Below are 44,427 nucleotides of genomic sequence, written 5' to 3'. Positions count from 1 at the left end.
AAATCAGTTTGGGTTGCTTCCCGACTACCCCACCAAGCGATAATCAACCCACCCCCTAAACCACCCAAACCACCTAACAAAATACTCAAGGGTGATGGAAACACTCTGAGCAGCATAAAACCAGCGAGGAAAAATAACCAGTATTTCAACCCCGCATCAATTCCTTCTGAAGTCGCAACATTAGGTTGTTGAGGTCCACTTTTGTTCGCTTCGCTTATCCAACCAATTGTAAAGCCACCCAAAATACCTAGAAATACACTCCAGGCAGGTTGCCATCCAACCAGTAGCAAAATTAGCGTTAGAAACAAGCCAAATATTAGCTGGTTAGAAAAGTTCGGAGAAATCGGCAGCGGATTACTTTTTTTGTCTGGTGCCATGATAAAAAGGCTATAGGCGAATTACATCATCTAATTGTGCCGCTAGTGGTTGAGTTGTGTCCAAGATTTTTATATAACTTTTCTCACTAGCTGTAAATGCTTCTAATGATTGTAGCTGTGATGACAGCAAATTAACCGTTGCATCCGCTATATCCCCACTCCGATTATTCAACCGCTCACTAAGTACTTCTACTGGCGCCGTACACTGAATGATTTTAATTGGAATACCCTGAGTTGTTGCAGCGCTAATTGCATCACCGCGTAACTGTACACGGTCGTACTTCGCATCCAAAATCACATCATAACCTTGACTTGCTAACTTAACCCCCAATTCCAAAAGCCGCGCGTAAGTTTTTGTCGTCATCTCTGAAGTGTACAAATTACTACCACCACGTTCGTATAATGCCACACCCCCTAAGTGCTTGCGTACCGCATCTGAACGTAGGTGAATGGCGCCTATTTGCTTTGCTAAATAACGCGCGGTGGTACTCTTACCCGACCCTGACACCCCCGACATCAATATTAATTGTCCCTTCTGTTTGAGCGTATATTTCCACGCTTGAGTATAATATGCTGCCGCTGTTTTCGATGACTCTTCTTTAACTGCCACAGGTACTCCAGGGTCATCGAGTAAAAATGAAGTCACCTTCGCGCGTACATATGCTTGCCGACTCAAATACAAAGGCAATAACTCTAAACCTTCCCAATCACCAGTTTGCTCACAATAGGTATTTAAAAATATATTAGCTAAATCCTTACGCCCGCGCGCTTCCAAATCCATGATTGTAAACGCAACATCATACATCACATCAACGAAACGAAACGGTTCGTTGAATTCTATACAATCAAACAATAAAATTTGGTTGTGCCACAAACAAATATTCCCCATGTGTAAATCACCGTGGCATTCGCGGATAAACTGATTAGCGATGCGACTAGTAAATAATTCGCGGTTATTTGCAAAAAACTTATCGGTATACTCTTTAGTCTCGTCAAACTGCTGCTGTGTTTGGGGACCACCAATATAATTAACAGTTTGTTCGTAGTTTTGGTCAAATGCCTCTCGAACCGAAGCAACTTCCCCAAAGCTACTAATATAGTCGTTAGTCTCAGTTTTACTATGATAGAGTGCGACAACCCTTCCCAAATCTTCGATATACGATTCGTTAATTTTACCCGACTCGAACATCGTGCTAAATAACCCATCATCAGGAAACTGCCGCATCTTTAAGGCATATTCTACAGCCTCACCCGTGGCGCCGAGTTGGTATTGTGTACCTTCAAGATATATCGGCAACACCTCCAAATACAACTCCGCAGCACTTCGCTTGTTGAGACGCAGTTCCTCATTACAGAAATGTTGCCGTAATTCTAAAGTCGAATAATTCAAAAAGCCAAAATCCACAGGCTTTTTCAACTTATATACATAATCGCCCGTTAATAGAACATACGAACAGTGTGTTTGAATGAATTGTATTGGTTCCTTACACGGATGTGGATAGAACCCTGGTTGCTGCATTTGCTGTATTAATGCGGGAAGCGTTGTGTCAGACATAAGAATTTTTAGGATTTTAGAATTTTACAAACAAACAAATAAACAAACAAACAAGCGTCAGCTTAACAAAAAACCAGGGCATTACCCCTGGTCTATCTAATACTTCGTAAAAACTTCAAATAGTGGAAAATACAGATATGTTGTATCTTTATTAACCTTTACCTAATGAGAAGAAGCTCAAATGATATAATGTGCCTTTTGCAGGATGAGCTTGGACTTCCTTAATTACGGCATTTCCGACCCATTCTCCGTCAGTTATCTTGAGTTCGATTGGTGTATCATTTACGCGCGCTTTTCTGAGTAGAGTTTCAACGGTTTTAGTTTCAATCACAAGCGATACAGATTCAGTACCGTTGTGACCGTACAAATTAGCAGGTAATAATCCTGAACGACGTAAGGCATTAGGTTTGCTGCCTTCAGGTCGCTTTTTACATTCAACAGTCAATGGCATATCAATTTTGTTTTCGATTTTTGCAGCAAATCTTAGTGTAACAGTAGAAAGTGCTGAGTGCTGAGTGCTGAGTAAAAGTTGTTTGGTTGGGAGTGAGGAGTGAGGAGTTAGAAGTTAGGAGTTAGGAGTTATCACTCGCACTCTTTACTCAGCACTCAGCACTCTTTACTCAGCACTCAGCACTCTTTACTCAGCACTCAGCACTCTCTTATGCGCTAATTAATGAAACAGGTGTTCCATCAGGATGTAATAAAGCGCGTTTGGGGCCGTGAATAGGGTCTTCGAGAATAATTGTTTGGTCGCGACTGGCGCCTAATGACACAATAGCGATGGGGACTTCCATCAACTCAGCGAGGTATTTGAGATAGTCCTGCGCTTGTTTTGGTAACTCAGACCAGGAACGACAATCACTAGTTGACACATTCCAACCTGGCATGGTTTTGTAAACTGGACGGCAACGTGCGAATTTACGGGAACTTGACGGAAAATGCTCCGAAAGTTCTCCATCAATTTCGTAAGCGGTACAAACTTTGATTTCGTCGAGTTCGTCGAGAACATCAAGTTTTGTTATTGCCAAACAGTCCATTCCATTGATACGAACTGCGTAACGTCCAATAACTGCATCAAACCAACCACAGCGTCGTTTTCTTCCGGTAGTGGTGCCAAACTCTGCACCTTTAGCGCACAATAATTCTCCCATTTCGCCATCCAATTCGGTGGGGAATGGACCTTCACCAACGCGCGTTGTGTAAGCTTTTGCGACACCTATTACCCGGTCTATCATTGTTGGTCCCAAACCTGTACCGACACAGGCGCCACCTGCAACGGGGTTAGAGGATGTTACAAATGGATAAGTACCGTGGTCAAGGTCTAACAAAGTACCTTGGGCACCTTCAAACAAAATATTACGACGGCGGCGAATTGAGTCGTATATTTTTAACGAAGTGTCAACAACATACTGCCGTAAACGCTCGGCATAACCCAAGTATTCAGCAATAACGGATTCAGTATCTAACGGCGGTATATTATAGAGCTTTTCGAGAATGATATTTTTGTTGTTAATCGTCCAAGATAGCTGAGTACGCAATCCTTCGGGGTCAATCAGGTCTAACATCCTAATGCCTGTTCGCTCCGATTTATCAGCGTAAGTTGGACCAATACCACGACCAGTAGTACCAATCTTGTGACTACCTCTTTGTTCTTCGGCTGCTGTATCAATCAATCGATGATACGGCATTGTAACGTGTGCTGTCTCCGATATCAACAGGTTTTTAGCTGAAATTCCGAGACTTTCCAACTGGTCGAGTTCAGCGATTAAAACCTTGGGGTCAATCACCGTACCACAACCAATTATGCACTCTGTATTTGGATACAAAATACCAGAGGGAATCAAATGCAGTTTAAAGGTCTGACCTTTGACCACAATTGTGTGTCCGGCATTGACACCCCCTTGGTAACGTACTACTACATCTGCGGAGCGACTGAGTAAATCAGTAATCTTACCTTTCCCTTCATCGCCCCACTGGGCACCTATGACAATAACGTTAGCCAAGTGTCTATTTTAAGTTAATCTAAAGTTCCACAAACAACTATTATTACCAGTCGCTTTTCACAATGTCAAGGTTATACCACCACGTTCCAAAAAATTAATCTTTACTATTACAGGCGCCATTCTTAAATTCTAAACCAATTAATTTCTAGCACTTTGTGTGATTTATTGTAGGGTGCGTGACGCTACTATAATTTAAAAACGAAGCGCAATGCTAGTAGCGTCACGCACCTTTGTGTGATTTATTATAGTAGTAGCGTCACGCACCTTTGTGTGATGTATTATAGTAGTAGCGTCATGCACCCTAAAGTTCTGTGTCCTCTGTTGTAAAGAGATATACCAATAAATATATTTATCAGAGAATATTAACTTTTCCTCACCCAAATGTTACAGGTTGAACATAAAAGAGAATAAACTTTGAGTACCTTGATACAGCAAAAGCTTGATAAAAGTAGCTATTGTTATCTTCCCCCATTTCTGGGGTATCAACAGTCAAAGTTATCAAGGGTATGAAGAAGTTGTCTAAGCTTAAAAAACTAACGGCTGTTTTTGGGGCAGTATTCTTCGTTGTCATCATGAACGCCGTCATCTCCTACAGCACTACAGTAAAACTTTACCATCAGCATTCTATAAACGATTCTTTACAGGCTATTATTCAACTCGAACGAAGTTTAACAGCGTTCAATAACACCGAAACGTATTTTAGAACTTACTTAGTCACAAATAATCAAAAGTATCTAACAGCTTATCTTGCCTTCGTTGACCAAACCCAAGCCAGTCTCGAAAAGCTTCAAACATTATCATACGCAACAGATTTAGAGTATATAAATTTACTGAAACAAAAAATTGCTAATAGCTTTAAAACCTTTGATAGTAGAATTAAACTACAAAAAACTCAGAATCAAGATTTGAAATTAGCAACAGAAGAACTATTTGTAGAAGATATTCAAGCAGTAATTGAGAAAATCATCGCAAACTCAGAAAAGCAACTTCAAACACGTGTCAAAGCATCACAAATTAGTTTTGGAAGTACAATTACAGCTTTTTCGATTACCACACTCGGAAATATCGGGTTAATTGGTTTATTTTACTTCTTATTACGAAGCACCATCATACGCTTGAATTTGACAGAACAGCGATTAACCCAAAGTCAGAATCGTTATTTGGCACTTTGGAATGCAGGTGAGTGTATCGAGTTAATTGCCCAAGATACAACGCTCTTAGAGATAAATGCATCTGGAGTCAAAATGATGGAGGTTGATAGTGCAAACAAACTGCTTGGTCAACCACTTGGAATGAAGGTAGAGCAAGAGTATAAGGAAGCATTTGCTGCGTTACATGAAAGTGTGTGTCGTGGAAACTGCGAGACTTCAGAGTTCGAGATTGTTATCAGAGGAACACGTCGTTGGGTGGAAACTCACGCAGTACCATTACTCAATGAGTCAGATGGTACTTTCCTAAATTTATCTGTAACTCGTGACATAACTGCGCGTAAGCAATTAGAAGCACAGCTTTTACGTTTACAGCGTCTTGATACTATCGGTTCAAGTGTAACTGGTATTGTCCATGATTTGAATAATGTGCTTTCGGCGAGTCTTTTGTCAGCACAGTTATTAAAGATTAAATTACGTGATAGCGAATATCAGCAGCTGCTCAAAACTTTGGAGAACAACATCCAACTTGGCGCCAGCTTGGTCAAACAAGTATTATCATTTGCTCGTGGTAATCTTGATAAAACTGTCGTTGAGTTAACAACTGTACTTAGTGAGCTATCGCTGCTAATTACTCAAACGTTTCCCAAATCTATTACTTTTCAATCCACTGTATCGCCATATCTGGCGCCTGTGTTTGGAAACAGAACTCAAATACAGCAAGTCTTGATGAATTTGGTTGTGAACGCGCGTGATGCAATGCCACTAGGTGGTAAATTGACTTTAGCTGTAGAACAGATTCAATACGATTCATATCTTAGTCAAAATGTTAGTCAAAAGATCAATTGTGGCGCCAGTACAGGTGATTACATCTTGATTACAGTTATAGATACTGGAATTGGAATACCAGCATCGATAAAAGAGCGGATATTCGAGCCATTTTTCACGACCAAAGAAAATGGCAAAGGAACCGGCTTAGGACTTTCTACCACAAAAACCATCATTAATAATCATGGCGGATTTATCGATGTGGAAAGCATTGTCGGTAAAGGTACTTGCTTCAAAGTATATTTGCCTGCACAATCAGTAGATATCCCACATTCGTTTCAGCGACACCTCACTGCGGTTCCTCTTCATTAGTCTGAAGGGAATATAAACAAGGTTAAAAGGTGACTAAATTTACTTCACGAAAAATTATTCTGTGTATAGATTGCTTTTTACATTGTTCTTGTTAAGATTAGTGAAATTTAATTAATACATCTATCACACACAAATAAAGCTATGACTTTATACGCAGAATTACATCGGCATTTGGGAGGTTCAGTAGTACCTAGGGTTTTGTGGCGATATTTCCAACGTCACTCTGAGGATATGGTTGCCCGTTTTCAAGACTACCCCGCATTTGAAGAATTTTATACCAAGCCTCGTAATACCTTAGATGAATATCTGGAATTACACACGCTAGTTGAAAGCGTTCAAACTGTAGAAACTTTACCTTACTTCATTTACCGCTTACTTAGAGGCGCCTACATATTCGAGAATTTAGCCTACTTAGAACTACGTTATACACCCTATCTACGCACACCAGAACATCTAAGTCAATCAGAACGAATTGACAAAATGAAGGAAATCATTGAAGTTGTGGGTAAAGCGAGTCAAATTCCAGAGTATCCAATTGTAACGAGTCAAATATTGTGTATGCACGCGCGTTTACCGTATGAAGTAAACAAAGCAATAATAGACTTTGCAGCACAAAACAAAAACTTCGTCTGTGGGGTAGATGTAGCAGGAGGAGATAGCTACTACGCAGAAAGACTAGACGAGTGGGTTAAATTGTACGAGTACGCACTGTCAAACGAAGTAAAAACAACCGGACACCTTTATGAAACAACAGCAGGTTGTTACCCCGAACTCTTACCTTGTTTAATGCGTATCGGACACGGTATTCAAGTACCACTATTACACCCTGAATTATTACCCGAAATAGCAAAACGTGGACAATGTTTAGAAGTATGTCCAACAACCTACTTAAAAACGGGTACATTAGAAGACATCCGTCAATTAAAAACAGTATTTGACCGATGTTTTGAAGCAGGAGTAGATATAGCCATTTGTACAGATAACGCTGGGTTACATAACGTGCGTTTACCGTTTGAATACGAAAACCTGTTAACTTACGACATCATCAACTTCCAACAACTACAAGCGTGTCAAGATGCAGCGTTCAAACACGCTTTCGCATGGCCTTACGGTCAACGTCCAGCATCCCTACTCAACAGGATATTAAACTCACAACCACCAACACCAGTTCTCGCATAAACAAAGCATCAAAAACTTATCAGGAGTAAAATTACCGACTGCTTCTGAATAAGGAAAGACTTCTAGCAAACTAGTACTCTATGTCATTAATTTTGGCATGTAAGAAGAATAAACCACAAAGACACAAAGGACACAAAGGAAGAATTTTTAAGAAGTTAGCCTCAAAAAACTGATGACATGAACCACGCTTTGGTCTGTGTCATTAATTCTGGGGTGTAGGCACCAATATATTATTCTCTTAACTCTTATCTTTGTGTTCTTTGTGTCTTTGTGGTTAAATCCTCTTGCACACCAACACTTTTGACACAGACCATTAGTTTATGCTTTCAAAATAAAGCATAAAAGTAAGCTGATTAGTAAATAAATTTAAAAATCTTAATTTTTATTTACAAAAACGAAAACTGTACTGCACAATGTGCAGTACATGAAAAACGAAATATCAATTATTCAATCATTAATATACACCATTAAGCGCCTTCAACAGCTCCGCCAGCAGCTTGCCAAGCATTTAAACCGCCAATAATTTCTGAAACACTTACAAAACCTGCATCACGGAGCAACTGTGCTGCATGAGCAGATTGTTCGTCGTTTTCCCCATACACATAAATATCACGCTTTTGGTGCAAGCTTTTTTGCGCGCGCGATGCTATGTCTTCAATTGGCATTGGCATGGCGCCTGTAATATGACCGTGGTTATAGGTAAAGCGGTCGCGAACATCCACAATTGTCAGACCGGGTTGTCCCCATTCTAAACGCGCTCTTAAATCATGAGCATCAGTGTGAGCAACGAGATGATTCAGCATGTATTTTATTTTTCCTTGTATTACCAAAAGCAATTTATCAAAAAAAGAATGATGCACATGCAATTTTTATAATTTGTAAAGAAATTTGTAAAGAAATTTGTGATTTGCTCGAAATAAAAATTAACAATAGAAAAATTGGTATTAGGGTTTACTTTTCAGGTTAGACTATAGGTTATGGCAAACACGATTCAAACTTTACCCCAAGAAGTCGTACATCTGATTACGGCAGGAGAAGTAATTGACTCGTTTGCGGCTGTAGTGCGGGAGCTTGTAGAAAATTCTCTCGACGCGGGCGCAACGCGAATTATAGTGTATTTACATCCAGAGCAATGGCGGATTCGCGTCGCGGATAATGGCTGTGGGATGAACTATGAAGATTTGCAGTATGCAGCGAGTGCCCATAGTACGAGTAAGATACATAGCGGCGCCGATTTATTTAAGATTCACAGTTTAGGATTTAGGGGAGAAGCGCTACATAGTTTGACGATGTTGGCAGACTTAGAAATTATGAGTCGTGCTTACCCGCGTTATATTCCTTCAATGAGCGCTGATGATATAGAAAGTTGTGGTTTTAGAGTCATATATAGTAACTGTGGAGAAACGCAACAAATCGAAGCAACCGCAATGGCGCCGGGTACAGTCGTCACAGTCTCGAATTTATTTGGTTATTGTACAGCACGAAGACAAGGATTGCCGAATACATCGCAGCAAATGAAAGCTGTACAAGAAACAATTCACCAAATAGCTTTATGTCATCCGCAGGTAACATGGCAAGTGTGGCATAATGACCGCTTGTGGATAAACATGAGTCCTGCTGCAACAATGGGCAAGTTATTACCACAAATTCTCAACCGAGTTCGTCAAGGTGATTTACACGAATTGAGTTTGAAGTTAGCTTACCAAGAATCGATAGATTACAAAGATAATATTTACTTAGTTATTGGTTTACCCGATAGATGTCACCGTCATCGTCCTGACTGGGTAAGACTAGCAGTAAACAAGCGTATGGTCAAAACATCAGAACTTGAGCAAACAGTTCTGACGGCATTTCACAGAACATTACCGCGCGACCGCTTCCCAGTATGTCTATTACATTTATCAATATCGCCTGAACATATCAACTGGAATCGCAACCCGACCAAAAGCGAAATATATCTTAATAACCTTCAATATTGGCAAGAGCAAATCAATCAAGCAATAGAACAAGCGCTTCGTATCAACTCCGACACTATAAACGAAACAGTACAAACAAGTCGAGTTAGTAAACTGCTCACAACAGCAGAAAAACAAAACCCCTATCGTACCCGTCGTTCAATTCAAACACTACCAAAAACAGATACAGAGGCGCCTTCTTCAGTAAACACTTTACCAGAAACACTACCCACTCAGCACTCATCACTCAGCACTCAGCACTCTCTCAAAGCCGTTGCCCAAATCAACAACATGTATATAATTGTTGAACATCCTGGTGGAGTGTGGCTAGTAGAACAACACATTGCTCATGAGCGAGTATTATATGAACAAATATGTGATAACTGGCAACTAGTTCCAATGGAACCGCCATTAATCTTATATCAGCTATCCGCAGCCAAAGTTGAACAACTACAACGTATTGGACTAGACATAGAACCCTTTGGAGAAAACCTCTGGGCAGTACGCACCGTTCCCGCAATGTTAAAAGCGCGCGAAGATTGTCATCAAGCCATCCTCGAACTCAGCCAAGGGGGAGACTTAAAAGCAGCGCAAGTTGCCGTAGCATGTCGCAGTGCCATACGTAACGGCACACATTTAACCATAGACGAAATGCAAAGCTTAATCGAACAATGGCAACGTACCCGTAACCCCCGCACCTGTCCCCACGGGCGCCCCATAAGTTTATCGCTACAAGAATCTTCCCTATGCAAATACTTCAAAAGAAACTGGGTAGTAGGAAAAAGCCACGGCATATGAAAAGAAACGCCTCGTAATAAGCACTTCAGTGCTTCAAATCCTCAAAATATGGCTCTTGCGTACTTAGCGTGCTAATTTAGGGAAAAATAAGCTTAAAACTCTTGCTGGGCTTATCTTACAGCTATTATTACCTTCAGAACGGTATTCTTGTCCAAAATTAAAACTAAAAGCGTCTGTAAGCCTTGTAAATCAAGCATATTTATAGATTTTAATTAAAATTTAGCACGCTATGTACGATAGAACCGGATTTTTCTTCATCCTATTGCCTCCACTTGTTGTTTTCGATCTCTTGCCAAATCTATCACTGGTGCTTGTTACAGCAATTTCACACGAAACTTGATTGCATGACTCTGTAGAGCAATATAAGAAAGGTAAAAATTTATAAGTGGTGTTCTTGTGTGTCAATAGCAGGCGCCTTCATGGCAGGGAGTAAACAATAGAACGTAAAAAGGGTGTTTAATCAAAATTGTGACTTATTAAATTATTACTTATGAGTTATAAATCACAATACTTTGATGATAATGTGTAATTTTAAACACCGTAGAGACGCGATTAATCGCGTCTCTACAACGGCGCCGTTTTTTCAAGCCGTTTTTTCAAATTTGAGTATATCGAATTCCTAATTTTTGTAAGGTTTCTTCGTTGATTTTTGTTGTGTCTCCGGTTTCGGTGTTTTTAAATAGTGCTGCGAAGGCGCCTGCTCCCAAACCTGACTGGGGAAACATTCGGTAACATGGCATTGTAGTTAAGTGGGACTGGTAGTCTTTTAAATGACTTACTTCGACTGGTTGAAAAGACGGGAATTTTTCTAATAACCATTCACATACTTGTTCGTTTTCTTCGGGTGAGTAGGTGCAGGTTGTATATGCAAGATAACCTTGCGGCGCCACTATTTGAGCGGAGTTGGCAATAATTCGTTTTTGACGGTTGGCATTTTTATTGATATTAGTTGGATGGAAACATCCTGGTACTTTTTCTCCTTTGGCAAGTAAAGATTGTCCAGAGCAGGGTGCATCAACTATTACTAAGTCACTCGATTTTGCTATGGCTTCAGCAATAATACTTGAATCACGGTTTAATACTGCTGTTGGTGTGATTTTACAACGCTTGAAGTTAGAAAATAACATTCCTATACGTTTTCCAATTACTTCGTTAGCAATTAGTAACTGAGGTTGCAGAACTCTCCAGGCAAAGATGCTTTTTCCTCCCGGCGCCGCACACATATCAAATATCAAGCTAATTGGTTGATGAATTGCTAAAAATATTGAAGCGGCAAATACCGATGAAAAATCTAAACAGTAAAAATATCCTTGTTCGTGTAAAGGATGTTGACCGGGCTTTTGATTTAGCTCTAGCCTATCTACATTCGCTGGCTGCCAATCAACAGGTTGAGCTACACTTAAAGTAAAATCAACTGGCTTATCTCGACACCAAAGGATGCTAGGATTATATTGCTGTGGATTGATCAAAGCATTAATAAACTCTTCTTGTTGCTCAGTATCTACATATAGGCGCCGTGATAACTTAAGTAATAAATTAGATATTTTTTCCATATTTTTGCAGTTCGTATATGTGTAAAAGCTATATAGATATTCAACCAAGAATTAAACTGTCACATTACATTAAACCGTTAACAAACATAGCATCATACTGAAAAATACTATTTGCCCGCATTCAATCGTCATGTTACTAGACAATTTTCGCGCAAAATTACGCTCATATGCACTTCAGTGGCGCGATGCTGGCATAATTAATGATGTACAGTACCAGCAAATTACCCAGCACTATCTAGCTAATCTAGAGACAACAGCAAAAAACCCCTTCATATTTGTTTTAATTGCTCTAGGCAGCATACTCATAGTCAGCGGTGCTATTGGTTTTGTCGCTGTTAATGAACGAGTGTTACCACGAGAAATCAGAGTCACACTGTTACTGAGTTTACTGGTTGCAACAAATATTACTGGATTTTACTTGTGGCAGCAATCGATTAAAGCAATGTTGTCAGGTAAGAAACACCGACAGCGCAAGCTTTTACTAGGACAAAGTTTAATAATTCTCAGCGCACTACTATTAGGTGTAAACCTATCCATAATTGTACAAATGTTTCATATAAATCAAGCAAATTACGAATGGTTGCTGATATGGGGTATCGGTGTCACTTTTATGGCCTATAGCTACGGTGAGGAAAAGCTAGCAATACTTGGACTAGTTATTGTACTAGTTGGTTATCTAACTGGGTTGAGCGAACTGCCGTTTCTCAATAATGATGTTAGTTGGACACTAATTATAGTAGAGCATATGCCCTTATTACTATGGATTGTGTTTTTACCCTTGGCTATTTGGTGTAAGTCACGCACAAGTTTTACTTTAACTGTCATTGCGTTTACACTAGCCTTGCAGCTTAATATCAAGCCGTTACAATATCTCAATACAACAAGTAATCTTTCTTGGTTAGCTGCGTTTGCCTTCGTACTTCCACCTGCTTTACTATGGAGTTACGATGATTTGCTATTTCCCAAAGTTCGCAAACGTTACTTTCAAGGAGTCGCGCGTAATCTTGCTCTCGTATGTTTATGCATCTTTTTTTACATACTTGGATTTCATTGGCACTGGCAGGCGCCGACATCACCTTTACTATCCCATGCAAAACCAGTAAATCTTACACTAGCTCCCACTTCACTTGATATTGCTTTTCTAAGTTTTATTGCGGTGATTCAATGGTTATCTATGTTACAGCAAAAACTTAGCTGGAACAATCTAATAATCTTAACAGGTATTATAACATGCGGAGTAGCGCCATTCGGGAATTTTCTTAATATTGATATAGCAGGCGCCCAAATTTTACTTTTCAACGCTTTATCTATTATCTTCGCCCTAATCTTAATTCATCATGCCTTTAATACGCACGAGCGTAGAGTGTTTTGGGCTGGCATTTCAATGATAATTCTTTTGGTTATAACTCGAATGCTTGAATACCAAACAGACTTCTTACCTTTGCGTTCTTAGCGTCCTTTGCGGTTTATTCCATGCCAACACCAAATATTTATTTAATATCATATCGGCGCCTGCTAATATCGCTACTATTACAATTGGGTACTATCACCGCAATACTGGCGCCAACCTTATATAGACAACATACAGGTAAAACAGTTGTCTTACAAACAACACACGAGTTCCCTGATGACGTGCTGCGCGGTCGCTACGTTGCATTAGAATATGACATCTCGCGCGTTGAAGTATTAAAAAAACTACCTGGTTGGAATAACTTAGTTAAGCAATATCCAGGTATTAACTCTCAGTATTATCCAGTTGCAGAAGGAACTAAATTTTATGTAATTTTACATAGTGAAGTTAATACTATTCAACCTTGGCGCCCATTAAGAATAACAAGTACTTTACCCACAACATTACCAGAAAATCAAGTTGCACTGCGAGGTAGTTATCAGTATGGCACTATTTTTTACGGACTAGAAAAATACTACATGCCAGAAGTTCAAGCAGATTTTGGTAAGCAAGATATTTTTCAAACTCGTCAAATTCAACTTGGACAACAAAAGCCTATTATCATGCTTGTCAAAGTTGATTCTCATGGGTTAGCGGCGCCGTTAGAAATGCAAGTAACCGATACAAATAAACTGGGAGGTATTCATAAGTATCGGTTTTAACAGTGAAAAGTGCTGAGTGCTGAGTAATGAGTTAGGAGTTAAGGAGTTAAATACTCAGCACTCAGCACTTTCTACTCAGCACTCTTAAATTGATATTTACTTTTCAGTAAGGCACAAACACCAACTGTGGCAAGTGCGCTAATAGGAATGTTTGATTCTGGTATTTCTCGCTTTGGTTCTTCTGGTTTTTTAAGATAATACTCGTAAACTACTTCAACTTTTGCTCCTGCTAAGGTGTTGAATATTTGGGCAAGGTTGCCGGCGCCACTACCAGAAGATTTTGCGACAGCGGTGACTGGCAGTGTTAATGTATCCGAACCGACAAACAGATCAAAATCGCTTGTAAAAGAAGCTGATGCTGTTTTATTGTTGGATAAGTCATTGTAAGTGGCGCCTGATGCTCCGCTGTAATCTAGCACTCCATCACGCGCGGCAAATTTTTGTGAGATTGATGCAGCTGGCAGCGTTGTTAATAAAATGCTTTTATCCGGTTTGAGTAAACTGACTTCAGCAGATAAATTAGCTGTGACATCAGCGGGTTTTGCATCTCGATTTTCTAACAAAATTGACCCTTCAACTTTAGAGTCTAACTGTACAAATACTTTTTGCAATTCACCTAAACTGGGGTCAAATTTTTTAAGAGTAACAAATTCATCAAAGTTTGTTAGTTGAACATCAATAGAACTTTGATATTTTGCTGTTGTTAAATTTGCTGCCTGTGCAACAGTTGTAGACAATCCGAAAGCAGCTAAAAATGCTGCCAAAAACTGTACTTTGGACAAGTGGCGATGCATTATTAATAATCCCTTGTGATTGTTTTTATAGCGATACACCTTTTGGTAAGAGCTTAATGGTTATCACTATATTTAAGCAATATCACTTACAGTATCTTGATTGAATCTTTAATGATGTAAATCAGTCAGCATTAAGAATTATGTTTTTATAGTTAATAATAAAGTTTTTAAAAAGTCTTTATATGTTTTTTATAAAATAATTGTAAAATTAGCAACGGATGTAAACGCGGATAATTTATTGGTTACAAAAGATCAAAATCAGCCATCCGTTACATCCGTTGCTAATCTTTTTAACCTACCAAACAAAATTAATGACGTGAAGTATTACTCTTCTCTCTGCGCCCTCTGTGACTCTGTGGTAAAAAAATATATGACTGCACAGGCGAGGACGCCTATGCTACAACCCATCAATATAAATAGGGACATGATAGTATCATGCCCCTATGAAATGGAATATATAAGATAATCGCGTTTCGTAATGATTACTAACGTGCAGTTTAGAAGTGGTTTAAATTGAGACCAGCTTCTTTTGCCATTGCTGCTAAACCCTTGACTTCGATAGTCTTGAGAGCTTTGGTCGAAATCTTTAGTTTGACAAAACGGTTTCCTTCTGCCCACCAAAGACGCTTTGTTTGCAGGTTAGCTTGCTGCAAACGCTTGGTACGACGGTGTGAGTGCGAAAGCGAGTAACCGTTATTTGCTTTTTTACCAGTTAATTGACAGCGACGAGACATTTTATTTGTTCTCCGATATTTTAGCCACAATCTCTTATTGTACAAGTGCTGAGTAGAAAGCGCTGAGTGCTGAGTTAGAAGTACTTTTACTCAGCACTCAGCACTCAGCACTTTTAACTCTTATTTCGTTGCTTGTTCGGTCAACTTAGTTAGTACATCGTTGGAGCGTTCAACAAAGGATTTCATTCCTTCTGCATCAAAGCCTTTTTGTGACATTAGTGCCAAATCGTATACGTGTTGGCATATCATGTCCGCTAGCTGTCCGGTTGGGGACTCTCCTCCACCTTGAATAATAGTACCTTGGCTCAATGTTGCCAAGTTCTGAATTAATGGGTGTGCTGTGTTTACTACCAAAACATGTTCATCTGGGAATTCTACTGCTTGTTGCTGCATCATTGCGTTCATCTCGCGCAGGCGCCGCAATATTTCAGGTAGCAGTACCATTGCTGGAGGTGTACCCTGTGGATTATCTGATTTTAATGATTCGGTACGGATGTTGAGTTTAGGCTTATTAATAGCTTTCTCGAACAGTTCCTTGATAACTTCACTGCGAGTTTTGTTTGTGGTGGGGTCTACTATTTCCGCTGGTTTTTCTTTATCGAGGAGGGTGTTATCAAGTTCTGAGTCTACGCGCGTAAATTTAACGTCGTTGTATTCACGCTCTAAGAAGTTGATAAAGTGAGTGTCAATAAAGGAGTCCATGTATAGAACTTCCAATCCTTGACTTTTATGTAATTCTACGTATGTTGCTTGTGATGCTTCATCTGTACAGTAGAATACACGGTTCTCGTGACGCTCTTTATTACGTTCCAAATACTCTTTAATGTTGGTATAAGGTAACTTGGCGCCTGCATTTACATCTTGCCAAGCATCACTGTCTTCTGTTTGTACTTGTACTGTTGGAGTGTCTTGGCTGGGTTGGTAAGTTGTGCGGAATATAACTATATCTTCGACTTGCTTCTTGAACTTCTCATCATTGAGGGCGCCGAACTTAACAAAAGTTCCCAAGTCTTTCCATGCACCTACATACTGTTCTTTGTTATCACGGTAAAGCTCTTTAAGTCTATCCCCAACTTTCTTGGCAATATAATCACCAATCTTCTTAACTGTTCTATCACCTTGCAGCGAACTACGCGATACGTTCAGCGGAATATCTGTACTATCAACTACTCCCCGCATTGGTAAAAGGAACTGGGGTATGATTTCTTCAACGTTATCGCTAACGAACACCTGGTTACAGAACAGCTTAATTTGTCCCTTGGTAACATCTACATCAGGACGCAGTTTCGGAAAATACAGAATCCCATTGATAATAAATGGGTAATCAGTATTCAAATGTACCCAAAGTAAAGGTTCTTCTTGGAACGGATACAGGTATCGATAAAATTCTAAATAGTCTTCCTTACTTAGATTACTCGATGACTCACGCCAAGGCGCCTTTTGTTTGTTTACAACCTCACCATCAAGTTTGATGGCAACTGGCATAAAGTCACAATATGTTTTAACCAGAGTTTGTACGCGCGCTGCTTCGAGAAATTCGTGTTCCTCCTCCATCAAATGCAGCGTAATAGTAGTACCACGAGTAGTACGTCCAGAATCTTCGAGGGTGAAATTTGGCGAACCGTCACAACTCCAATGTACTGCTTGGGCGCCGTCTTTATATGACAACGTATCGATTTCAACTTGGTTCGCTACCATAAACGATGAGTAGAAACCTAAACCAAAGTGACCGATAATTGGTTGATCAGCAGTACCTTTATACTTCTGAATAAATTCTTCCGCGCTAGAAAAAGCTACCTGGTTGATATACTTCTTGATTTCATCAGCCGTCATCCCAATTCCATTATCGGTAATTGAGAGCGTTTTTTTATCTTTGTCGATAGCAACAACGATTTCAGGTTCGCCAATATCGCCAGAATACTCACCCGCACGTGATACCATACTCAGCTTCTGGATAGCATCCACAGCGTTCGACACAAGTTCCCGAAAGAAGATTTGATGGTCAGAGTAAAGAGACTTCTTAATAATCGGGAATATATTCTCGGTATGAATACTGATAGTACCTTGCTCTAGCATAATTCCTGTGTGTGAAAGACTAATAAATTTTAATGGGTTTTATGTTTCCATAATGGATTGTAAGCGTAACCGCAGCCAAATGACTCCTAACTACTAAGTACTGTTTGCCGACAACCCTAAATTCGGTTTTCCCTACCTACACTCTCAGAAACCGGGTTTCCCCATCACTAAGCATAACAATCTAAATGCTTACCAAAGGAAACCCGGTTTCTGGACAGGGCAAGGATGCCCATCCCACAATAGTTTTAACCAAAGTTAACATCTCATTATATTAGTTAGTAGTAGGCATGTACATATTATGATGCTAGAACACTGAAATTAAAAATTGAGCTTATAGCTCCTCCGTTGGGCTAAAAATTCTACTAGTACACAAGCGCTTTTGTCCGAGTGTAGCGTGCGGTCTAGCTTGTCGGTGCCCCTCGCAGCGAGTCGGCGTTGTTGAAAGTCGTTGACCTTAACTTTTATTAAAAATATGGCTTAATTATGTCCATAATTTTCCTAAACTTATCGTTATCGATCTACTTATTGAGAGCAAGTACATTAATAAGTGTCAAACACAAAAGCCTCTCAAATAAAGGCATTGTGACTCACGATGGCAGGTAATAGATTATGTTACAAGCACTTTCATTGGCAGTTGCCACAGTTGTTATTCCCTTCGCTAGCTACACTCCAAGTCCAGCGAGCGCAACTACTCCTCCAAGTTATCTAATTTCTCAAAATGCTACTACAACAGTAAATCTCACTCGAAGAGGTATTGGAGTGGGTGGTGTGAAACTATCAATGTCTGAAACACAGGTCAGACAAATTTTAGGTAAACCTATACAAGTCTCTAACAGTTTCCTTGGTGCTGTTGGTAAAACGAGAACTCTCCAATATTCAGGAATAATAGTTGAATTGGGCGAAAGTTCTAAACCCGGTAGCTATAGAGTATACTCAATTAAAGCAAATGGTTCTAATTATGCTACTCCTAATGGTGTTAAAATAGGCGATAGTCAAAGTAAATTGATAAGAACCTACGGTGAAAAAGAAGCTACTAGAACTAGTGGTTTAAGTAGATTTAACTATAGTGTTACTGACCAAGGGCCAGCAATTTTGAGTTTTACTGTTAAAAACGGCAAAATTATAAAAATTGAATGTTTAGAAGTTCTTTCATAAACTTTTTTGGGTATTTTTGCGATAATTATCTGAAAAAGTAAAAAGATAAAATTCAAAAGTCAAAAGTAGAATTTAATAAATATAGAGGCTTTTAACCATTTTTATTTACTCTTCATTTTACCTTTTTACTTTTGCCTTGATGAATCTATATTTATCAGTAAATCAAACTAAAACCCAGGTACAATACAATGCAAACATTAAACCAACAAAAACAACTTCCCGCTTGCTCTTCAATGCCCGTTTTACGTCGCAACGACAATCAGAAAACCGCTTTGGATTCAGTCAAACTTTTACAACTAACCTTACAAAAATATGGTTTCAGTTCTTTAAAAGTCGATGGTTTCTTTAGTAAGAAAACTGAGAATGCAGTTATTGAATTTCAACAAAGAGGCAACGACCACGATTCAAAAGTTCTTGTAGATGGAATTGTCGTACCCCAAACTTGGACAGCTTTAGGTATGTGTGTTTATACTAGTAACTTCTAAGTAAACATATTCATCGTAAATTGAAAACAAATATCAATTTATCGTTTCCGACACCATAGCCGACACTATAGAATGTTGCGGCTAATTGAATAAAGCCCACCGGGAGTAGGCTAATATCTTAGCCCACGCAGGTGGGCTTCGTATTAATAGCGCCACCATTCTATGGTGCGGGCGTTATAGGCGTTATATGAGTATTAATAGGCGCCCCTAGCTAGTTTAGTTCAATTGCACCGTTAGCTTTGAGTGCATCTCGCTGTGCTTCTGTGATACCCGTTACGTTTGTGATGTTAGTTCCTTGATATGGACGATTAGGAATTAATGAAGTTATACAGCTTCCTGTAGTAGTGTTGTAAATATTGATTACACCATTGCGACTACCACTCGTAAGCGTGTAGTTATCCGTCTCTATTTCTCTCAATACTATTGAAGAACGTACTGAATGAGTTGGAACTGAGAATGTTTTAATGCAAGCTCCTGTTTTGCTGTCCCAAATTCTCATGCTTTGATCTAAGCTACTACTTGCAAGGATTTTACCATCGGGGCTAAAGTTAACTGACCAAACTGCATTTTCATGGCCGTGCAATATGTTGAGACATTGCCCCGTTGTTACTGACCACAATCTTACTGTTTGATCTCCACTGGCACTACTTAAAGTTTGACCATCTGGATGAAATGCAATCGACTGTATTCGACTGGTATGTCCTTCTAAAATTTTAATACATTCTCCTGTGTTTACTGACCACAAGCGAATTAGAGCATCTTCGCTACTGCTTGCTAATAATGTGCCATCTGGACTAAATGCTATTGCCCAAATCCAGTTTGTATGACCATGTAGTGTTTTGATGCATGTGAATGTGCTAACATCCCATAAGCGAATTGTTTGATCATCACTTGCACTAGCTAGTAATGTTCCTTTATGACTAAATGCTACTGATTGCACCCAACCAGTATGACCATGTAAGGTTTTAATACATGTAAGAGTACGAATGTCCCATATGCGAATGGTGCGGTCAACGCTGCTACTGGCAAGCCATTTATTATTTGGATGAAATGCAACGCATGTTACCCAATCTAAATGACCTTGAAGAGTTTTTAAACATGTTTCTGTGTTAATGTCCCAAAGTCGCACTATTGCATCTGTGCTACCACTGGCAAGATTTTCACCACTAGGACTGTAGGCAACAGAAAAGACGGAGTTTGTATATCCTTTTAGGGTTTTGAGACTGTTAAGAGTTTGAATATTCCAAAATCGGACGGTTTGGTCGGTGCTACCCGATGCTATTGTTCCATCTATATAATTAATACTTATTGAAAATACGGCATTTTTATGACCGCTTAATATGCGTAAACATTGATTATTTTTTAGTTTGTCTTTTAAATCCCAAATTCGGATGGTTTTGTCATCACTACTGCTGATAAGGAGTTTGTTGTTGGGACTAAATTGAAGCGCGCGCACACATCCAGTATGGGATTTTAAAGTATCTACACATGTACTATTACTAATATCCCAAAGACGAATACTATGGTCTGCGCTACCACTTGCTAAGGTATTCTCCTCACCACAAAACACAAGTGACCAAATGTGGTTGGTATGACCTTCTAGAATTTGACATTTACCAGTACGAACATTCCAAATACGAATGGTACAATCATCACTGCCACTTGCGAGCATTTGACCGTCTGGACTAAATGCTACTGAGAGAATTCTTCCGGTGTGTCCTCTTAGTGTATTGCTACATTCACCCGATTTTACATCCCACAGACGAATTATTGGTTCATCGCTACCACTGGCGATTATCTCACCGTTAGGGCTAAATGCAATCGACCAAATCGAGCTTGTGTGACCTTTTAGTATATTTATACACTCTTTAGTTTGGGTGTCCCACAAACGAATCGTTTTATCACTGCTGCAACTCGCAAGTATTCGACCATCTGGACTCCATGCTGTTGACCAAACCCAGCCTATATGTCCTTCAAAATTTAGTAATAATTTGTTTGTTGCAACTTCCCAAAGTCGCAGTCCACCTTCTACGTCTCCTGTAGCTAGTTTTGTGCCATCTGGACTAAATGCAACACTAAAAACAATTCCTAATGTTTCTGTAAATAATGAGCGACTTAAGTCAGAGTTAGTAAAATCAATATTATATAGTTTAGTGTGTTGTAAATTAGCTTGCCAAATCGTTAAGTTAGAAAAGTCATAATTGGATAGATGATTTTGTCGTTGACATAGCAAGTTTATAATGTTACCACCTGCGTATCCTACTTGTTCCGCGCTAGTCAACTGCAACTTCTTCACAAGTTCAAGCAAAAACGGTTCTATTTCTGTTTCAAGATTTTCTTTTAGCTGCTCGATTATAGGTTTGACAATTAGCCGAATTTGTGCATCACGAATATAGTCTTTTGCTTGTGCTTTAATTACGGCGTGAGTTTTGAAAAATGAGGGTTTGCATTCTAAACAGAATTGAATTTCTTGGGCAATTTTTTTCACAAAACTAGCAGTTACATATTCCATGACTACAGGTTGTAGTGAAAACTGAGCAGCATTTCTTTCAATTAACGCGCGTTGTTCTAATGATTCTAAAGTTTCGATTAGTTTTTGCGGCGCCATCGAAGGAAATATATCTAGTTTTAGTTCAGCGAACGTTGCAGGTGTACGATAAATAGCTAACCAATAAATAACAGTTTTCTCTGAAGAAGATAACCGTTCAAACTGCTGTTGAATGAGATTGCGAATATTACCAAAAACAAACGTCTCTTGGTTCAAAAAATCAGAAATGTTACCATCAAACAAGTTTTGAATGGTTGTGGAAATCATTTTTAACGCTAATGGATTACCCGAATAGCTCTCAATTAAACGATTCCACTCATCCTGTGACCCCTGAAAGGCGCCTCTTTCTTGAAAAATTTTTTGACCCTCTGTTGTTTCTAAACCGCTAAGTGTCAGCGAGCGTACTCTTGACATTGCTTCTTCTAAAACATTAACCTCCGCTGGTTTTTGTCTACTAGTTAAAACTAAAGTGCTTTGATGTTGTGTGTCTCCTATTTGTCGGAATAATTCACCATACTTCTCATAACCCTCTCGATAGTGGGAAATTTCTCGCGACTCTAAAATTGTTTCAATATTGTCAAGAATTAATAAGCAACGTTGTGATTTCAATACCTGTAATAAGCACGATAATTGGCTATCAACCGTCTCTAAGTTATTAATTTGTAACGGTAATAAAACTTTTAACCAATCTGCCAACAATTCTCCTACATGTAGAGCATTGGGTAACGAACGCCAAATAATTGCTTCAAACCCAGACTCTAACACGTGTGCAAGCTTAATTGCAAGCGTAGTTTTTCCCATTCCACCCATGCCTAGTATCGTTACAAGCTGACACTTTTGGCTACTAATCCATTCTTGTAATTGAGTTAATTCAGTTGAGCGTCCATAGAAATTATGCACCTCAACAGCATCTCCCCAATCTGAACAAATTTCTGGGCGCCTTGTAGATTGAGGAACATCTGGTGTTTTGGTATGCGATACAGCATTTGAATAAAATTGTCGCTCAATTGCGGCTCGAAAGTTTTTTTTGTTAACTTTTTCGCCCATAACCTCCGATAACAGTTTCCACAGTTTTGGACCAACATCATGTTTCAGGTAGGTTGGAGAATACCCATAAGTATCGGCAATTTGGTCATAGCTTTGTCGTTCCCATGACCAAGACGCGCGTAACATCGCTTGCTGAAGGTCGCCAAGGTGCAATCCAGTTTTGTTATAGACTTGAGTATCTGTAAATAGAAGCGCGTCTTCGATATCCATATTAATATGGCTTTTTAAAGAATAATTATATTTTTTTGCGTAATCTTACTAATATAAACGTTTTTGTCAACTAAATAAACTTAATGGTAAAATAGTGTAATGACTCTTCAGGTGTCACCTTGTCTCAATGTCCTATCAACCGCCCTTTAGTATTAGTAACCGCATTATCAATCAAATAAGTGCAATCGCTCTTACACTAGGGCGCCTAAGCAGCCTCCAAGGACAGCCTTCTCCTCAACTTCGTTTTACATACCGCATTCGTACTATTCAAAGCACTCTCGCCATCGAAGGCAACAGCCTCTCCCTAGACCAAATTACTAGCATTATTGAGGGCAAACGAGTTCTTGGCAACCCCCGCGAAATTGCCGAAGTCCAAGGAGCTATCCGCGCCTACGAAGCCCTTCCCACCTGGGACCCAACCCTTATTCAGAACAGTACCGACCAAGTTAGCGACCAAGTTAGCGACCAAGTTAAACAGCTTTTAAGCATTATGGACAACCAATACCAAAGCGCCCAAGAGCTAATGGCACGGCTCTCGCTCTCCCACAAACCCACTTTCCGCAAAAACTATCTATTACCCGCCCTTGATGCTGGATTAGTCCAAATGCAATACCCCGACAAACCCCGCAGTCCTCTTCAACGATACAAAAAGTCTTGAAATTTTGATTTTATTTTCGCACGTTCCTGCCCCTAGTTTTAAAGAAGAATTATATTTTGTTTCGTAATATTACTAATATAAACGTTTTTGTCAGCTAAGGGAATATACTGAATTAATTAAAGAATATTACAGAACTTACGATACTGTCATAATTATGATTCGGTGCGTGACGCTACAAGTCTTATATCTACGTTGAAATTTCCTTATGGCGTCACACACCCTACGGTTGAATGGCACTCGCGTAAGTTCTGCAATAAATTATAAACTACTATTTAAGCCTTCGGGGCTGAAACGTGCCTGCTTAATATGATATTTTCACGTACAATTAAGGTTTTAGACGGATTTATTCTTTTTTTGCTGAAACGAATCATTCTTGTATTAACGCTGATGTTATGTGTTGGTACTGCGATTGCGTTGTCTAATATGTCACAGCTATCATCAAACTTAATTGAAGCCCAAGCTATCCAAAATGCGACTTTATATACCGAATCTTTAGTGCAGGTAACTAATCTTTATAGCAGTGAAGCAGTTGACCGTGCGAAAACTGTCAAGGATATTAACGTTACCCATACTTACCTCAGCAAAAATGGCGCCATTCCATTACCTTCAACATTTGCTATCCAACTTGGAGAACGCATTAGTGAAGAAAACCCTGAAGTCACAGTTCGTCTTTATAGTGATTACCCGTTTCCGTGGCGAAAAGTTAAAGGTGGTATAAAAGATGCTTTTGAGAAAGATGCACTCGCGTTTCTTAGACAGGATATAAAAGAGACTTTTTCGCGTTTAGAAAATAAAAACGGGCGCCTGATGTTTCGTTTTGGTAGAGCGAGCATAATGCGACCAACTTGTGTAGCGTGTCACAATACCGACCCTAACAGTCCAAAAAGGGATTGGGAAGTGGGCGATGTGGGGGGTGTTTGGGAAATTACCCAGCCGTTGGATACATTAGTGGCAAAGGTTGGGCAAAGTTTAAAAGGAACCTTTGCGATGCTCCTGGGTATTTCGGCTTTGGGACTTTCTGGTTTAACTCTTGTTATAGGTAAACTACGACAAACTGCCAAACAGCTAGAACAGCGAGTCCGCGACAGAACTTTAGATTTGGCGCAAGCGAATGTAGATTTAGAACAAAGAAACCAACTGATTCGTCAAGTTTTTGGGCGATACTTGAGTGATCGTGTCGTCAGCAACTTGCTTGACCATCCCGAAAACTTAAAGCTTGGTGGCGAACGACGCAAAATTACTATCCTCACTTCTGATTTACGTGGATTTACTTTTGTTTCTGAACGCTTACAACCCGAACAAGTTATCCAGCTTTTAAATATTTATCTCGAACAAATGGCGGAGGTGATCAATCAGTATGGAGGTACTATTGATGAATTTATGGGGGATGGAATTTTAGTACTGTTTGGGGCGCCAGTGGTAAAGGAAGATGATGCAGTTCGAGCCGTTGCTTGTGCTTGTGCGATGCAGCTAGCAATGGGTGCGGTTAATGAAACTATGAATAATCTTGGTTTACCAGCATTAGAAATGGGTGTTGGTATCCATACTGGAGAGGTTGTAGTTGGTAATATTGGTTCAGAGAAACGTACTAAATATGGAATTGTGGGAAGTCCTGTAAATTTGACTTATCGTATTGAGTCTTACACCAAAGGCGGACAAATTTTGATTTCCGAGCAAACTTTTAAAGAAACTGATAAGAATGTTAAAGTTGCTGGACAACTACAAGTTCAACCAAAAGGTTTGAGTCAACCTATTACTATATATGAAGTATATGGGATTGGCGGATTCTACAATATCTATTTGCCACGAGAAGAAGAAGAAATTTTTCTGCCTGTACCAGAAGCTATTCCAGTGGAATACACAATTTTAGAGAATAAGCATATTGGCGCCCAAGTCTTTCACGGACAGTTAGTAAAACTTTCTTTGAAAGGGTGTGAAATTTATGTTGGTGAAGCCGAATTACCTGAAAAATTTGCAACTTTAAAGCTCAATTTAAGGCTAGCTAATTCATCATCATTAAGTGAAGATGTTTATGGGAAGGTAATGCTTAAAAAACTAGATAGATGCTTTTCTGTGTACTTTACTACGGTTCCGGAGTCAGTTCGGGCTTCGTTAAATGTACTACATGGGTAGGCGCCGAGATAACGGCTCAAATCCACTAGACACTTATTTTACCCTGTCGAATAATGTTTTAATACTAGATAATAATTCTGAATTTGCGATAAGAAAATAAAAAGAGCTTAATCAAATTGATACTACAGCAAAACCTCACTTAGTTGACGTTGGTAAAAATCAAAACACAAGTGTAAAGTCTACTACAATTTCAAACAGAACTCTCATATTACCAGTAACAATGGTAATGACTGAGGGAAAAGACAAAAAACATATCTTTCCTAGTCAGTATCCACTTACTGAAGTCATCAACGTAACCCAAACAACAAAAACCCAGAATAAAAACGGTACATACAAATTTCTTTGCTGGTTTAGAACGGAGATAACAGACGATGGTAGCAACACTGAAATCAAAAATTGAGGGAATTAAAATCCTACGTGGTATCCCAGAAAAAGGAAAACGGTTTTTATCAGTAAATGAGCGCTTCTAATGATAAAACTGCGCGTATTTGGGATACATTGGGTAAACTATTGCGAACGTTCACCGGACATTCAATGCCTGTTTACAGCACCTACTGGAGTCCAAATGGAAAATATATTTTGACTAATTCTAATTACTCCTATGTTTGGGATACTTCAGGTAAACGACTAGTCGAAATACCGCATCAAGATACCGTTGTATATGGTAAATTTAGCCCAGATGGTAAGCGCATTGTCACTAAAGGTTTGTTGGAGTCCAGCGGATTTAATGTGTTGATATTGGGTTACGCTTGCGCTCCACCCAACCTACACATATATTTACATCTCTATACTTCAGAAGCTGTTTCGATTAGTTTGACGGTTGTTTGTGTGACGGCAGGGACTAAGATAGGCGCCTTTTTCTCAAAAGACAAACCGTGTTCTTTTTTGTCGATAATAACGGTGTCTCCAGGGACGAAGGCGTTTTCGAGAATTTTTGTTGCTAAAGTATTTTCGACTTCTCTCTGTATTGCGCGTTTAATTGGTCTGGCGCCATATGTTGGGTCGTAACCGACTTCTACTAAATACTCGCAAGCTTCTTTAGATATTTCTAAGCTGATTTTTTGGTCTGCGAGTAAGTTTTCGACTCGTTTGAGTTGAATTCTAATGATTTGACCCATTTCGCTACGGCTGAGAGGATGGAAGATTATCAAATCATCGACGCGGTTGACGAATTCGGGACGGAAGTGGACTCTCAGTGCTTCTAATACGCGGTTACGCATTTTTTCATACTGATTGTCATCACCAGAAATATCTAATATATGTTCGCTACCGATGTTGCTGGTCATGACAATTACGGTGTTACGAAAGTCTACGGCACGTCCTTGAGAGTCTGTAATTCTACCGTCATCGAGTACTTGTAAAAGTATATTAAATACATCGGGATGTGCCTTTTCGACTTCATCCAAAAGTACTACTGAGTAAGGACGGCGCCGTATTGCTTCGGAAAGTTGTCCTCCTTCTTCGTAACCAACATACCCTGGAGGGGCACCGACGAGTCGAGATACTGAGTGTTTTTCCATATACTCAGACATATCGAGACGCACTATAGCATCGTCGGAGTCAAACATAAATTGTGCTAATGCGCGCGCTAATTCAGTTTTTCCTACACCCGTTGGTCCCATAAATAAGAATGAACCAATGGGACGGTTAAGGTCTTTTAACCCTGCACGCGCGCGACGTATGGCAGCAGATACTTTTTCAACTGCTTCACTTTGTCCAACTACACGTAAATGTAAATGACTTTCTAGTTGTAAAAGCTTTTGCCGTTCTGACTCTAATAAACGGTTTACAGGAATACCCGTCCACTTGGCAACAATTTCCGCGATGTCAGCTTCGGTAACTTGCTCGCGTAATAATGTTGAACCTTCGCTTTGCAAGTCTATCAACTGAGTTTCTTTGGCTTCGCGTTCGCGCTGCACTCCTTCTAATTTGCCGTACTTTAATTGTGCGGCTTTATTCAAATCATACGCGCGTTCGGCTTGCTCAATTTGTACCCGCAGCTTTTCTTCTTCTTGCTTTAAGGCACTAATTGCTTCTAATATATTTTTCTCACCTTGCCATTGGTCATTTAATTCGTGCTGTTTCTCAGTCAAGCTCGTAATTTCTGACTCTATGCGCTGCAATCTTTCTTTGGTTTGCAAGGTTGTTTTTTCTTCCCCTGCTAACGAAAGCTTTTCCATTTCCAACTGCATTAGGCGCCTATCGATGGTTTCTAAATCCGCTGGTTTGGAAGTGATTTCCATTTTCAATTGTGCGGCAGCTTCGTCAACTAAGTCAATCGCTTTGTCAGGTAGAAAGCGGTCAGAAATATAACGCGCTGATAAAGTCGCAGCAGCGACTAATGCACTATCAGAGATTTTGACGTTATGGTGAACTTCGTAACGTTCTTTCAAACCTCGCAATATCGAGATTGTATTTTCAACCGTGGGTTGGTCTACATATACCTGTTGAAAACGTCTTTCTAATGCGGCATCTTTCTCTATATATTTACGGTACTCATCCAAAGTACTGGCGCCGATACACCGTAATTCGCCACGTGCTAACATTGGCTTGAGCAAATTTCCGGCATCCATTGAGCCTTGTTGCCCAGAACCTGCACCAACTACAGTATGTAGCTCATCTATAAATAATACTATTTGCCCGTTAGACTCAGTAACTTCACGTAGAACAGCTTTGAGACGGTCTTCAAATTCACCACGATATTTGGCGCCAGCAATTAGACTACCAATATCCAGCGAAATTAACTGACGGTTTTTTAAAGACTCAGGAACGTCACCATTTACTATTCGTTGTGCTAATGCTTCGGCAATAGCAGTCTTACCAACCCCAGGTTCACCAATTAACACAGGATTATTTTTACTGCGTCGTGATAGTACTTGAATAACTCGGCGAATTTCATCATCACGTCCAATTACAGGGTCAAGTTTCCCAGCTTTTGCAGCTTCCGTCAAATCGCGTCCAAACTTTTGTAGTGCTTCGTAACGTGACTCTGGGTTTTGGTCGGTGACTTTTTGACTACCACGTACCGTTTTAATTGTAGTCTCTAACTTCGTTACATCTAAGTCAACGTTTTTGAGAACTTTCTTTCCTATACGTTCATCATCAACAAAACCCAAGAGCATATGCTCTACTGATATATACGAATCTTTCATCCGTACTCGTGCTTCTTCTGCACGGTCGAGCATCGTGTCTAAACTGCGACCTAAATACAGTTGTTCGCCACGAGCGACTTTAGGCTGACGACGCGCGTAATCTTCGAGTTGCTGTAGTATTTTATTAGCGTCTGCGCCTGCACGGTTAATTAAACGCGCGGCTAATCCGTTATCTTGTTGTAAGGCAGCAATAATTAAATGCTCAACATCCAACTGCTGCTGTTGGTAAGCACGAACGATATCCTGTGACTTAACAATGATGTCCCAAGCTTTATCTGTAAATTTATCGGGGTCTGTAGGCTGCATTTTAAATAGTTATGAGTTAAGAGTATGGTGCGTGACGCTATAACAATTCTGGAACAAAACGAATAATTTGGTAGGGTGCGTGACGCTATAACAATTCTGGAACAAAACGAATAATCTAGTAGCGTCACGCACCATGCATGAGTTAGGAGTTTTTCTACTTAACAATATTATTTATAGTATCTGTACTTATACTGCATCATGCTACAAGCTTAAGCCTCAATACCTACTTTATTGTAACTAGTACAAAAGTTTAGCAGAGAAACTAGCTGTTTAACCATATGAGATTATGACATGTTGAGACAAGTTAATTTTTTAATACCGAATATTAATTCTAACTCTTAACTCGTAAGATGCGTGGCGTCACTAGTTTATTAGTTTGACTTCGCGATTATTATGGCGCCACGCACCCTACTAGAATGAAAATACTGTTCTGAGGGTACTTTGCCAGATTGTACCGTTATCTTTGTCGTTATCGGGGTTGGTGACGACGGTAAATATGGGGGTGACGCTGATGTTGTCACTAAGTCTAAGGTTATAAAATGCCTCGAAGTTAGTTTGGGTTGCGTTTCCTAAGTCACCTGTTACAAAAGGTTGACCAACTGCGACTCCAGCAAGGGTTCCTGGTATCACAAGATTACGCTGTTGTAAACCTACTGACCAACTTAGAGGGTGTGCGTCCAAGTTACGGTTGATAGCGTTGTTAAATCCTTCGTAAGTTCCGTATCCAACTCTTCCAAAAAACCCAGTGTTTAAATTCAGCCTATACTCGGCGTTAACACCAAAGGCGTTGATATCAGTATCGTTAATTTGAGCGTTAGTATATTGTAATTTTAATTTTAGCTTATTGCTGGGAGCATATTCTACTTCTACGCTCGCTTGGCGCCTATCTCCTGATATCCCTTGACTTGGTTGATCTGCCGAAGCTGCTATATAAAGACCGCGCGCTGCAAATTTACTATTTTTTGGACTCCATGCTACGGCAACACCTGCACCAGATGTACGGTCTATTTGATTTTGGACGATAAGCGGATTATTTAGAAATATACCGGAACTGAAATCAAGTGATTCGTCGTTGGCGTAAGAGTTTTTATCGATAAAATCACGTGGCGCCATTTTTGCCCCAACTGTCACTGCTAAGTCATCTTGGGGACGAAACGTGTAATATAGGCGCCTTAATTTCAAATTCGACTCAACATCACTATAATCAAGCCCACCAGCATTCGCAAATAAACCATTACTACCCAATAAATTAAACCCTTCCCGCTGTTCTGCTCCAACTGCGTCACCACCGTTATTGCCTGACTCTAACTGAGTAACGAGCAAATCTTTTTTATTAAAGCTAGTTATTAAATTCAAACGAGTACGTGAAACAATAGTACTCGATGCACTACTTCCCCCTGTAATGCTAGCTATTTGTTGTCCTTGTAGTTTAGTTGTGGTCGAAAATTGATTTGCTATAAGTTGGGCAGCTTGATACTCTGTTGTGTCAATACGTTCTCTAACTTGGCTTAATACAGAAGCATACTCTTTTTGCAGGCGCCGAACTGTAATCGCATCTTGCCGAACATATTGATCCCCGATGGCGTTGGCGAGTATTCCTTCAATTTTATCAAGAGTTGTCGCCAGTGCCGCCGCAAACTCATACCGCGTCATCGGCTTATTTCCGCGAAATGTCTTGTTCGGATACGCTGATAATATACCGTAACGTTCCATCAACGACTTTAATGCTTGATATGCCCAATCGGTTGGTTTAACGTCCTCTAGTTCGTTTACCGTTGGTAATTGCTCTAATGCTCCTGGGTTGGCATCTGGAGTTGTTACAGGATCGGTAGCCTGTAGGGTAGGCATCTTGCCTGCCATTGGCGCTGAATTTTGCACAGGCAAGATGCCCATGCTACGCGCGTCCTCATGATGTGGTAGAGATGCCATTGAAGGAAAACACAACTGGCTAAATATACCGCAACTCAATAAACCGATGAGTTTAGGGGGCGGTTGCAACTGCAACAACCGCGCGTACTGTTTAAGGTTCAACTCCATCACACCTGCACTTTTAATCAAAATTATTTATTAACTAACTGTTGATTAGTTTCATTTGCAGATGAACCCTGAGTACCCAACTGTATTAATTCCACCTTATAACCATCGGGGTCTTCAATAAATGCAATTACGGTTGAACCGTGTTTCATTGGCCCTGGTTCGCGCGTTACCTTACCACCTAGCTTTTTAACTTCATCGCAGGTGGCGTAAATATCATCAACCCCAAGTGCAATATGACCATAAGCATCGCCTAAATCATATTTTTCTTTACCCCAGTTATAAGTCAGTTCTAACACCGATGTATCAGATTCGTCACCATACCCAACAAACGCGAGTGTAAATTCTCCACCCGGATAATCTTTTCGTCGGAGCAATTTCATACCCAGGATGTCACAGTAAAACTTTAACGACTCTTCAAGATTCCCCACCCGCAGCATTGTGTGTAGTAAACGCATAAATTTATTCCTTCGAGCTTCTTATAAAGATTTTAGTTGTTTTGATCCCCCCTTGCCCCCCTTAATAAGGGCTACGGTGTATACACATCTTTTCATTATCCTTACATTCCTCTCCTTCGCGTACTTTGCGTACTTTGCGGTTTATTTTTTAACGAACCGCAAAGGACGCAAAGACGCAAAGAAAGAGAAGAAAAGTCAGTTTTAGAGACTTGTGTGTACACAGTAGCTTAATAAGGGGGGGAATATGATTTTAAAATTCACCTTAATGAAGTAAGAACAAGATTTAAAGCCCCCCTTATTAAGGGAGGTTGGGGGGATTAAATATTTTAAAATGGGCTAATTGATAAGGTTTTTACTTTTTTGGCGCCTCTTGGTGGTGTAAAACTGAAGGTTTGCGGCGCCGGGTTTTTGACTTCGGTGCGCTGTTGGATTTTTTCGATTATTGCAACATCTAATCCGTCTTCTTTGCTAACGATTTGCATTTGTTCGAGGTTAGCTAGCTGTGGGTTAACGAAAGCACTTAAAGTATATCCTTGTTTCGGGTCGTTGAATGAATATACATATGTTTGTTTGCCTTCGACGTTACGTGTTTCTCCTTGAATTGCTTGATTTGCCAATGCGCTAATTTGTTTGATAGCGTTTGGTTGGGACAAGGCGCCGCTTGCAATGTATTTACCCATGTCATCAGCAAATTCTAGGAAAAATGATGAAGAAAGACCAATTAAAAACGAATCATTTGATTTATTGAATGCTTGAGATGAAATTATACTGTATTGTTGCAAATCTGGTCTATATATGTAAACTTGCTTACCATCAGAAACAACAACTGCTGATTCTTTGCTTGGTTTACCATCTTGAGTAAAGGCAATCTCTGACCTAAATTTGTTCGTTGAATTGACTGTTGTTTTGGCTTGTATGTAAAAGATAATATCTTTACCTTGATTTGTTCCTTTTAACTGCATTTGGGATACAGTTTGATAATTATTACCTTTAAAAAAAGTCTCTCCTGTTTTAATGAGTAGCGGCAAATCTAATTGAGAAGGAGTTGCCGTATCAGGTTTGGACGACGCTATAGATAGACTAGCTGAAGCTTTTGAGTGCGTAGGTAATGCATTACTGCCACTAATAAATCCTAAAGTTACAGCAATTATACTTGCTACACTGACTAAATATTTTGAAACTAAAACCATATTCCTCACACTAAAATTCTTGAAACGGTATTATCATAGCGTTTTGAGTTAATGGTATAAAATTTGATATCTATACCTAGTCTAGTATAGCTTTTGCGACTGTAAGGTGGGCAGTGCCCACCATACGATATTATTTTCCTGTTAGCTCTAGTCCTCCTTGATAACCAGTTATTAAGCGGCTACCATCTTTAAATATGTGGACTTCGAGTTGGTCGCTTGCCCAGTTAACTTGGTCTTGCAGTGCTGGGTTGAAAATGTGGACTCGCTGGTTGCTCGAAGATACTGGAGAATTAGGAGAGTGTACTGCTAACGCTTCGATATATGCGCCATCAACCAAAATATCAAGTTGTGTTAACAAGTCTTTGGCGCCATCTGGTGCATAATCAGATTGGAGTTGCTCTAAGGTAAAGCCAGTGAAGGACATGACGTTTAAACCAGCTGCCTTGATCTTTTGGGCAAGAACTGCGAGTGTAGAAGCTTGCCAGAAGGGTTCTCCACCAGAAAACGTCACTCCTTGGTTACGTTCGTCAGCTCGTATTTTTTCAACGAGGTTATCTACAGATACAAGCTGGTTCACCTCAAACGACCAAGAAGCTTGATTAAAACAACCAGGACACTCGCGCATACACCCCTGCACCCAAATAACCGCGCGCGAACCAGGCCCATTTACCTCGGATGCATTTACATAACCCATGATGTTGAGATAACCAGGCGGAATTTCAGACAGTGACAAATATGGGTGATTTTTTTGCTGATATTGAGTCATTTTCTTCCGTTTGTTCTGTATTATTTCTTTGGCATGGATTTACTAGAAGACTCACACTCGTTCTATGCTAAATTGTCGGGCTACCCAATTACTGTTTACTGTTAGCGCTTCATGTAGGAAGCGCAAGCATTCTTACTTAAGGATCATTACAAATGATTGATACTGCAATTGAGGCAATTATTGCACGCGAAATCCTTGACTCACGCGGAAAGCCAACGGTAGAGGCTGAGGTTCACTTATTTAACGGTGCCGTTGGGTTGGCACAAGTTCCCAGTGGCGCCTCGACAGGTTCTTTTGAAGCACACGAACTTCGAGACGGTGAAAAGAATCGTTACGGTGGTAAAGGGGTACTAAAAGCTGTACAAAATATCAAAGATGTACTGGCGCCAAAGTTATTAAACCTTGATACGCTCAACCAAGAACTTATAGACCGCACGATGATGTCTATCGATGGTTCGCCGAATAAAGCGAATTTGGGCGCCAATGCGATTTTAGCTGTATCTTTGGCAGCAGCAAAAGCAGGTGCGGATGCGTTAGCTATTCCTTTGTACCGTTATTTGGGTGGACCTTTAGCTAACTTGCTCCCGGTTCCTTTAATGAACGTTATTAATGGTGGCGCCCATGCATCAAACAACGTTGATTTTCAAGAGTTTATGATTGTTCCTGTAGGCGCCTCATCTTTTCGCGAAGCACTGCGTTGGGGTGCTGAGGTATTTGCGACCTTAGCAAAAGTACTCGATGATAAAGGTTTGCTAACAGGTGTTGGTGACGAAGGTGGCTTTGCACCGAACTTAGAATCAAACCAAGTTGCTTTAGAGTTACTAATAGCAGCAATTGAAAAAGCTGGATATAAACCAGGGCAAGAAGTAGCTTTAGCGTTAGACGTTGCCGCAAGTGAGTTTTACAAAGATGGGCAATACGTCTATGACGGTAAACCTCATGCACCGAGTGAGTTTATAGATTATCTAGCCAAATTATCTAACGAGTATCCCATTGTTTCAATAGAAGACGGGTTACACGAAGAAGACTGGCAAAACTGGCAAGCACTAACAGCAAAAATTGGTTCAAAAGTGCAGCTAGTTGGTGATGATTTATTTGTTACTAATGTAACTCGTCTCCAAAAAGGTATCGACCAAAAAGCAGCTAATGCCATCTTAATTAAGTTAAATCAAATTGGTTCTTTAACAGAAACTTTAGAAACAATTGATTTAGCTACCCGTAACGGTATGCGTTCGGTTATTAGCCATCGTTCTGGTGAAACCGAAGATACCACAATTGCCGACTTAGCAGTTGCCACACGCGCGGGGCAAATTAAAACAGGCTCCTTGTGTCGTAGCGAACGTGTTGCTAAGTATAACCGCTTACTTCGTATCGAAGACGAACTCGGTTCACGTGCAACTTATGCAGGCGCCGTCGGCATGGGTCCAAAAGGCATTTAAATTGATTCCCCCTGACCCCCAAATCATTGCTCTGTTGGGGGGATCAACCCATAACTTTTCAAACATCTTCTTAAATCCGATCCATAACCTCAACTAACTGCTTTTTTCTTAAAAAATAATATTAAATTCTCACCTAATAATAAAACTAGAATGTCTTCATGAAACACTATTAGTACACAGATCAAAGTTGGAATTGATAATAACAGGAAAAGTATCGAAATAATATTTATTAATTTCATGTATAGTTTGATTTTTGCAGCATATCAGCTAGAGTCAAAAATACTGTTACTTATAGCACAGGCAGGGATGCCTGTGCCACTCCTGTGCCACAAAAATTTTAAAATTAGGGGTAGAAACCTAGTTTTGGTAGTCCTAATGTTTCCGAGGCGCCCATCATGATGTTCATACATTGGACTGCTTGTCCGGCTTGTCCTTTAATTAAGTTGTCGATGACGGACATTACAACAACTCGTCCAGTACGGGTGTCAACTTCTATACCTATGTAGCAAAGGTTACTACCACATGCCCATTTTGTTTGGGGGTATGTGTCGGCATCACAAATTTTTACCCACGGGGAATTACGATAGAACGCGCGGTAAATAGTGATTAAGTCGTCACGTACTAATCCTGGGTCACGAAGGTTTGCGTAAACGGTGGAGAGGATACCGCGTACCATTGGCACGAGATGGGGTGTAAATTGGATTGTGACTTCGTGTCCTGCGAGTTCGCTACAAATTTGCTCAATTTCTGGAGTGTGACGGTGTTTTGCTACGGCGTATGCTGCTATTGAGTTATCTGCTTCGGCAAGTAACATGTTTATTTTGGCTTCGCGTCCTCCGCCTGATGTACCTGATTTTGCGTCTATAATGGCGGTTTCTGGTACTATTAGTCCTTGTTTGAGTAATGGTGATAATGCAAGTAAGCTAGCTGTTGGATAGCAACCCGGACATCCCACTAGCTGTGCTTCTGCTATGCGTTCACGGTATAGTTCTGGTAAGCCATATACGGCTTTTGACGCTGTTTCTTTGTCGCTTCGTTCTTTTCCGTACCACGCTGAGTATGTTGATAAATTACTAAATCTATAGTCAGCGCTTAAGTCTAATACTTTACATCCTTTTTCCAAGAGGAGTGGCGCCATTTGACAAGCTAAACCATTGGGAACTGAAAGAAATACTATTTCACAACGTTCTGCAATAACTTCTGGGTCTACCTTCTCAACTGTCAAGTTAATTGCGTGTGCTAAATGCGGGTAAATATCCGCAAATTTTTTACCGATAGTGCTATCACCCCCCATGTACACTACCTCTACATCCGGGTGGTCTATTAACAATCGCACTAGCTGTACTCCGCCATAACCGGACGCGCCAACTATCCCAACAGGTACGCGCCTAGAATTACCCATAGTATCAAAATCCTTATCTGTTTTTGTAATTAGCTGATGACAGCAGTTTTGGTTGCTTTGCGAACTTTGAGTATTAAAACGCAAATCACGGAATTATTTACTCGTGACTAATATCATAAGCTACAATGATATTTACGATTGGTCGCCGGAAAATTAACATTTGTGTCGCAGTCTAAAGAAGAACTAACTCAAGAATTTGGATTTGACTCGATTAATGCCGCCCTAGCTGACTTAAAAGCTGGTCGCTCTATCGTGGTGGTAGATGACGAGAACCGCGAGAACGAGGGCGATTTAATTTGCGCCGCCCAGTTTGCCACACCTGACACCATTAACTTTATGGCTGTCGAAGCGCGCGGCTTAATTTGTTTGGCAATGATGGGTGAGCGTCTCGACGAACTCGATTTGCCTTTGATGGTGCGAAATATCACTGACACTAATCAAACGGCATTCACAGTTAGTATTGATGCAGGCCCTAGTTTAGGTGTTAGTACGGGTATTTCTGCCGAAGACCGTGCTAGAACTATCCAAGTAGCTTTAAACCCCGCAACTAAACCAGAAGATTTACGGCGCCCTGGTCACATTTTCCCACTACGTGCGAAAGAAGGCGGAGTTCTCAAACGCGCGGGTCATACAGAAGCAGCAGTAGATTTAGCACGGTTAGCTGGCTTATATCCTGCTGGTGTAATTTGTGAAATTCAAAACCGTAACGGTTCGATGGCACGATTACCTGAGTTAATCGACTATGCCAAGCAGCATAACCTGAAAATTATTAGCATTGCCGATTTAATTAGTTACCGCTTACAGCACGACCGTTTAATCGTTCGCGAAACTGTTACAAAACTACCTTCGAGCTTTGGTCAGTTTGATATTTACGGCTACCGCTACATTCTTAACAATACAGAACACGTAGCCATCGTCAAAGGCGACCCTAGCACTTTTGTTGATGAACCAGTAATGGTACGAATGCATTCTGAATGTCTTACAGGTGATGCACTGGGTTCACTTCGCTGTGACTGTAGAATGCAACTTCAAGCCGCACTCAAGATGATTGAAAATGCTGGTAAAGGTGTTGTTGTATACCTACGTCAAGAAGGTCGAGGTATTGGGTTAATAAATAAGCTCAAAGCTTACTCTTTGCAGGATATGGGATTAGATACCGTTGAAGCAAACAAGCGTTTGGGTTTCCCCGCTGACCTACGTGACTACGGTATGGGCGCCCAAATTCTCATGGATTTAGGTTTACACCAGATACGTTTAATTACAAATAACCCCCGTAAAATTGCTGGGTTGAAAGGTTACGAAATAGAAATTGTAGACAGAGTACCGCTGTTAATCGAAGCAAACGACTACAACTCTTATTACTTAAGCACAAAAGCCGAAAAACTCGGACACATGCTGCTGCAAACCTATTTGTTAACAGTAGCAATACATTGGAAAGACGACCCACAATGTGTGACTGATAGATATGAAAGATTAGAGAAACTAAGATATTTAGCAAAAACCCACGACTTATTACTACAAGAAGACGCGCGTCCATTAGCGATAGCACTGTTCGATAAACCATCGTTAGCAGTACACCTCGGTTTTGACCAACCAGGTATGGCAGCAGAAGACTGGTTCTCTCAAACAGGTCATCCTTATATACAAGCCGTAAGTCAAATATTAGATAACTTAGTTCAATTACCTTACATTGAAAAGCTAGAGTTTCTGGTTTCTCCTGGTGTTGACCCACTTAGTAACCTGCAAGTACAGCTAGACCGTGAAGTTTTTGATGTTGGAACTACGGCGCCTTCTTCTATTTGCCACGACCATCTACAAACCCAAAAAATTTATAGTTTTGTAAAGTAAAAATCTCCCAGAATTTCAATTAAAAATTCTGTACCTTCACCTAAGTCCTGATAGTTTCACCGAAGCTATAATCACAAAGGGAAGCAGCAAGGGAGCAGACACGTGAGCCACTGGCATTAAGCTAGATAATAGCTGCATTGCCGCCAGTGATTCTGCTTCTATCATTTCTGGTAAATTGAGCAGATCGTGAGTCGTTCTGTTTGTGAGTTATTGGTTCTATGTTAAATAAGTAATTTTGTCGGACAGTAAGTAGTGTTGTCGGACAGGCGAGATGCCTATCCGGAGGGATTTTTTTATTCGAGCATTTCTAGGTTTCTTACTGCACCTTGATCTGCGCTAGTCGCAAGTAATGCGTAAGCTTTGAGTGCTGCTGTTACCCGACGTTGCCGAGGTTGTTCGGGCTTCCAAGCTGAGTTGCCTTTTGCTTCCATTTGTGTACGACGGTTAGCTAATTCTTCCGCCGATATGTCTACATTGATACTGCGGTTGGGGATGTCGATTAAAATTAGGTCGCCGTCGCGAACTAAAGCTATGTTACCACCTGCTGCTGCTTCTGGAGAAGCATGACCTATTGAGAGTCCCGAAGTACCTCCTGAGAAGCGACCATCAGTTAATAATGCACAAACTTTGCCTAAACCTTTGGATTTTATATAACTGGTTGGATAGAGCATTTCCTGCATACCAGGCCCACCGCGTGGACCTTCGTAACGAATAATTACGATGTCGCCCGGTTCCACTTCGTCGCTGAGAATTCCTTTAACAGCACCATCCTGACTTTCGTAAATGCGCGCTTTACCTTTAAATACGTGAATGCTTTCATCAACACCTGCTGTTTTAACAATACAACCGCGTTCGGCTAAGTTGCCATAAAGTACAGCAAGTCCGCCCTCTTTGCTGAAGGCGTTTTTGAGGCTGCGAATACAACCATTTTCTCGATCTAAGTCGAGTGATGGCCAACGAGTTGCTTGACTGAAAGCTTGTTGAGTTGGAATACCCGCAGGACCCGCCTTAAAGAAGGTGTGGACGGTTTCGTCTTTTGTACGCATGACATCCCAATGTTCGAGCGCTTCTTTCAACGTTTTACTATGGACTGTTGGTACGTCTGTGTGGAGCAGTCCGGCACGATCTAGCTCGCCGAGAATGCTATAAATGCCGCCAGCACGGTGGACATCCTCAATATGATACTTAGGTGTGTTAGGCGCCACCTTACAGAGTTGCGGTACTTTACGTGAAAGGCGGTCTATGTCGGTTAAGGTAAAATTTACATTGGCTTCATGTGCGGCAGCAAGCAAGTGTAGAATGGTGTTGGTGGAGCCGCCCATAGCAATGTCCAGCGTCATGGCATTTTCAAACGCTTTAAAACTGGCTATTGAACGTGGCAGTTTCGATTCATCGTCCTGCTCGTAGTAGCGACGGGTAATGTTGACAATAGTCCGCGCGGCGTTAAGGAACAAATCCTTACGGTCGAAATGAGTTGCAAGTACGGTGCCATTTCCTGGTAAAGAGAGACCGATGGCTTCGGTTAAACAGTTCATGGAGTTTGCGGTGAACATACCAGAGCAAGAGCCACAGGTCGGGCACGCGGAACGCTCATATTCTTCGGCAACCTCATCACTGATACTTTCGTCCGCAGCAACCACCATAGCGTCCACCAAATCCAATTTGTGTTCTGACAGCTTAGTTTTGCCTGCTTCCATTGGACCACCAGAGACAAATACTGTGGGAATATTAAGACGCAGGGCTGCCATCAACATACCGGGGGTGATCTTGTCACAGTTGGAAATGCACACCAAGGCATCTGCACAATGAGCGTTGACCATGTACTCGACCGAATCAGCAATGATCTCGCGCGAGGGTAAACTGTAGAGCATCCCGTCATGCCCCATAGCGATGCCATCATCCACTGCAATAGTATTAAATTCCTTGGCGACAGCACCAGTTGCTTCAATCTCACGGCACACCAATTGACCTAAATCTTTCAGGTGAACGTGACCGGGTACAAATTGCGTAAAGGAGTTGGCGACGGCAATTATTGGCTTCTCGAAATCCGCTGTTTGCATTCCAGTCGCACGCCAAAGCGCGCGGGCGCCAGCCATATTACGTCCCTGAGTGGAGGTTTTGGAGCGATACGTAGGCATGGGACATCCTATTCGTTTAAAGGTTCTTAGTAGATCAAGTTTAGTAGAAAATGTTAGCCAATAAGTTATGTTGTGGGTTAATTGGTCGTGGGCTGGTATAATTTGTTGCTACAGGGAGAAAGAACTATTAGAGAGCCGATAAGTAGAAGGTGTTGACATAAAAGTTTAATTGTCGATGTGGCTATAATCAAACATTGAGGCGCCCAGTTATCAATGCTCGACAGCCACGATTCAATCTAAAAATGAAGGTTGTGAACCAATGTATAAATTCAAACTTTAGTCAACACGCGGAAACTCATCTTCTGGCTCTCCTTGTATTTCTACATGTATCAATAACCACCTTTCTTCACCAGAAATATAGCGAACTTTTACTAGCTTGTCGGCATATCTTCTACCTTGTACGGCATCATACGATATTGCCTCAACCTAACTGGCCTAGTGCAGATCATGCTGTTAAAGTTCAGGAACTGATTTCAGCTTTGGAAAATAGAAGAGATTTAATTGTTACAAAAATGAATTGGTCTAGTGGTGTAGTAATTGCAACAAAAGTTAAGCATTAATTTTAATCAATAGCACAGGCGGGACGCCTATGCTACATCCGTTACATCCGTTGCCATTAGCCAACCCAAAGACCTTGTGCAAAACGTATACTGAAAATAAATAATAGGATTGTGAAAAAGCTTATACTCATATAGCCCCAACGGGGGTAACGCACGCTTAAAATTCCATATACGATTATTGTGGGCACAATACCATAAACAAGACGCGAGAGTGAAATGGTTCCACCTGATAATATCAGCATTGCCATTCCGCATAAACCATAAAACAAGGTTACAGGTGTTAACGATAGTCGGTAGTGCCAAAGCAAGAAAGCACTTACTATGAATACAGCAGCGTTTATCAAAGGGTCTCCAGCTAGTAACCATAAACCCAAGAATAATAAACCAAAACCATAATCAACCTTGGCTGCACTTAACTTATTTCGATGGCGCCACAGTAAATAAGCACATCCGATTATAATTAGAAATACCAAAGGGTGAGTAATATCTTTAATGACTCCATGCTTGTAATTCCGCATACCGACGGTGATTTGCATTAACATTTTCCACCAGGATTCCCAGTCAAAACCAAAGTTTTTACGCCAAGCTTTTTGAGCATGAATAAATGCAAGTGCGTCCCCATGCTGCACAGCACAGTAAATACTGAAAAAAAGTATTCCTATACTCGTTGCAAGTCCTGCTAAGTAAGCTTTTAAAGGTTTTTTCTGTTTCCATGCTGCTAATAAAAACGCTGGTATCAATGCTATTCCCGTTGGACGTGTTGCTGTTGCTAAGGCGCCAAATATTGCTGTTTGAGTATATTTATTTTGGTCAAACGCTCGTAATGCTGCAGTACTAAGTAGTAAGTATAGTGCTTCTGTATATATAGCTGCTGTAAATATTGATAGTGGAAACAATGCAGCAAGCGCTACCGTCCAACGCGCGACTCTTTCACCTAGATATTGATATAGCCAAAGATACAAAATATATACAAATACCAAAAATGATAGGTTACTGACTAATACACCTGCTAATTCAAAAGATAAACCAATATGAGTCAGCGCGCGTATTATCAACGGATAAAGAGGAAAAAATACAACATTACCTGCGCCGTTGTAGTATTCGTATCCTGAGGTTACGATATGACGATAAAGCTCACTATCCCAGTGTGAAAATACCCCTAAGCCAAATGTCGCTGCAACTCCTTTATGTGGTGCGGGTAGCAACGGTGCAACCAACAACATCGCTACCCAAATTAACGCGCGGCTAGCAAACCACATTGTAGCGGGAAATATTAACCCGCTTGTGGCTTGAGTGATTTTTGCTGATAATGATTTAACGCTACTCATCACATTATTTTATCTGAAAAGATGATACTGTATACAATCATGAGTCGGTGCGTGACGCGACTAGATGCGGGCTTCGTTTCAATATTTTTGTAGCGTCACGCACCCTACTTTTACGTGCCATTACAAATCCAGAATTGACAAAAGCCGCTGCTTATCCAACGCTTGGAGCTTAACACTTTCCTCAGAAAACGCTTGACAGTAAAAATCATGACGTTTTGGGTCAACTTTCGGGTCAGTTTCCTGCCAAAGTTCCTTGTAATGCTGCACACGTTTCTCACACATTACCATTTCTATGCAGGCAATAGCAGTTTGAATGACTTGTACTGCACGCTGTATATCTGTTTTTGCTTTTGGTGTTAGATGAAATAAATGTGAAACTAATGCCGTTTCTTCTGGATATTCCAAACATATCGTTTGTAGTCTAGATACTACATCTGGGTCGTATTGATCTGATACAGTCTCTGATACTTCTAAGATTTTTTGCCACAAAAACCTATGGTGCGAATGGCTGAATTGTAAATCGTGTTTATCTATAATATCTACTATGTGTTGTCGTTGACCTGGACAATGTAAAAAGATTCGCAGTAGTAAAGCCTCTGCTTTTTCTAATAAGCTTATGGGAGTGCTAAGTGCTGAGTGCTGAGTGCTGAGTGTAGAGACGCGATTAATCGCGTCTCTACGGGTTTGGGGTGGAGAGAATTTTGGTTGTAGTGCTTGTCCGTTATTTCCTTGCGGAGCTATTTGTGTTAACAGGTTTTCGACTCGTAAAGGTACTAACTGAGTGTTTCCTAAACTGAGGATTTCGGCACAATATGTAATGTAGTAAGAACGTGTATCTGGATTTACTATGTTTTTCAGTAGTTTTACTATTTGCTGTGAAGCTTGTTGATAGTCTGTAGCTTGTTTCAGGTCTTTGTCTTTGATGCTTTGCTGAATTTGCCAGTCTAACCAAAGCGGCGCCGTTGCGAGTAATTGCTTGTATTCTTCACTTGTATGGGTATGCAAATACTCGTCTGCGTCTTTACCATCGGGAATATTAAGAATCTTAAGTTGCACTTCTCCTTTATATGCCAAATCAGCTATTTCCCCTATCGCGCGTTCTGCTGCATTCGTACCTGCTTTATCTGCATCAAAGTTAAGAACTAATTGTTTTGAATCACAATAACGTAGTACTAATTTAACTTGCTCAATACTAAGTGCTGTTCCTAGTGAAGCAACCGCATTATTTATACTAGCAGCATGAAGCGCAATTGCATCAAAATAACCCTCAACTACAACAACTTGGTCAAATTGTGGTATGCCGTTTCTAGCTGCGTCGAGTGCAAATAAATTTTTACCTTTACTAAATAACTCGGTTTCTGGGGAGTTGAGATACTTTGGTTGCTCATCACCCATCGTTCTACCACCAAAAGCAATCACACGTCCCATGAAGTCACGGATGGGAATAATTATTCTGTCACGGAACACGTCATAATACCCGCTTCCCTCTTTGCGAGGTTTAATTAAACCCGCTTGTTCGACTAACTGTACAGGGTAATGCTTGTCTTGTACTAAATATCTATATAAAGTTTCCCACCCTTGCGGCGCATACCCTAAACCAAATTGCTGAATTATCTCATCGCTTAGTTTCCGTTTTGAGCGTAAATATTCTAAGGCGCCACCGCCTGAATTTTTGAGCGCATGTTGATAAAATTGCGCTGTAGTTGCTAAAACTTGATATAACTCCTCCCGACGCGAAATTTGACGCTCTAGCTCTTGTCTTTGTTCGGGTGCAAGCGTTTGTACTGGAACTTGATAGCGACGCGCGAGGTCTAACACAACCTCCGAAAATGAGCGCTTTTGCAACTCCATCATGAACTTGATCGAATTCCCTGTTGCCTGACAACCAAAGCAATAGTATATTTGCTTAGTTTGGCTGACTGTAAAGCTAGGACTTTTTTCATCGTGAAAGGGACACAAACCCACATGATCTTTTCCACGCTTACGTAAAACAACATACTCCGATACGACATCATATATATCGGCTCTATGTTTTACTTCTTCTATAGTGTTGGGGTGTAAGCGAGGAATTTGCATAGGTCAGGAGTCAGGAGGTAGGAAGGAGGGTCAGGAGTCAGGAGGTAGGAAGGGGGTCAGGAGTCGGGAG

30 protein-coding genes and 1 pseudogene are annotated in these 44,427 nt (G+C 40.5%); 12 read left to right on the top strand and 19 right to left on the bottom strand.

The genetic code is table 11. The features are described from left to right. From AC2JBO_RS14055 to AC2JBO_RS14040, 4 genes are all read right to left on the bottom strand, one after another. On the bottom strand, window positions 1–377 hold a 377-nt coding region (locus AC2JBO_RS14055), incomplete at its 3' end, for a hypothetical protein (RefSeq protein ID WP_496954275.1). Window positions 378–387: 10 nt separating this feature from the next. Further along, window positions 388–1,932 carry a bifunctional aminoglycoside phosphotransferase/ATP-binding protein gene (locus AC2JBO_RS14050; protein WP_496954274.1) on the bottom strand — a complete coding sequence of 515 codons (1,545 nt, stop codon included), beginning with the start codon at window positions 1,930–1,932 and terminating at the stop codon, window positions 388–390. Window positions 1,933–2,083: 151 nt separating this feature from the next. Beyond that, window positions 2,084–2,383 carry a 50S ribosomal protein L25 gene (gene rplY / locus AC2JBO_RS14045; protein WP_496954273.1) on the bottom strand — a complete coding sequence of 100 codons (300 nt, stop codon included), beginning with the start codon at window positions 2,381–2,383 and terminating at the stop codon, window positions 2,084–2,086. A gap of 208 nt (window positions 2,384–2,591) precedes the next feature. Next, window positions 2,592–3,935 (bottom strand): adenylosuccinate synthase, encoded by a 1,344-nt coding sequence (locus tag AC2JBO_RS14040; protein ID WP_496954272.1) that lies wholly within the window; start codon window positions 3,933–3,935, stop codon window positions 2,592–2,594. Window positions 3,936–4,441: 506 nt separating this feature from the next. Here AC2JBO_RS14040 and AC2JBO_RS14035 point away from each other — a divergent pair. Further along, window positions 4,442–6,223 (top strand): ATP-binding protein, encoded by a 1,782-nt coding sequence (locus AC2JBO_RS14035; protein ID WP_496954271.1) that lies wholly within the window; start codon window positions 4,442–4,444, stop codon window positions 6,221–6,223. A 141-nt stretch (window positions 6,224–6,364) separates the two neighbouring features. Next, a complete protein-coding gene (locus tag AC2JBO_RS14030; RefSeq protein WP_496954270.1) occupies window positions 6,365–7,402 on the top strand; it encodes an adenosine deaminase in 1,038 nt (345 codons plus the stop codon). Between the two features lie 467 nt (window positions 7,403–7,869). On the opposite strand, the gene AC2JBO_RS14025 is transcribed toward AC2JBO_RS14030, so the two are convergent. Continuing rightward, window positions 7,870–8,205: a rhodanese-like domain-containing protein gene (locus AC2JBO_RS14025; RefSeq protein ID WP_496954269.1), complete on the bottom strand. Its 336-nt coding sequence runs from the start codon at window positions 8,203–8,205 to the stop codon at window positions 7,870–7,872. 174 nt (window positions 8,206–8,379) lie between these two features. Here AC2JBO_RS14025 and mutL point away from each other — a divergent pair, with 174 nt between their 5' ends. Next, the gene (gene mutL, locus AC2JBO_RS14020) at window positions 8,380–10,155 is read left to right on the top strand and encodes a DNA mismatch repair endonuclease MutL (protein WP_496954268.1); all 1,776 of its coding nucleotides are present in this window, start codon (window positions 8,380–8,382) and stop codon (window positions 10,153–10,155) included. Between the two features lie 596 nt (window positions 10,156–10,751). Here mutL and AC2JBO_RS14015 read toward each other — a convergent pair. After that, a complete protein-coding gene (locus AC2JBO_RS14015) occupies window positions 10,752–11,708 on the bottom strand; it encodes an RsmB/NOP family class I SAM-dependent RNA methyltransferase (protein WP_496954267.1) in 957 nt (318 codons plus the stop codon). Between the two features lie 130 nt (window positions 11,709–11,838). On the opposite strand from AC2JBO_RS14015, the gene AC2JBO_RS14010 reads away from it, so the two are divergent. Together AC2JBO_RS14010 and AC2JBO_RS14005 are read left to right on the top strand one after the other, a co-directional pair. Next, window positions 11,839–13,161 carry a DUF2157 domain-containing protein gene (locus tag AC2JBO_RS14010; protein ID WP_496954266.1) on the top strand — a complete coding sequence of 441 codons (1,323 nt, stop codon included), beginning with the start codon at window positions 11,839–11,841 and terminating at the stop codon, window positions 13,159–13,161. Window positions 13,162–13,181: 20 nt separating this feature from the next. Then, complete coding sequence (locus AC2JBO_RS14005; RefSeq protein WP_496954265.1) at window positions 13,182–13,820, top strand: GDYXXLXY domain-containing protein; 639 nt, start codon at window positions 13,182–13,184, stop codon at window positions 13,818–13,820. Window positions 13,821–13,891: 71 nt separating this feature from the next. Here the strand turns inward: AC2JBO_RS14005 and AC2JBO_RS14000 are convergent, their stop codons facing one another. The 3 genes from AC2JBO_RS14000 to htpG all read right to left on the bottom strand — a co-directional run bounded on the left by AC2JBO_RS14000 (window position 13,892) and on the right by htpG (window position 17,424). Continuing rightward, entirely contained in the window at window positions 13,892–14,614 is a 723-nt protein-coding gene (locus AC2JBO_RS14000) for a choice-of-anchor E domain-containing protein (protein ID WP_496954264.1), read from the bottom strand. Window positions 14,615–15,111: 497 nt separating this feature from the next. Further along, entirely contained in the window at window positions 15,112–15,348 is a 237-nt protein-coding gene (gene rpmB, locus AC2JBO_RS13995; RefSeq protein WP_496954263.1) for a 50S ribosomal protein L28, read from the bottom strand. Between the two features lie 120 nt (window positions 15,349–15,468). Beyond that, entirely contained in the window at window positions 15,469–17,424 is a 1,956-nt protein-coding gene (gene htpG / locus AC2JBO_RS13990) for a molecular chaperone HtpG (protein WP_496954262.1), read from the bottom strand. A gap of 609 nt (window positions 17,425–18,033) precedes the next feature. Between htpG and AC2JBO_RS13985 the strand changes: the two genes are divergently transcribed. Next, window positions 18,034–18,579 carry a hypothetical protein gene (locus AC2JBO_RS13985; RefSeq protein ID WP_496954261.1) on the top strand — a complete coding sequence of 182 codons (546 nt, stop codon included), beginning with the start codon at window positions 18,034–18,036 and terminating at the stop codon, window positions 18,577–18,579. A gap of 188 nt (window positions 18,580–18,767) precedes the next feature. Next, window positions 18,768–19,064, top strand: coding sequence for a peptidoglycan-binding domain-containing protein (locus AC2JBO_RS13980; protein WP_496954260.1), 297 nt, complete (start codon window positions 18,768–18,770; stop codon window positions 19,062–19,064). A gap of 211 nt (window positions 19,065–19,275) precedes the next feature. Here AC2JBO_RS13980 and AC2JBO_RS13975 read toward each other — a convergent pair whose 3' ends face one another. After that, entirely contained in the window at window positions 19,276–22,869 is a 3,594-nt protein-coding gene (locus AC2JBO_RS13975) for a helix-turn-helix domain-containing protein (RefSeq protein WP_496954259.1), read from the bottom strand. Window positions 22,870–22,996: 127 nt separating this feature from the next. On the opposite strand from AC2JBO_RS13975, the gene AC2JBO_RS13970 reads away from it, so the two are divergent. The 3 genes and pseudogenes from AC2JBO_RS13970 to AC2JBO_RS13960 all read left to right on the top strand — a co-directional run. After that, window positions 22,997–23,527, top strand: a complete 531-nt coding sequence (locus tag AC2JBO_RS13970) for a Fic family protein (protein ID WP_496954258.1) — start codon at window positions 22,997–22,999, stop codon at window positions 23,525–23,527. 354 nt (window positions 23,528–23,881) lie between these two features. Next, a complete protein-coding gene (locus AC2JBO_RS13965; RefSeq protein WP_496954257.1) occupies window positions 23,882–25,660 on the top strand; it encodes an adenylate/guanylate cyclase domain-containing protein in 1,779 nt (592 codons plus the stop codon). Window positions 25,661–26,116: 456 nt separating this feature from the next. After that, window positions 26,117–26,239: pseudogene (locus AC2JBO_RS13960) on the top strand (WD40 repeat domain-containing protein); the annotation flags it as partial. Between the two features lie 206 nt (window positions 26,240–26,445). On the opposite strand, the gene clpB reads toward AC2JBO_RS13960, so the two are convergent. The 5 genes from clpB to AC2JBO_RS13935 all read right to left on the bottom strand — a co-directional run bounded on the left by clpB (window position 26,446) and on the right by AC2JBO_RS13935 (window position 33,566). Next, complete coding sequence (gene clpB / locus AC2JBO_RS13955; protein ID WP_496954256.1) at window positions 26,446–29,118, bottom strand: ATP-dependent chaperone ClpB; 2,673 nt, start codon at window positions 29,116–29,118, stop codon at window positions 26,446–26,448. Between the two features lie 411 nt (window positions 29,119–29,529). Beyond that, window positions 29,530–31,155 carry an iron uptake porin gene (locus AC2JBO_RS13950; RefSeq protein WP_496954276.1) on the bottom strand — a complete coding sequence of 542 codons (1,626 nt, stop codon included), beginning with the start codon at window positions 31,153–31,155 and terminating at the stop codon, window positions 29,530–29,532. Window positions 31,156–31,178: 23 nt separating this feature from the next. Further along, on the bottom strand, window positions 31,179–31,610 hold the full coding sequence (gloA, locus tag AC2JBO_RS13945) for a lactoylglutathione lyase (RefSeq protein WP_496954255.1): 432 nt from the start codon (window positions 31,608–31,610) through the stop codon (window positions 31,179–31,181). Window positions 31,611–31,936: 326 nt separating this feature from the next. Next, on the bottom strand, window positions 31,937–32,800 hold the full coding sequence (locus AC2JBO_RS13940) for a LolA family protein (RefSeq protein WP_496954254.1): 864 nt from the start codon (window positions 32,798–32,800) through the stop codon (window positions 31,937–31,939). Between the two features lie 130 nt (window positions 32,801–32,930). Next, a complete protein-coding gene (locus tag AC2JBO_RS13935) occupies window positions 32,931–33,566 on the bottom strand; it encodes a 4Fe-4S single cluster domain-containing protein (protein ID WP_496954253.1) in 636 nt (211 codons plus the stop codon). A 152-nt stretch (window positions 33,567–33,718) separates the two neighbouring features. Here AC2JBO_RS13935 and eno point away from each other — a divergent pair, with 152 nt between their 5' ends. Continuing rightward, the gene (gene eno, locus AC2JBO_RS13930) at window positions 33,719–35,005 is read left to right on the top strand and encodes a phosphopyruvate hydratase (protein ID WP_496954252.1); all 1,287 of its coding nucleotides are present in this window, start codon (window positions 33,719–33,721) and stop codon (window positions 35,003–35,005) included. Between the two features lie 343 nt (window positions 35,006–35,348). Here eno and argC read toward each other — a convergent pair whose 3' ends face one another. Then, window positions 35,349–36,407: an N-acetyl-gamma-glutamyl-phosphate reductase gene (gene argC / locus AC2JBO_RS13925; RefSeq protein ID WP_496954251.1), complete on the bottom strand. Its 1,059-nt coding sequence runs from the start codon at window positions 36,405–36,407 to the stop codon at window positions 35,349–35,351. A 162-nt stretch (window positions 36,408–36,569) separates the two neighbouring features. Here argC and ribBA point away from each other — a divergent pair, with 162 nt between their 5' ends. Beyond that, window positions 36,570–38,255 (top strand): bifunctional 3,4-dihydroxy-2-butanone-4-phosphate synthase/GTP cyclohydrolase II, encoded by a 1,686-nt coding sequence (gene ribBA, locus AC2JBO_RS13920; RefSeq protein WP_496954250.1) that lies wholly within the window; start codon window positions 36,570–36,572, stop codon window positions 38,253–38,255. 293 nt (window positions 38,256–38,548) lie between these two features. On the opposite strand, the gene ilvD is transcribed toward ribBA, so the two are convergent. From ilvD to dnaG, 3 genes are all read right to left on the bottom strand, one after another. Beyond that, the gene (gene ilvD / locus AC2JBO_RS13915; RefSeq protein ID WP_496954249.1) at window positions 38,549–40,393 is read right to left on the bottom strand and encodes a dihydroxy-acid dehydratase; all 1,845 of its coding nucleotides are present in this window, start codon (window positions 40,391–40,393) and stop codon (window positions 38,549–38,551) included. A gap of 616 nt (window positions 40,394–41,009) precedes the next feature. Further along, complete coding sequence (locus tag AC2JBO_RS13910; protein ID WP_496954248.1) at window positions 41,010–42,281, bottom strand: mannosyltransferase family protein; 1,272 nt, start codon at window positions 42,279–42,281, stop codon at window positions 41,010–41,012. A 120-nt stretch (window positions 42,282–42,401) separates the two neighbouring features. Continuing rightward, window positions 42,402–44,357 carry a DNA primase gene (gene dnaG / locus AC2JBO_RS13905; RefSeq protein WP_496954247.1) on the bottom strand — a complete coding sequence of 652 codons (1,956 nt, stop codon included), beginning with the start codon at window positions 44,355–44,357 and terminating at the stop codon, window positions 42,402–42,404. Window positions 44,358–44,427: the final 70 nt, after the last annotated feature.

It is taken from the genome of Calothrix sp. CBUCES-K 9914 (assembly GCF_059640475.1).
This window is presented reverse-complemented; position numbering and strand designations above follow the sequence as displayed.

Bases quoted from the DNA above. Each gene is read 5' to 3' on its own strand.
- AC2JBO_RS13980 (WP_496954260.1), top strand. From the start codon at position 18,768: ATGCAAACATTAAACCAACAAAAACAACTTCCCGCTTGCTCTTCAATG.
- AC2JBO_RS14025 (WP_496954269.1), bottom strand. From the start codon at position 8,205: ATGCTGAATCATCTCGTTGCTCACACTGATGCTCATGATTTAAGAGCG.
- AC2JBO_RS13950 (WP_496954276.1), bottom strand. From the start codon at position 31,155: ATGGAGTTGAACCTTAAACAGTACGCGCGGTTGTTGCAGTTGCAACCG.
- AC2JBO_RS14015 (WP_496954267.1), bottom strand. From the start codon at position 11,708: ATGGAAAAAATATCTAATTTATTACTTAAGTTATCACGGCGCCTATAT.
- AC2JBO_RS13970 (WP_496954258.1), top strand. From the start codon at position 22,997: ATGTCCTATCAACCGCCCTTTAGTATTAGTAACCGCATTATCAATCAA.
- htpG (WP_496954262.1), bottom strand. From the start codon at position 17,424: ATGCTAGAGCAAGGTACTATCAGTATTCATACCGAGAATATATTCCCG.
- AC2JBO_RS13910 (WP_496954248.1), bottom strand. From the start codon at position 42,281: ATGAGTAGCGTTAAATCATTATCAGCAAAAATCACTCAAGCCACAAGC.
- rpmB (WP_496954263.1), bottom strand. From the start codon at position 15,348: ATGTCTCGTCGCTGTCAATTAACTGGTAAAAAAGCAAATAACGGTTAC.
- AC2JBO_RS14000 (WP_496954264.1), bottom strand. From the start codon at position 14,614: ATGCATCGCCACTTGTCCAAAGTACAGTTTTTGGCAGCATTTTTAGCT.
- AC2JBO_RS14005 (WP_496954265.1), top strand. From the start codon at position 13,182: ATGCCAACACCAAATATTTATTTAATATCATATCGGCGCCTGCTAATA.
- AC2JBO_RS14010 (WP_496954266.1), top strand. From the start codon at position 11,839: ATGTTACTAGACAATTTTCGCGCAAAATTACGCTCATATGCACTTCAG.
- AC2JBO_RS13985 (WP_496954261.1), top strand. From the start codon at position 18,034: ATGTTACAAGCACTTTCATTGGCAGTTGCCACAGTTGTTATTCCCTTC.
- argC (WP_496954251.1), bottom strand. From the start codon at position 36,407: ATGGGTAATTCTAGGCGCGTACCTGTTGGGATAGTTGGCGCGTCCGGT.
- clpB (WP_496954256.1), bottom strand. From the start codon at position 29,118: ATGCAGCCTACAGACCCCGATAAATTTACAGATAAAGCTTGGGACATC.
- AC2JBO_RS13935 (WP_496954253.1), bottom strand. From the start codon at position 33,566: ATGACTCAATATCAGCAAAAAAATCACCCATATTTGTCACTGTCTGAA.
- AC2JBO_RS14035 (WP_496954271.1), top strand. From the start codon at position 4,442: ATGAAGAAGTTGTCTAAGCTTAAAAAACTAACGGCTGTTTTTGGGGCA.
- rplY (WP_496954273.1), bottom strand. From the start codon at position 2,383: ATGCCATTGACTGTTGAATGTAAAAAGCGACCTGAAGGCAGCAAACCT.
- AC2JBO_RS13940 (WP_496954254.1), bottom strand. From the start codon at position 32,800: ATGGTTTTAGTTTCAAAATATTTAGTCAGTGTAGCAAGTATAATTGCT.
- ilvD (WP_496954249.1), bottom strand. From the start codon at position 40,393: ATGCCTACGTATCGCTCCAAAACCTCCACTCAGGGACGTAATATGGCT.
- AC2JBO_RS13975 (WP_496954259.1), bottom strand. From the start codon at position 22,869: ATGGATATCGAAGACGCGCTTCTATTTACAGATACTCAAGTCTATAAC.
- AC2JBO_RS14030 (WP_496954270.1), top strand. From the start codon at position 6,365: ATGACTTTATACGCAGAATTACATCGGCATTTGGGAGGTTCAGTAGTA.
- eno (WP_496954252.1), top strand. From the start codon at position 33,719: ATGATTGATACTGCAATTGAGGCAATTATTGCACGCGAAATCCTTGAC.
- mutL (WP_496954268.1), top strand. From the start codon at position 8,380: ATGGCAAACACGATTCAAACTTTACCCCAAGAAGTCGTACATCTGATT.
- dnaG (WP_496954247.1), bottom strand. From the start codon at position 44,357: ATGCAAATTCCTCGCTTACACCCCAACACTATAGAAGAAGTAAAACAT.
- AC2JBO_RS14050 (WP_496954274.1), bottom strand. From the start codon at position 1,932: ATGTCTGACACAACGCTTCCCGCATTAATACAGCAAATGCAGCAACCA.
- gloA (WP_496954255.1), bottom strand. From the start codon at position 31,610: ATGCGTTTACTACACACAATGCTGCGGGTGGGGAATCTTGAAGAGTCG.